Origin of the sequence: Cellulomonas sp. (assembly GCF_035634735.1) — a bacterium.
Lineage (GTDB): Bacteria > Actinomycetota > Actinomycetes > Actinomycetales > Cellulomonadaceae > Cellulomonas.
In genome coordinates, this window is record NZ_DASQCJ010000230.1 from 1 (window position 1) to 56810 (window position 56810).

Annotated in this window: 51 protein-coding genes and 1 riboswitch; of the genes, 25 read left to right on the forward strand and 26 right to left on the reverse strand. The window is 75.8% G+C overall.

The features are described from left to right. From VER05_RS18420 to VER05_RS18435, 4 genes are all read left to right on the forward strand, one after another. On the forward strand, positions 1-2163 hold a 2163-nt coding region (locus tag VER05_RS18420; RefSeq protein WP_324846762.1), incomplete at its 5' end, for a glycoside hydrolase domain-containing protein. Positions 2164-2215: 52 nt separating this feature from the next. Beyond that, complete coding sequence (locus tag VER05_RS18425; RefSeq protein WP_324846763.1) at positions 2216-3541, forward strand: glycosyltransferase; 1326 nt, start codon at positions 2216-2218, stop codon at positions 3539-3541. Positions 3542-3688: 147 nt separating this feature from the next. Next, on the forward strand, positions 3689-3889 hold the full coding sequence (locus VER05_RS18430; protein ID WP_324846764.1) for a hypothetical protein: 201 nt from the start codon (positions 3689-3691) through the stop codon (positions 3887-3889). Beyond that, entirely contained in the window at positions 3882-4739 is an 858-nt protein-coding gene (locus VER05_RS18435; protein ID WP_324846765.1) for a hypothetical protein, read from the forward strand. Before VER05_RS18430 ends, VER05_RS18435 begins: the two co-directional genes overlap by 8 nt. Here the strand turns inward: VER05_RS18435 and VER05_RS18440 are convergent. Next, entirely contained in the window at positions 4727-5179 is a 453-nt protein-coding gene (locus VER05_RS18440) for a hypothetical protein (protein ID WP_324846766.1), read from the reverse strand. The genes VER05_RS18435 and VER05_RS18440 overlap by 13 nt on opposite strands. A gap of 148 nt (positions 5180-5327) precedes the next feature. Between VER05_RS18440 and VER05_RS18445 the strand changes: the two genes are divergently transcribed. The 4 genes from VER05_RS18445 (at position 5328) to VER05_RS18460 (ending at position 8808) form a co-directional block, all read left to right on the forward strand. After that, positions 5328-6383, forward strand: coding sequence for a TIGR03885 family FMN-dependent LLM class oxidoreductase (locus VER05_RS18445; protein ID WP_324846767.1), 1056 nt, complete (start codon positions 5328-5330; stop codon positions 6381-6383). Further along, positions 6380-8140, forward strand: coding sequence for an alpha-amylase family protein (locus tag VER05_RS18450; protein ID WP_324846768.1), 1761 nt, complete (start codon positions 6380-6382; stop codon positions 8138-8140). The genes VER05_RS18445 and VER05_RS18450 overlap by 4 nt, the downstream gene beginning before the upstream one ends. Before the next feature lie 63 nt (positions 8141-8203). Continuing rightward, on the forward strand, positions 8204-8440 hold the full coding sequence (locus VER05_RS18455; RefSeq protein ID WP_324846769.1) for a type II toxin-antitoxin system prevent-host-death family antitoxin: 237 nt from the start codon (positions 8204-8206) through the stop codon (positions 8438-8440). Beyond that, positions 8437-8808: a type II toxin-antitoxin system VapC family toxin gene (locus VER05_RS18460; protein WP_324846770.1), complete on the forward strand. Its 372-nt coding sequence runs from the start codon at positions 8437-8439 to the stop codon at positions 8806-8808. The genes VER05_RS18455 and VER05_RS18460 overlap by 4 nt, the downstream gene beginning before the upstream one ends. Positions 8809-8824: 16 nt before the next feature. Here the strand turns inward: VER05_RS18460 and VER05_RS18465 are convergent, their stop codons facing one another. Further along, a complete protein-coding gene (locus VER05_RS18465; RefSeq protein ID WP_324846819.1) occupies positions 8825-10102 on the reverse strand; it encodes an alpha/beta hydrolase in 1278 nt (425 codons plus the stop codon). A gap of 138 nt (positions 10103-10240) precedes the next feature. Here VER05_RS18465 and VER05_RS18470 point away from each other — a divergent pair, with 138 nt between their 5' ends. From VER05_RS18470 to VER05_RS18480, 3 genes are all read left to right on the forward strand, one after another. Next, on the forward strand, positions 10241-11065 hold the full coding sequence (locus VER05_RS18470) for an SDR family NAD(P)-dependent oxidoreductase (RefSeq protein WP_324846771.1): 825 nt from the start codon (positions 10241-10243) through the stop codon (positions 11063-11065). Between the two features lie 498 nt (positions 11066-11563). Beyond that, positions 11564-12319: a phosphotransferase enzyme family protein gene (locus VER05_RS18475; RefSeq protein ID WP_324846772.1), complete on the forward strand. Its 756-nt coding sequence runs from the start codon at positions 11564-11566 to the stop codon at positions 12317-12319. 93 nt (positions 12320-12412) lie between these two features. Then, positions 12413-12790, forward strand: coding sequence for a nucleotide pyrophosphohydrolase (locus VER05_RS18480; RefSeq protein ID WP_324846773.1), 378 nt, complete (start codon positions 12413-12415; stop codon positions 12788-12790). Between the two features lie 7 nt (positions 12791-12797). Here the strand turns inward: VER05_RS18480 and VER05_RS18485 are convergent, their stop codons facing one another. The 3 genes from VER05_RS18485 to VER05_RS18495 all read right to left on the reverse strand — a co-directional run bounded on the left by VER05_RS18485 (position 12798) and on the right by VER05_RS18495 (position 14795). Further along, positions 12798-13688, reverse strand: coding sequence for a ribonuclease Z (locus VER05_RS18485; protein WP_324846820.1), 891 nt, complete (start codon positions 13686-13688; stop codon positions 12798-12800). Positions 13689-13753: 65 nt separating this feature from the next. Continuing rightward, on the reverse strand, positions 13754-14218 hold the full coding sequence (locus VER05_RS18490) for a hypothetical protein (protein ID WP_324846774.1): 465 nt from the start codon (positions 14216-14218) through the stop codon (positions 13754-13756). A 154-nt stretch (positions 14219-14372) separates the two neighbouring features. Then, positions 14373-14795, reverse strand: a complete 423-nt coding sequence (locus VER05_RS18495; RefSeq protein WP_324846775.1) for a DUF2809 domain-containing protein — start codon at positions 14793-14795, stop codon at positions 14373-14375. A 108-nt stretch (positions 14796-14903) separates the two neighbouring features. On the opposite strand from VER05_RS18495, the gene VER05_RS18500 reads away from it, so the two are divergent. Together VER05_RS18500 and VER05_RS18505 are read left to right on the forward strand one after the other, a co-directional pair. Then, complete coding sequence (locus VER05_RS18500; protein WP_324846776.1) at positions 14904-15683, forward strand: HNH endonuclease family protein; 780 nt, start codon at positions 14904-14906, stop codon at positions 15681-15683. 205 nt (positions 15684-15888) lie between these two features. Continuing rightward, a complete protein-coding gene (locus VER05_RS18505) occupies positions 15889-16131 on the forward strand; it encodes a hypothetical protein (protein ID WP_324846777.1) in 243 nt (80 codons plus the stop codon). A 139-nt stretch (positions 16132-16270) separates the two neighbouring features. Here the strand turns inward: VER05_RS18505 and VER05_RS18510 are convergent, their stop codons facing one another. Next, the gene (locus tag VER05_RS18510; RefSeq protein WP_324846778.1) at positions 16271-17014 is read right to left on the reverse strand and encodes a M50 family metallopeptidase; all 744 of its coding nucleotides are present in this window, start codon (positions 17012-17014) and stop codon (positions 16271-16273) included. Further along, the gene (locus VER05_RS18515; protein ID WP_324846779.1) at positions 17011-17718 is read right to left on the reverse strand and encodes a DUF2993 domain-containing protein; all 708 of its coding nucleotides are present in this window, start codon (positions 17716-17718) and stop codon (positions 17011-17013) included. The genes VER05_RS18510 and VER05_RS18515 overlap by 4 nt, the downstream gene beginning before the upstream one ends. Before the next feature lie 242 nt (positions 17719-17960). Here VER05_RS18515 and VER05_RS18520 point away from each other — a divergent pair, with 242 nt between their 5' ends. The 3 genes from VER05_RS18520 to VER05_RS18530 are packed head-to-tail and all read left to right on the forward strand — an operon-like array spanning position 17961 to position 21655. Further along, positions 17961-19892 (forward strand): FAD-dependent oxidoreductase, encoded by a 1932-nt coding sequence (locus VER05_RS18520; protein ID WP_324846780.1) that lies wholly within the window; start codon positions 17961-17963, stop codon positions 19890-19892. 60 nt (positions 19893-19952) lie between these two features. Then, positions 19953-20228, forward strand: a complete 276-nt coding sequence (locus VER05_RS18525; protein WP_324846781.1) for an antitoxin — start codon at positions 19953-19955, stop codon at positions 20226-20228. Between the two features lie 11 nt (positions 20229-20239). Continuing rightward, complete coding sequence (locus VER05_RS18530) at positions 20240-21655, forward strand: glucose-6-phosphate dehydrogenase (protein WP_324846782.1); 1416 nt, start codon at positions 20240-20242, stop codon at positions 21653-21655. On the opposite strand, the gene VER05_RS18535 is transcribed toward VER05_RS18530, so the two are convergent. Next, complete coding sequence (locus VER05_RS18535; RefSeq protein ID WP_324846783.1) at positions 21642-24182, reverse strand: ABC transporter permease; 2541 nt, start codon at positions 24180-24182, stop codon at positions 21642-21644. The genes VER05_RS18530 and VER05_RS18535 overlap by 14 nt on opposite strands. Further along, positions 24182-24988 (reverse strand): ABC transporter ATP-binding protein, encoded by an 807-nt coding sequence (locus VER05_RS18540; RefSeq protein ID WP_324846784.1) that lies wholly within the window; start codon positions 24986-24988, stop codon positions 24182-24184. Before VER05_RS18540 ends, VER05_RS18535 begins: the two co-directional genes overlap by 1 nt. Positions 24989-25176: 188 nt before the next feature. Here VER05_RS18540 and VER05_RS18545 point away from each other — a divergent pair, with 188 nt between their 5' ends. Continuing rightward, complete coding sequence (locus tag VER05_RS18545; protein WP_324846785.1) at positions 25177-25620, forward strand: hypothetical protein; 444 nt, start codon at positions 25177-25179, stop codon at positions 25618-25620. 9 nt (positions 25621-25629) lie between these two features. Here the strand turns inward: VER05_RS18545 and VER05_RS18550 are convergent, their stop codons facing one another. The 4 genes from VER05_RS18550 to VER05_RS18565 form a co-directional block, all read right to left on the reverse strand. After that, on the reverse strand, positions 25630-28731 hold the full coding sequence (locus VER05_RS18550; RefSeq protein ID WP_324846786.1) for an AAA family ATPase: 3102 nt from the start codon (positions 28729-28731) through the stop codon (positions 25630-25632). Further along, positions 28731-29924 carry an exonuclease SbcCD subunit D gene (locus tag VER05_RS18555; protein WP_324846787.1) on the reverse strand — a complete coding sequence of 398 codons (1194 nt, stop codon included), beginning with the start codon at positions 29922-29924 and terminating at the stop codon, positions 28731-28733. Before VER05_RS18555 ends, VER05_RS18550 begins: the two co-directional genes overlap by 1 nt. A 110-nt stretch (positions 29925-30034) precedes the next feature. Next, on the reverse strand, positions 30035-30394 hold the full coding sequence (locus VER05_RS18560) for an STAS domain-containing protein (protein ID WP_324846788.1): 360 nt from the start codon (positions 30392-30394) through the stop codon (positions 30035-30037). 214 nt (positions 30395-30608) lie between these two features. Next, positions 30609-31121 carry a YbaK/EbsC family protein gene (locus VER05_RS18565; RefSeq protein ID WP_324846789.1) on the reverse strand — a complete coding sequence of 171 codons (513 nt, stop codon included), beginning with the start codon at positions 31119-31121 and terminating at the stop codon, positions 30609-30611. Between the two features lie 540 nt (positions 31122-31661). Between VER05_RS18565 and VER05_RS18570 the strand changes: the two genes are divergently transcribed. Next, positions 31662-34274, forward strand: coding sequence for a glycoside hydrolase family 3 protein (locus VER05_RS18570; RefSeq protein ID WP_324846790.1), 2613 nt, complete (start codon positions 31662-31664; stop codon positions 34272-34274). A 123-nt stretch (positions 34275-34397) separates the two neighbouring features. Here the strand turns inward: VER05_RS18570 and lepB are convergent, their stop codons facing one another. After that, on the reverse strand, positions 34398-35126 hold the full coding sequence (lepB, locus tag VER05_RS18575) for a signal peptidase I (RefSeq protein WP_324846791.1): 729 nt from the start codon (positions 35124-35126) through the stop codon (positions 34398-34400). A gap of 117 nt (positions 35127-35243) precedes the next feature. On the opposite strand from lepB, the gene hrpA reads away from it, so the two are divergent. After that, on the forward strand, positions 35244-39815 hold the full coding sequence (hrpA, locus tag VER05_RS18580) for an ATP-dependent RNA helicase HrpA (protein WP_324846792.1): 4572 nt from the start codon (positions 35244-35246) through the stop codon (positions 39813-39815). A gap of 31 nt (positions 39816-39846) precedes the next feature. Here the strand turns inward: hrpA and VER05_RS18585 are convergent, their stop codons facing one another. The 3 genes from VER05_RS18585 to VER05_RS18595 form a co-directional block, all read right to left on the reverse strand. Beyond that, entirely contained in the window at positions 39847-40458 is a 612-nt protein-coding gene (locus VER05_RS18585; RefSeq protein ID WP_324846793.1) for a TetR/AcrR family transcriptional regulator, read from the reverse strand. Between the two features lie 11 nt (positions 40459-40469). Then, a complete protein-coding gene (locus VER05_RS18590) occupies positions 40470-41111 on the reverse strand; it encodes a GNAT family N-acetyltransferase (protein WP_324846794.1) in 642 nt (213 codons plus the stop codon). Between the two features lie 163 nt (positions 41112-41274). Next, a complete protein-coding gene (locus VER05_RS18595) occupies positions 41275-42663 on the reverse strand; it encodes an MFS transporter (protein WP_324846795.1) in 1389 nt (462 codons plus the stop codon). Between the two features lie 243 nt (positions 42664-42906). Here VER05_RS18595 and VER05_RS18600 point away from each other — a divergent pair, with 243 nt between their 5' ends. The 3 genes from VER05_RS18600 to VER05_RS18610 all read left to right on the forward strand — a co-directional run bounded on the left by VER05_RS18600 (position 42907) and on the right by VER05_RS18610 (position 44195). Beyond that, complete coding sequence (locus VER05_RS18600; RefSeq protein WP_324846796.1) at positions 42907-43515, forward strand: DNA-3-methyladenine glycosylase I; 609 nt, start codon at positions 42907-42909, stop codon at positions 43513-43515. Positions 43516-43611: 96 nt separating this feature from the next. Then, complete coding sequence (locus VER05_RS18605; RefSeq protein ID WP_324846797.1) at positions 43612-43821, forward strand: ribonuclease PH; 210 nt, start codon at positions 43612-43614, stop codon at positions 43819-43821. After that, positions 43818-44195: a hypothetical protein gene (locus VER05_RS18610; protein WP_324846798.1), complete on the forward strand. Its 378-nt coding sequence runs from the start codon at positions 43818-43820 to the stop codon at positions 44193-44195. Before VER05_RS18605 ends, VER05_RS18610 begins: the two co-directional genes overlap by 4 nt. A 26-nt stretch (positions 44196-44221) precedes the next feature. Here the strand turns inward: VER05_RS18610 and VER05_RS18615 are convergent, their stop codons facing one another. After that, a complete protein-coding gene (locus VER05_RS18615) occupies positions 44222-45154 on the reverse strand; it encodes an SMP-30/gluconolactonase/LRE family protein (RefSeq protein WP_324846799.1) in 933 nt (310 codons plus the stop codon). A 148-nt stretch (positions 45155-45302) separates the two neighbouring features. Continuing rightward, positions 45303-45411, forward strand: a riboswitch (SAM riboswitch). On the opposite strand from VER05_RS18615, the gene VER05_RS18620 reads away from it, so the two are divergent. Together VER05_RS18620 and metE are read left to right on the forward strand one after the other, a co-directional pair. Next, the gene (locus VER05_RS18620) at positions 45405-46478 is read left to right on the forward strand and encodes a methylenetetrahydrofolate reductase (protein WP_324846800.1); all 1074 of its coding nucleotides are present in this window, start codon (positions 45405-45407) and stop codon (positions 46476-46478) included. (Overlaps the previous riboswitch by 7 nt.) An 8-nt stretch (positions 46479-46486) precedes the next feature. After that, entirely contained in the window at positions 46487-48835 is a 2349-nt protein-coding gene (metE, locus tag VER05_RS18625) for a 5-methyltetrahydropteroyltriglutamate--homocysteine S-methyltransferase (protein WP_324846801.1), read from the forward strand. A gap of 86 nt (positions 48836-48921) precedes the next feature. Here the strand turns inward: metE and VER05_RS18630 are convergent, their stop codons facing one another. The 6 genes from VER05_RS18630 to VER05_RS18655 all read right to left on the reverse strand — a co-directional run bounded on the left by VER05_RS18630 (position 48922) and on the right by VER05_RS18655 (position 54847). Continuing rightward, entirely contained in the window at positions 48922-49380 is a 459-nt protein-coding gene (locus VER05_RS18630; protein ID WP_324846802.1) for an Hsp20/alpha crystallin family protein, read from the reverse strand. A gap of 163 nt (positions 49381-49543) precedes the next feature. Continuing rightward, entirely contained in the window at positions 49544-49987 is a 444-nt protein-coding gene (locus VER05_RS18635) for a (deoxy)nucleoside triphosphate pyrophosphohydrolase (protein WP_324846803.1), read from the reverse strand. Between the two features lie 130 nt (positions 49988-50117). Beyond that, positions 50118-51461 carry an ABC transporter substrate-binding protein gene (locus VER05_RS18640; protein ID WP_324846804.1) on the reverse strand — a complete coding sequence of 448 codons (1344 nt, stop codon included), beginning with the start codon at positions 51459-51461 and terminating at the stop codon, positions 50118-50120. 30 nt (positions 51462-51491) lie between these two features. Then, positions 51492-52403, reverse strand: a complete 912-nt coding sequence (locus VER05_RS18645; RefSeq protein WP_324846805.1) for a carbohydrate ABC transporter permease — start codon at positions 52401-52403, stop codon at positions 51492-51494. Continuing rightward, on the reverse strand, positions 52400-53299 hold the full coding sequence (locus VER05_RS18650) for a sugar ABC transporter permease (protein WP_324846806.1): 900 nt from the start codon (positions 53297-53299) through the stop codon (positions 52400-52402). The genes VER05_RS18645 and VER05_RS18650 overlap by 4 nt, the downstream gene beginning before the upstream one ends. A 423-nt stretch (positions 53300-53722) precedes the next feature. Further along, a complete protein-coding gene (locus tag VER05_RS18655) occupies positions 53723-54847 on the reverse strand; it encodes a YeiH family protein (RefSeq protein ID WP_324846807.1) in 1125 nt (374 codons plus the stop codon). Between the two features lie 69 nt (positions 54848-54916). Here VER05_RS18655 and VER05_RS18660 point away from each other — a divergent pair, with 69 nt between their 5' ends. Then, complete coding sequence (locus VER05_RS18660) at positions 54917-55831, forward strand: LysR family transcriptional regulator (RefSeq protein ID WP_324846808.1); 915 nt, start codon at positions 54917-54919, stop codon at positions 55829-55831. Here VER05_RS18660 and VER05_RS18665 read toward each other — a convergent pair. Together VER05_RS18665 and VER05_RS18670 are read right to left on the reverse strand one after the other, a co-directional pair. Continuing rightward, complete coding sequence (locus VER05_RS18665) at positions 55828-56058, reverse strand: helix-turn-helix domain-containing protein (RefSeq protein ID WP_324846809.1); 231 nt, start codon at positions 56056-56058, stop codon at positions 55828-55830. The genes VER05_RS18660 and VER05_RS18665 overlap by 4 nt on opposite strands. Next, complete coding sequence (locus VER05_RS18670) at positions 56058-56666, reverse strand: hypothetical protein (RefSeq protein ID WP_324846810.1); 609 nt, start codon at positions 56664-56666, stop codon at positions 56058-56060. Before VER05_RS18670 ends, VER05_RS18665 begins: the two co-directional genes overlap by 1 nt. Positions 56667-56810 lie beyond the last annotated feature (144 nt).

Here is a 56810-nt window from a genome sequence, read left to right on the forward strand (position 1 = left end):
GCCACGGCGCTGCCCCCGCAGTCCGGGCTCGCCGCCACCTGGTGGTGGCCGAAGCCGCAGGTGGGGAACACGCACCCCGGCGCGACGTACCCGCTCGGCATGGTGAGCGCGTGCGCCTACTCGGGCGCCTACCCCACCGGGTACGGGCGGTACGACCTGTCGACCGAGGGCCTGCCGCCCGCCCTGCACGCGACCCAGCGCGCCTCCGGGTTCACGCACTTCCAGCAGTCCGGCACCGGCGCGATCCGCAAGTACTACAACTACGTGCGCGTCACCCCGATGCTGCAGCCGCTCGACGACCTCGGGCAGCTCTGGGACGTGTCGGACGAGCGTGCCGAGCCCGGCTACTACGCCGCGACGCTGGACTCCGGCATCCGGTGCGAGGTCACCGTCGGCCCGAAGTCGGCGGTGCACCGGTACACGTTCCCCGCGCACCGGGACGCGCGGCTGGTCATCGACCTGAGCCTCGGCGGCCTCGACATCCCCTACGGCCGGACCGTGCCGCTGCGGGCGCACCTCGAGTCGGTCGAGCCGGGCGTGGCGCAGGGCGAGATCACCGTCGAGGGGGCGTCGCTCGCGGTGCACGTGGAGTGCGACACCCCGCACTGGCGGCAGCTGCTCTGGTACGACCGCCGCCTGATGCCGGGCGGCACCCGGCTCGACTTCGACCGCATCCGCCCGACCACGCTGCGCCCGTTCGGCCTCATGTGGGCCGGGCCGACCGAGCCGGGGCAGGTCGTCGAGCTGCGGTTCGGCTTCTCGCTGCGCGGCGTCGCGCAGGCGCGCGAGAACCTCGTCCGCGAGTGCGGGCCGGGGCCGTCGTCGTTCGCGGAGCGGCGGGCGCGCACGGCGCACGAGTGGCGCCGCCAGCTCGGCAAGGTTCAGGTCGACACCCCGGACGCGGGCAAGCAGACCGTCCTGTCGACGGCGCTGTACCACTCGCTGATCAAGCCCTGCCTCGCGCCGGACGAGAGCCCGTTCTGGCCGACCGACACCCCGTTCGCGTACGACATCGCGACGATGTGGGACATCTACCGCACGCAGCTCCCGCTGCTCACGGCGCTGGTGCCGGACAAGGCGATCGAGCTGGCGACGGCGATCCTGCACATCGCCGAGGAGGAGGGGAACTTCCCGATCGGCTACCGGATGGCCCGCGGCGCCGACCGGTTCTCCCGGCAGGGCAGCGCGCTGGCGCACACGTTCCTCGCCGACCTGTGCGCGCTGGGGCTGCCGTTCGACTGGGACTGGGCGCTGGTGCACCTGCACAACGACCTGCGCCGGACGTACGGCGAGGAGTTCCTGCTGCACGGCCGCACGCACCCGATCAGCCACACGCTGGACCTGGCGTTCGGCTACTTCTGCACCGCGGTCATCGCCCGGCAGGTCGGCGACCGGACGCTGCTCGACCAGTTCGCCCCGCTGGCGGGCCGGTGGCGGAACGCGTTCGACCCGGCGACCGGCCTGCTGCGCGACTCGACGTTCTACGAGGGCGGCCGGTGGAACTACTCGTTCCGGCTGCTGCACGACATGGCGGCGCGGATCGACCTGGCGGGTGGCGACGACGCCTTCGTGGCGCTGCTCGACCGGTTCTTCGGGTACGGCGCCGACCCGGTGAAGCAGCCGGGGCTGGCCCCCTCGGAGGACGAGATGCTCGCCGGCTACGCGCTGCACCGGTTCGAGGGCCTGAACAACGAGCCGGACATGGAGGCGCCCTGGGCGTACCAGTACGCCGGGCGCCCCGACCGCACCGCCGAGGTGGTGCACGCGATCACGCAGCAGCAGTTCGGCACCGGCCGCGGCGGCCTGCCCGGCAACGACGACTCGGGCGGGCTGTCGTCCTGGTACGTGTGGGCGACGCTCGGGCTGTTCCCGGTCGCCGGCCAGAACCTGTTCCTGGTGAACGCACCCGCGTGGCGCGAGGCCCGGGTCGACGTCGGCGGGAAGGCGTTCACGGTCGAGACCAGCGGGTTCGTGGAACCCGAGCCCGACCGGCCCGCGCAGTACGTGCAGCGGGTCCGGCTGGACGGGGTGGACCTCGACCGCACGTGGCTGACCGGCACGGAGCTGCACGCCGGCGGCCGGCTCCAGGTCGACCTCGGCCCGGAGCCGGGCCCGTGGACCGCCGCCGCCCGGCCGCCGTCGCTCAGCACCAGCCGCGCCTGACACCGGCGCCGCACTCCCCACCCCTGCCGCACGATCCTCCCGGAGGCCTGCCGTGACCGACGCGACCCTCAGCACCACCGCCGACGCGGCGCCCGCGCGCCGGGTCGACCGCCGCCTCGTCATCGTCGTGCGCGCCGACCCGGTCATCTGCGGCCACTCCGGCGAGGCCCGGAACCTCGCCGAGGCCGCGCTCGACCGCGGGTTCGACGAGGTCCGGATCATCACCTGGCCGATCGACCGCCTGCAGGCGGCCGGCCTGCCGCTCAAGCCGCTCGACCGCGTCATGCCGTACCGCGACGGGGTGGTCGTCGAGCGCCCCGGACCGGTGGGCGACTACAAGGTGCCGGACGGCCGCTACGTGGCGGGGCTGATCGGCCGCCTGGTCGAGCTGTTCACGGACGGCGTGCCCACGGTCGCGCTGTCGCTGTACCTGAGCCCGCACGCCACGGCCGTCGCGGACGCGGTGCACGTCGCCCGGCGCACCGGCCTGCCCGTGGACGTGACCACGGTCGCCGAGGCGGTCGGCTCCGACGTCACCAACGTCGTGCGCGCCTGCGTCGAGGCGGACCAGTTCGGCGCCGCCGCGCACGTGCTCTCCTCCTACCTCGAGCACGACGTCTGCCTCGCGGTGTCCGAGTACACCCGCGACCTGATCGTCTCGGAGGCCGAGGCGCTCGACGCGAAGCACGGCACGACGTTCGCCGCGCAGTGCCGCGAGCGGGTCCGGATCTCCTACCCCGCCGTCGACGTCGCGCAGTACCTGTCGCGCGACGACGCCGAGACGGACGCGGTGCTCGGCGCCCGCGGCCTCGACCGCGACGGCTACGTGCTCTACCTGTCCCGCCTGGCCGCCGCCAAGGGCGTGGACGACCTGATCGACGGGTACGCCGCCAGCACGGCCCCGGGGACGCACCGCCTCGTGATCGCCGGGAACGGGCCGGAGGCGGCGCAGCTGCGGGCGCACGCCGCCGCGTCGCCCGTCGCCGACCGGGTGCTGTTCCTCGACGACGTGTCGGACGACGAGAAGCCGCACCTCATGGCCGGCGCGGCCGCGTACGTGCTGCCGAGCAAGCCGCGGCCGGAGTTCGTCGAGACGTTCGGCATCGCGCTCGTCGAGAAGATGCTGTCCGGCGGCGGGCCCGTCATCACCACCGGCACCGGCGGCATCCCGGAGGCGGTCGGCGACACGGCGATCATCGTGCCGGTGGAGGACCCGGCGGCCATCGCGGCGGCGCTCGACCGGGCGCTCGGCGTCACGGGTGCCGAGCGCGAGGAGTGGGCGGACGCGGCGCGGGAGTTCGCGCTGCAGTTCGACCGGGCCGTGGTGCTGGACAAGATCCTCGAGGCGGTCGACGCGGTGGTGCCGGCGCGGGGGTGACGCCCGGGCGTCCGGGGCCACGCGCGCCGGTGCGCGGGCGCCGCGAAAGCGGGGCTGGACACCGCACAGCGCGATGCGGCTAGCGTGAGCGGCGTCGGTCCGGCAGCCGCCCCCGAGGGATCGCCCGTCGACGTCCGAGGAACGATCATGCAGGTCATCCCCAAGAGCTACGGCAGGCTCGTCATCATGACCCCGGAGGAGATGCGGGAGAAGCGGGCGACGGAGCTCGCGAGCATCGGTCTCGACCTCGAGACGATCGAGGAGCGCTACGAGACCTGGCAGCTCTCGCGCGAGCAGCGCATCGCGTACGAGGAGTACCTCACGCTGGGCAGGATGCTCGGTGAGTGACGAGGCGACCGCCCGGCCCGACGGCGCCGACTCGCGGGAGGGTGGGTCGCTGGCGGACGTGACGCAGCGGTTCGCCGCGGACCTTCGCAGCACCCTGCGGGGCGTCGTCCCGGGCGATCCCGGCACGTTCGAGGTCCGCCCGACGGCGACCCCGCTGACGCACCAGATGGTCCAGCAGGAGCCGCCCGACGGACTCCCGCTGGCCGTCGACGGCGTCGTCGTGCTCCGGCTGCGCGCGTCCTTCGACTGCGGCTGGGACCACACCGGCCGGTACCTGGCCGTCCGCCGGTCGACGATGGCGGTCACCGCGGAGGGCACCGAGGAGCCGCTGTTCCGGTACGACTACGACGCCGGGACGGACGACAAGGTCCCGGCGGCCCACCTCAACGTGCACGGGCACCGCGACGAGCTCGTGTTCGCGATGATGGCCGCCGGCTACCGGCTCCGCGGGCAGGCCCGCACCTCGGCGGTCCGCCGCGGCCAGGTGCCCCGCGTCTCGACGCTCCACTTCCCGCTCGGCGGCCACCGGTTCCGGCCGTCGTTCGAGGACGTCCTGGAGATGCTGGTCCGGGAGTTCGGCCTCGACACCCGGCCCGGCTGGCGCGCGGCGGTGTGCGCCGGGCGGACGCGGTGGCGGGCGGTCCAGCTCCGCGCCGCGGTCCGGGACGACCCGGCGGCCGCTGCGGAGGCGCTCGGCGACCTCGGGTACGCGGTCCGGCCGCGGGCACCGGGCGCGTCGGTGTCAGCCGCGCCGCGGCGCGCTCCCGCGGGCGTGCCGACGCCCGGCGGCGGCGGATCGACCGGCGGCCCTTGGCCGACGGCCGGCGTCGAACCGCGTCAGTCGCAGTAGTCGCAGATCCCGGTGCCCGGCAGCACCATCGAGCACGTCGGGCACGTCTTGGTGAACTCGACCGGCTCGGGCTTCCTCGCGCGCGGCGTCGCGGCGGCGCGCGGCGCCCGCGGAGCCTTCGGCTCGGTCGGGCGCGTCCGGGCCGGGGCGGCGGCGCGCGCGGCAGCGGCCTGCGGAACGTCGAAACCGCGCCGGGCGAGCAGCGCCTGGGCCGCCTCCTCGCCGCCGTGGAACTCGTCGGCACCCGCGAGCCGCCCGGTCGCGAACCGGTGCGCGACACCGAGGATCGCGGTCGTCGGGTAGGGGCGGTCCTCGTGGAGGAAGAAGCCGCCGCCGGCGGGGAAGCCGTAGACGCCGAGGAAGCCGTCGGCCCCGCGGGAGTCGTGCTCGGCGATGGCCTGGAGGATGTGCGCGCGCGTCACGGCGGAGAAGGTCGCCACGTCGCAGAAGCCTACGTCGTCCGCCCGCGCGGATCCCCCGGCGAAGGGCCTGGGACGCCTGTGACGTCCCTTGCACCCCGCCGCGCCCGCTGCAGGGAGGCCCCGCTCGCCGCGCGGGCCGGCGCCGCAGCCGGTAGGAACAGGGGGCATGACCACCCGCGTCGGCTTCCACAGCTCGCACGAGCAGGTCCACCCGTCCGCCCTCCTCGCGGCGGTCCAGCACGCGGAGGAGGCGGGCTTCGACGCCGCCATGTGCTCCGACCACTGGGCGCCGTGGGGCACGAACCAGGGCCACTCCGGCTTCGCCTGGACCTGGCTCGGCTCCGCGCTGGCCACCACCCGGCTGCCGTTCGGCACCGTGAACGCGCCCGGCCAGCGGTACCACCCGGCGATCATCGCCCAGGCGGCCGCCACGCTCGCCGCGATGTACCCGGGCCGGTTCTGGGTCGCGCTGGGGTCCGGCGAGAACATGAACGAGCACATCACCGGCGACCCGTGGCCGCCGAAGCCCGAGCGGGACGCCCGGCTGCGCGAGTGCGTCCAGATCATCCGCGCGCTGCTCGCGGGCGAGGAGGTCACCCACCACGGGCTGGTGACCGTCGACCGCGCCCAGCTGTGGACGCTGCCCGAGGTCCCGCCCCGGCTGATCGGCCCCGCCGTGACGCCGGAGACCGCCCGCGCGCACGCCGACTGGGCCGACGGCCTGGTCACGGTGAACCAGGACGTCGAGACGATGCGCCGGGTCGTCGGGGAGTACCGCGACGCCGGCGGCCGCGGTCCGATCTCGCTCCAGGTGCACGTGTCCTACGCGTCGGACCCGGGCGAGGCCTGGCGCCTGGCGCGCGAGCAGTGGGCGGGCAACGCCGCCGGGCCGCCGGCCGCGTGGGACATCGCGATGCCGGAGGCGTTCGACGAGCTGGCCGCCACCGTCGACGACGACACCCTGAGCACCGGGGTGATCATCGAGCACGACCCCGCCCGGCTCCGCGACCGCCTGGTCGAGCTGGTCGAGATCGGGTTCGACGAGGTCTACCTGCACCAGGTGGCCACCGACGTCCGGCCGGACCACGGCAAGCACGACGACGCCGCGCCCACGGTCACGCACCCGCCGTCGTCGCTGGACGCGTTCATCGACCTGGCGGCCGAGCACCTGCTGCCGGCGCTCCGGGCCGTCGACGCCGGCACCGAGGCGGCGGACGCATGAGGATCCGCGACACCGGCGACCTGTGGTGGAAGAACGCCGTCGTCTACTGCCTGGACGTCGAGACGTACATGGACTGGAACGACGACGGCGTCGGCGACCTCCCCGGCCTGGTGCAGCGCCTCGACCACCTGGCCGACCTCGGCGTCACCTGCCTGTGGCTGATGCCGTTCTACCCGACGGCCGACCGGGACGACGGCTACGACATCACCGACTTCTTCGGGGTGGACCCGCGCCTCGGCGACGCCGGCGACCTGGTCGAGCTGATCCGGACCGCGAAGGACCGCGGCATCCGGGTCATCGCCGACCTGGTCGTCAACCACACGTCCGACCGGCACCCGTGGTTCAAGGCCGCGCGGAGCAGCCCGGACAACCCGTTCCGGGACTTCTACGTCTGGCGCACCGAGGAGCCCCCGCCCACGGCGGACGAGGTGATCTTCCCCGACCAGGAGCAGGGGATCTGGACGTACGACGAGCAGGCGGGCGCCTGGTACCGGCACCGGTTCTACCGGCACCAGCCCGACCTCAACACCGCGAACCCGCAGGTCCGGGACGCCATCGCCAAGGTCGTCGGCTACTGGGCGGAGCTCGGGCTCGCCGGGTTCCGGGTCGACGCGGTGCCGTTCATGCTCGCGGACGCGGCGAACTCCCCGCACGACGACATCGAGCACCCGCACGAGTTCCTCAAGGCGCTGCGGTCGTTCCTGAGCCGGCGGACCGGCGACGCGATCCTCATGGGCGAGGTGAACCTGCCGTACGAGGAGCAGCGGATGTTCTTCGGCGACCAAGACGGCGACGGGTCGGCGGAGGGCGACGAGCTGAACCTCCAGTTCGACTTCGTCGCCATGCAGCAGATGTACCTGTCCCTGGCCCGGCAGGACGCCGGCGCGCTCGCCCAGGCCCTGCGCGACCGCCCGCACATCCCGCACGACGCGCAGTGGGCGACGTTCGTCCGGAACCACGACGAGCTGACGCTGGACAAGCTCTCGGACGACGAGCGCGCCGAGGTGTTCGCGGCCTTCGGTCCGGACGAGGACATGCAGCTCTACGGCCGCGGGCTGCGCCGCCGGCTGCCGCCGATGCTGGACGGGGACCCGCGCCGGGTCCGGATGGTCTACTCCCTGCTGTTCACGCTGCCCGGCACGCCCGTGCTGTTCTACGGCGAGGAGATCGGCATGGGCGAGAACCTCGCCGCCGACGGCCGGCTCGCCGTCCGCACGCCGATGCAGTGGACGTCGGGCCGCAACGGCGGCTTCTCGGCCGCGGCCCCGCGCCGGCTCGCCGGCCCGGTGGTCGAGGGCGGCTTCGCGCCCCAGCACGTCAACGTCGCCGACCAGCGGCGCGACCCGGACTCGCTGCTGTCGTTCGTGAAGACGCTGGTGCGGCGGTACCGGGAGTGCCCGGAGCTCGGCTGGGCGGAGCGCGCGGAGATCCTCGACCAGCCGCACGCCGCCGTGCTCGCGCACCGGTCGACCTGGCAGGACGCGTCGATGATCGCGGTGCACAACCTCGGGCCGGAGGCGGTCACCGTGCCGCTGCGGCTGCGGGACCTGGTCCGGGAGCCGGGCGACGCCGGGCCCGCGGACGGCACCGCGACCACCCGCAGCGCGGCCGGCGACGACGACCCGGTCCGCCTGGTCGACCTGCTGGAGGACGGGGCCTGCGAGGTCGACCCGGACGGCCGGGTCGAGGTGGAGCTGCCGGCGTACGGCTACCGCTGGCTCCGCGTCGTCCGCCCGGGCTCGCGCCGCCTGCTCTGAACCCGGGACCGCCGCACCGGCCTCTGGTTGACCAGACCAGACCAAGGTCGCGACAATCGTGTCATGGGCGTCCCGGTGAGCATCTACGAGGCCAAGACCCACCTGTCGCGGCTCGTGAGCCGCGCCGAGCACGGCGAGGAGATCATCCTCACCCGCAGCGGCCGGCCGGTGGCCCGGCTGCTGCCGCTCGAGCGGCGGCCGGAGCGTCGGCGTCCGGGGGCCCTGCGTGGGCAGATCGCGATCGGGGCGGACTTCGACACCCTCACCGACGCCGACGCGGGCGACTGGTACGGCGCATGAGGCTCCTGCTCGACACCCACGTGGTCCTCTGGTGGCTCGCCGACGATCCTCAGCTGGGCGCGCGCCATCGGGAGCTGATCGCCGACCCCGGCAACGACGTGCACTTCTCCGCCGTCAGCGTCGCCGAGATCGCCATCAAGAGCTCGCTGGGCAAGCTGACCGCTCCCGCGGACGTCGTCACGCCGCTGGTCGACGACGGCATCGCCCCCGTGCCGTTCACGCCCGAGCACGCCGCGGCGCTGCGCGGACTCCCCTGGCACCACCGCGACCCGTTCGACCGCATGCTCGCGTGCCAGGCGCAGGTCGAGGACCTGGTGCTGGCGACGGTCGACGCCCGGCTCGGCGAGTACGACATCCGCACGGTGTGAACGCCGCGCCCCGCGGTCAGGAGCGGGTGACCGTCCGGCGGCCCGCCGCCAGGTCCACCAGGCGGGGCAGGATCACGTCGCCCGCGGCCCGCAGGCCGTCGTGCAGGTACTCGTTCGTCACCCACACCTGCGCGTTCCCCACCGCGTCCGCCGTGCCGGTCGCCAGGTCCAGGTCCACGTACGGGTCGTCGACGTACTGCACCGCGGCCACCGGCACCTCGTTGGCCGCGAGCCGCTCCGGGTCGTACAGCGCGGGCCAGGACGTGCGGGCCGCGAGCGCCTCCGCCGCCGCCCGGAACGGCCGCAGCGCCCGGATCTCGTCGAACATCCACGGGAACACCGCCTCGCCGGTGAGCGCGAGCGGCCGGGCGTCGGGCGCGTGGTCGGGCCGGCGGTCGAGCTCGGCCTGCGCCGCCCACCCGCCCGCGCGCTCGCCCTGGTGGTAGATGACCTCCTGGAGCACGGCGTACAGCGGGTTCGCGTCGAAGCCGGTCTGGGTCTGCACGGCGAGCGCGAACGCGTCGTCCGGCGCCCCGTCCGCGTCCAGGTCGACGGTGTCGAGCAGCCAGTGCAGCGCGTCCACCCCGGTGCTCATGCCCAGCGGCATGCCGAGCGTCTGCAGCCGGCGCACGGTGAACGGGTCGCCGTCGGGGAGCGCGACGTCCCCGGCGGCGAGCCGGTCCGCGAGCGCCCCGAGCAGCTGGACGTCCTCCGGGTACCGGCGCGCGAACGCGGCGACCCGCGCGGCCTGCCGCGGGAACGTCCGCGCGTACACGTCCTCCGCGGTCGCGGCGACGCCGGGCAGGCCGCCGGTCACGTAGCAGGCGGTCAGCGCCTCGGGGTGCCGGGACAGGTAGGTGAGCGTGAGGAACCCGCCGTAGGACTGGCCGAGCGTCGACCAGCGGCGCCCGCCGTACACCGCGCGGCGCACCGCCTCCGCGTCTTCGACGATCGCGTCCGCCCGGAAGCACGCCAGGTAGTCGGCGGCCTCCTCGCCCGAGCCGAACCGGGCGATCGTCCGGCCGTCGACCCGGGACGACCGCCCCGTGCCGCGCTGGTCGAGCAGCACCACCCGGTGCGTGCGCAGGGCCGTCGACCACCAGCCGCCGCCGAGCGGGCGCGGGCCCATGCCACCGGGGCCGCCCTGCAGGAACAGCAGCAGCGGCAGGTCCTCGGCGTCCCGGGCCGGGTCGACGAGCTCGCGCGCGAACACCTCGATCGTCGGGTACCGGGACGGGTCCTCGCGGTCGACGGGCACCCGCACGCGGTGGTCCCGGACCAGCACCGGGGGCACGAGGCGGGGCTCGGAGGTGCGGACGGCGGACGTGCGGGCGCGACGGCGAGCGGCCGGGGAGGCGGGGGTCACGGCAGCACCCTAGGGTGTCGCGGACCGCTCCGGACCCGGGTCGGCACCCCGACGGCGGAGGACCACGTGCCCGGACGGACGATCGTGATCACCGGCGCCAGCGACGGCATCGGCGCCGCCGCCGCACGCCGGCTGGCCGGCGCGGGCGAGCGGGTCGTGCTCGTCGGGCGCGACCCGGCACGCACGGCCGCGGTCGCGGCGGGCCTGGGCGCCCCGCACCACCTCGCCGACTTCGCCGAGCTCGACCAGGTGCGCCGCCTCGGCGCCGAGCTGCGGGCCGCCTACCCGCGGATCGACGTCCTGGCCAACAACGCCGGCGGCATCATGGGCCCGCGATCCGTCACCGCCGACGGGTTCGAGCGCACCCTGCAGGTGAACCACCTGGCGCCGTTCCTGCTCACGCACCTGCTGCTGCCGACGCTGGTGGAGAGCCGGGCGTCGGTGGTGGCGACCTCGAGCGTCGCGGCCGCGCGCTGGGGCCGGATCGACCTCGACGACCTCGGCAACGAGCGCCGGTACCGCCCGGCGAAGGCGTACGGCGACGCGAAGCTCGCGAATGTCCTGCACACGGTCGAGCTCCAGCGCCGGTACGGCGGGCAGGGCCTCGCGGCGGTGGCGTTCCACCCGGGCATCGTCGCCACGAGCTTCGCCAAGGAGACGAACCACCTGATGCGGCTCGTCTACCACACGCCCCTGCGCCGGCTGCTGACGATCACCCCGGAGCAGGGGGGCGACTACCTCGCGGCGCTCGCCACCGGCACGCCGGGGGTCGACTGGGCGCCCGGCGGGTACCTCGAGCAGGGGCGCGCCGCCGTGCCGCCGCCGCAGGCCGCGGACGCCGACCTCGCCCGCCGGCTGTGGGACGTGAGCGCCGCGCTCGTCGGCGTCTGAGGCGGCGCGGGGACGGCGGTGTTTCCGCGGCGTCACCGCCGCCGGGCCCGGGTGACACCTGCGTGAAATCCCGGCCGCGCCCCTGTCGGCCCCGGTGCGCGCCCCCCGACACTCGGCTCGGGCCGCACGGCCCGGCGAGGACGCGAGCACCCCGGGGGCAGGTGGCCATGACGACCGACGACACGCTCGGCAGCACCGGGCTCGCGGAGCCGGACCCGCCGTTCGGGCGGCTGGCGGTCGGCGCGCCCGCGCCGCGGTGGCTGCACGCCGCCCTGTGCGCGGCCTGGGGCTGGGAGCCCGGGCGGACGACCGTCGACCTGCTGGCGCTCTCGCACAACGCGACGTTCCGGGTGTCGGTGGCCGGCCGGCCGGTCGCGGTGACCCGCGTCGCGCCGCCCGCCTACATGGAGGACACCGCGGCGGTCGAGTCGGAGGTGGCCTGGATGGCCGCGCTCGGCGCGGCGGGCGCGGTCCGGGCACCAGGGCGACGTCCCGCCGGTGGACGGCCGGGACGTCGCCCTGGTGCCCGACGACGACGACCGGCACTGGGTCTGCCTGACCTGGCGGTACGTGCCCGGGCCCTCGCTCGAGGACGCGCTGGCGGACGCGCTCGCCGGCGCCGACGACCCCGGGGCCTGGCACCGCCGGGTCGGCACCACCGCCGCGCTCCTGCACGAGCACGCCCTGGGCTTCCACCGGCCCCGCGACTTCGTCCGGCCGACGTGGGAGCCCGCGGACCTGGTCGGTCCGGGCAGCCGGTGGGGCGCGTGGGAGCAGGCCCGCCTGCCCGCCGCCGACCTCGCGCTGCTCGGGCGGGCACGCGACGCCGCCCTCGACGCCCTGCGCGCCGCGTCCCGCGCCCCCGACTCCTGGGGCCTCGTGCACGCGGACCTGCGGCCCGGGAACCTGCTGCTCGGCGGCGGCGACGACCTCACGCTGATCGACTTCGACGACTGCGGGTTCTCCTGGTTCGTGCTGGACCTGGCGGCGGCGCTGTCCTACGTCGAGCACCTGCCGGACGCGGCCGCCCGCGCGCAGTCCTGGGTGGCGGGCTACCAGGAGGTGCGGCCGCTGACCCGGCAGGACGCCCGCACCGCGTGCGCGCTGTCCATGCTGCGCCGGCTGCAGCTGCTCGGCCGGACCGTGACGGACCCGCGCGGCGGCCCGTCGGGCGCGCTCCGCGCCGAGCAGCCGGCGGGCTCGGTCCTGGTCGCGGAGCGCTACCTCGGCTCGCCCACCTGGCTCCTCGCCTGACCCGCGCCGCCCGCCGCACGGGCCGCCGACGTCGGCACTCCCGCGCCGGAGAGCGCGGAACCCGACCTGGTGCGCGGCTGCGATGCTGAGGGGGTGACCGACGCATCCCCCGCCGCCGGCGGGACCGGGGACCTCGCGCGGCTGACCGCGCTCATCCGCGAGTTCAGCGCCGAGCGCGACTGGGAGCAGTTCCACGACCCCAAGTCCCTCGTGCTGGCCCTGGTCGGCGAGGTGGGCGAGCTCGCCGAGCTCGTGCAGTGGCTGCCCGCGGGCGACGCGGTGGCGTACTTCGCCGACCCCGACCGGCGCCGCCGCGCGGGCGAGGAGATCGCCGACGTGCTGGTCTACCTGCTGCGGCTGGCGGACGTGCTCGGCGTCGACGTGCTGGCGGCGACGCTGGACAAGCAGGCCGAGGCGCGGCGGCGGTTCCCCGTCGCCGACGTGCGCGGGGTGGCGCCGCGGCGGGACTGAGCCCGCGTCAGGCCGCCGCCCGGCGCCGGGGCAGGACGAACCGGTCCAGGTCGCGGGCGACGTGCACCACGGCCGACCCCGCCGCGGCGCGGGCCTGCTCCCCCAGCGGCGCGAGGTCGGCGTACCGCCCGGAGAAGTGGCTGAGCACCAGCGTCCGCGCCCCGGCACCCGCCGCGAGCGCCCCCGCCTGCCCGGCGGTCAGGTGCCGGTAGTCGGCGGCCAGGTCCGCGTCCTCGTCGGCGAAGGTGCACTCCGCGAGCAGCAGGTCGACGCCCTCCGCGAGCGCCTCGGCGCCCGGGCACGGGGCGGTGTCCATGACGACCGCCACCCGCTGCCCGCGCCGCGGCACGCTGACGTCCGCGAGCCCGACCGACCCGATCCGCCCGTCGCGCTGCAGCCGCCCGACGTCGGGTCCGGCGATCCCCGCCGCGGCGAGCCGGTCCGGCAGCAGGGTCCGGCCGTCGGGCTCCGCGAGCCGGTAGCCGAAGGTCTGCACCCGGTGCCGCAGCGGCTCGACGGTGAGCCCCGGGGCCACCTCGCCGGCCGACCCGTGCGGGTGCAGCCGCAGGTCGAGCCCCGGCGTCGCGAGCCCGACGAGCGCCCGCACCACCGCCTCGCCCTCCGCCGGGTAGTGCAGGTGCACCGGGTGCTCGACCCGGTCCAGCACCATCCGGGACAGCACGCCCGGCAGGCCGTAGCTGTGGTCGCCGTGCACGTGCGTGAGGCAGATCCGGGTGATCGACGGCGGGGCGACGCCGGCCAGCGTGAGCTGCCGCTGGGTGCCCTCGCCGGGGTCGAACAGGTAGGCCTCGCGGTCCCACCGGAGCAGGTAGCCGTTGTGATTGCGCGTCCGGGTCGGGACCTGGGAGGCCGTCCCGAGGACGACGAGCTCGCGCACCACGCGGCCAGTCTGGCCGCCGCCCCCGCGTGCGCGCGTCCGGCTCGCCGGAGCACCCGGCCCGGTCAGGTCGGGGACGCGGAGCCCTCGGACGCAGGCGCCGTGTCCCCGACCCCGGCCCACTCCTGCAGCCGCGGGATCAGCACGCGGGCGGGCACCTCGAACCCGCCGAGGCGCACCGGCCGGTCGCGCCCGGCCACCGTGAGCACCACGGACTCCGACCAGGAGGGCCGGCCGTGGATGTTGCCGTCCACCGCCAGCACCGCGTCCCGGGGGATGCGCAGCGGTCGCCACCGCCGCTCCAGGAGGAGCGCGTCCTCGGTGAGCACGAGCGTCGCCCGCAGGTCGACCACCGCGAGGACCACCGCCATCACGATGAGCAGGCCGGACGCGGTCACGAAGAAGGCGGCGAGGCCGCGCTCCTCGCCGTCGAGCCGCGGCACCCAGGACGCCAGCAGGAGGGCCTGCCCCGCGACCCCGGCCCACAGCCAGCGCCCGGGGCGCGCGGTCCTCGCGACGACCTCGCGCATCACGCCCTCCTCGGTGTCGCCCGCTGGGCTGCGGCGCGGGCTGCCGGCGTGGTCGCCATGATGCCGCGGGCGCACCGGGACGACCACAGGGCCGCGGCCTGTGCGTCGTCCCCAGACCGGCCCCGACCCGGCCGCGCCGCTGGGCTCGCCCGCGTCAGCCTGGGGTGACCGCGGTGCGCCGGGCGCCGCCGACCCGGGAGGCGAGCGTCGTGCCGCACACGGCGAGCAGCACCCCCACCGCGTACCAGAGCAGGTCGGTCGCGACGAACGTGGTGCCCAGGAGGTACCGCAGCGGCGGCCACGCGTCGGCAGCGGCGGCGGGCACCCCGGTGAGCTGGGCGAGCTCGACCGCCCAGCACAGACCGAGCGCGAGCCCGGCCCGCGCCGGGGCGGACCACCGGGGCAGGGCGGGCCCGACCAACAGCGTGACCAGCGCCGCGTACAGGGCGTCTCCCAGGGCGTCGGCGGCCGCCCCGGAGCCGTACCGCGCCGTCGCGAGCCCCGCCGCCACCACGAGCGCGCCGGCCACCCCGGTCGCCACCCACGGGCGTCCGCCCTGGTCACGCCTCGTCCGCACCGCGCCACCTCCCGCACCGACGCTAGGGCGCCCGCGCGGTCGCGGGGCGGCGCGCCGGTCCGGGTGGGGAGGAGGTGTCGTGTCGGTCCCGTGTGCGACCGTTCCGCGGTGACCAGCACCACCCGCACCACCCGCGCCGCCCGCACGCCGCTCGCCTCCTCCCCCCGAGGCCGCCCGCCGGCCCGGAAGCCGAGGGGCCGCGCCCGGGGCGGTCGGCTGGGGTGGGCGTGGCTGGTGCTGGTCGTCGCGGTGGCCCTCGGCGCCGGGCTGCCGGTGTGGTCCGAGGCCCGCGAGTCGGCCCGGTTCCCGGTCACCGCCGCCGACCTCGACCGCGCCCGCACCGAGCTCGCCGGGCTCGCGGTCAAGGGCCGCGCCCCGAAGACCGGCTACGACCGCGACCAGTTCGGCCCCGCGTGGGCAGACGTCGACCGCAACGGCTGCGACACCCGGAACGACGTCCTGGCCCGCGACCTCACCGACGTGACGTTCGAGGCCGGCACGCACGACTGCGTGGTGCTCACCGGCACCCTGGCGGACCCGTACACCGACGAGGTGATCGCGTTCGAGCGCGGCCCGAGCAGCGCCGCCGTGCAGATCGACCACGTCGTCGCGCTGTCGGACGCGTGGCAGAAGGGCGCGCAGCAGTGGGACGCGGAGACCCGGAGGCAGTTCGCCAACGATCCGGCCAACCTGCTCGCGGTCGACGGCCCCACCAACGGCGCGAAGGGCGACGGCGACGCGGCGACCTGGCTGCCGCCGAGCACGGGGTACCGGTGCGCGTACGTCGTGCGGCAGGTCCGGGTAAAGGCGGCGTACGGCCTGTGGGTGACGCAGGCGGAGCACGACGCGATGGGCCGCCAGCTCGACGGCTGCGCGGTCGCGGGCTGACGCCGGGCACCCCCGAGCCGATCGACGCGGCCGGGCCGGCACGCCCCGGCAAGGCGCCGGCGAGCGCCGGCCTCGGCCCTGGTGCGGCGCTACGCGTGTCGAAGGCGCAGCCCCGGGTGCCGCTGCCGCGGATGTGAAGGTCTCGCGCGAACCGGAGCGCGTGCACGGCGGCATCGTCTACGTTCGCAGGCGATAGGGGGCAACGATGACCGAATCTCGTTCGAAGAGGCTGTTCCTCGTCGCAGCGACGACGACGGTGGCGGCGGTGATCGCGTACGCCGTCTCGTTCTCGATCGCTTTCGATCGCAGCGATGCGGGTCAGGACTCCGGAACTGCAGGAGCCATCGTCTGGCCCGCGGCACTCATCTCCGTCGCCGGTCTGATCGCCAGCGTCGCGCTGTCGGCCGTGTGGCTCTCACGGCGCGGCAGTCGAGCAGTGAGCGCGTAGACAGGCGGAACTGCCGGGCCGACGGTCGGGCGCCACGTGCCCGGGTCCCACGTCGACTCCACCCGCGCGACCTGGTGCGTATCCCCCTGCGGCGTGCTGGCGCGGGTGACCGCGCCGCTGCCGCGCGACCCGCGCCCGCTCAGAGCAGCGGCCGCTCCAGGATCCACGACCCGCCCAGCGCCAGCGCCCCGACGCACACCAGCAGCAGCACCGCCACCCACACCCCGCCCGGCACCGGGGTCAGCCGGGCCAGGAGGTCCGCGTCGGACGTCCCCCGGCCGCGCGCCCGCCGCCGCTGCGACTGCATCTCGAGCACCGCCCGCGGCGCCCCGAGGAGCAGGAACCAGGTGACCGCGTACGCGACCGCGACCTGCACCGCCGCGGTCCCCCACCAGGACACCCCGACCAGCACGACCCCGGTCACCAGCACGGCCCACAGCCCGTACCAGTTCCGGATCTGCACCAGCACTCCCACCAGCACGACGAGGAGCGCCCACAGCAGCCCCACGGCGTACCCGCGCCCGAGCAGCCACGCCGCCCCGAGCCCGAGCACCGCCGGCCCGACGTAGCCGGCGAACGCGGTCGCCACCATGCCCGGCCCGCGGGGTTTCCCGACGGAGACCGTGAGGCCCGAGGTGTCCGAGTGCACCCGGATGCCGGACAGCCGGCGCCCGGACAGCACGGCGACCAGGCCGTGCGCCGCCTCGTGCACGATCGTCAGGAGGTGGCGGGACACGTGCCACAGCGCCGGGACCGCGAGGCAGAGCAGCGCGGCCGCGAGCGTGCCGAGCAGCACGGCCTGCCCCGGGGCGGGCTGCACGGTGGTGGCGCGGTCCCAGATCTCCCCGGGCAGGGTGCGCAGGGTGTCGAGGAACCCGCTCACAGGCTGTCGAGGGTCACGTCGGCCAGCTCGACCGTCAGGTGCAGGCCGTCCGGGCCGACGACGGCACCGGTCACCTCGGCGCCGGCGGGCAGCTGGTCGGTGACGTCGACCTCGGCGATCCGGGACGCCAGGCCGTCGGGCAGCAGCCCGGCGTCGATGGTGAACCCGCCGAGCGACGCGCTGGTGATGGTCGCGACGAGGCCGTCCGCGCCGGCGGGCGCGAGGGTCAGCGAGACGCCGACCGGGACGCCGGCCACGGCGCCGGTGGCCACCAGGGACTCGCCGTCGACCGCGAGCGCCAGGTCCCAGCCGGTGCGCTCGCGGAGCAGGGTCTCCAGCGCCGCGGTCGGCACGGTCGCGGTCGCGACCACGTGCTCGGCGCCGCGCGGCTCCTGCACCGCCACCCCGGTGGCGACGACGTCGAGGTCGGTGACGTCGAGCCCGCGGAGCGTCGCCCCCGACGCGGTCAGGTGCACGTCGTCGAGCGTGCCCCGGGCGAGCTGGGTCAGGAACGGGAACCCGGTGATGTCGACCCGGGGGTCGACCGCGCCGAGCTGGGAGCGCACCGCGTCCGCGGCCACGTCCTGGGCGAGCGAGTGGGTCACGCGGTCGGCGAGCAGGGTGCCGCCGACGAGGACGAGGACGGCGGCGGTGAGGCCGACGACGCATCCGACGCGGCGGCGGGGGGTGCGGGTGCGGGTCACGCCCCGAGGGTACGGGCCGACGGCCGCCCCGCGGGGCCCGGACCGGGCCAGGCGCAGGACCTTCACCCCGCCGACGCATCCGGGTGGTCCCGCCCGTCCACCAGCGCAGATCCGCCCGGATCGGGACGAACGACCCTGCTGACCGCCCGGTCGGTATCCGACGATCGAGAGGTCTCGCTGATCCGTCAGGAATCCCGGCGCCATCCCCCAGCCGCGCCGCTCTCGCCCCAGGAGGACCCGACATGACCGCCACCTTCGACCACGTCCTGCAACCGGGCCGCATCGGCTCGCTCGACCTGCCCAACCGCGTCGCCCTCGCCCCCATGGGCACCGAGATGGGCACGCACGAGGGCCTGATCACCGAGCGCGAGATCGCGTACTACACGGAGCGCGCCAAGGGCGGCACCGGCCTGGTCATGACCGGCATCTCCGCCGTGTCCCAGGACTACGAGGTCATCAACCCGGGCCTGTGCCGGGTCGACACCGACGCCGCGCTGCCCGGCCTCACCGCGCTGGCGGAGTCGGTCCACGCGGTCGGCGGGCGGATCTCGCTCCAGCTGACGGCCGGCCTCGGCCGGAACATCAACAACGTCGACCCGGAGCGGCTGCCGATCTCGGCGTCCGACAACCCGCACTACGCGCACCCCGAGGTGCTGTGCCGGCCGCTGGAGACCGACGAGATCCGGGTGATCGTCCGCCGGCACGCCGAGGCCGCCGCCCGCGCCGCGCGGGCCGGGATCGACGCCCTCGACATCCACGGGCACACCGGCTACCTGGTCGACCAGTTCATGAGCCCGGTGTGGAACCGCCGGACCGACGAGTACGGCGGCTCCACCGAGAACCGGTGCCGGTTCGCCGTCGAGATCATCCGGGCCGTGAAGGAGGCGGCGCCCGGCCTGCCCGTGTCGTTCCGGCTGTCCGTCGACCACCGGTTCCCGGGCGGTCGCACGGTCGAGGAGTCGCGGAAGATCGCCGTGGTGCTCGAGGCCGCCGGCCTGGACCTGCTGATCGCCGACGACGGCTCGTACGAGGCGATGGACTACGTGTTCCCGCCGTACTACCTGGGCGACGCGTGCATGGCGCCGGCCGCGAAGGCGATGAAGGAGGTCCTGTCCATCCCCGTGATGGCGGTGGGCAACCTGACCCCGGAGAACGCCGAGGCCGTGATCGCCGCGGGCGAGGCCGACTTCGCCGGCATCGGACGCGGCCTGATCGCCGACCCCGAGTGGGCGAACAAGCTCCGCGAGGGCCGTCGTGGCGACGTGCGCCCCTGCATCCGGTGCAACGCCATGTGCGTCGGCCACGCGTTCTTCGCCGAGGCCCTCGGCTGCGCGGTCAACCCGCAGGTCGGGTTCGAGCGCGAGCGGGTGCTCACCATCGCGCCGCGGCCGAAGCACGTCGTCGTCGTGGGCGGCGGCCCCGGCGGGCTGGAGGCGGCGCGGGTGGCGGGCCTGCGCGGCCACCGCGTCGACCTGTACGAGAAGGGCAGCAACCTGGGCGGGGTGCTGTGGCCCGCCGCGACGCCGGGGTTCAAGAAGGAGCTCCGCGGGATGGTCGGCTGGTGGGAGCGGCAGCTCGCCGACCTGCCCGTCACGGTGCACCTCGGCACGGAGATCACGGCCGACTCCCCCGAGCTCGAGGGCGCGGACCAGATCATCGTCGCGACCGGCTCGCTGCCGATCGTGCCGCGGTCGATCCCCGGCATCGACGGCCCGAACGTGGTCGAGGTGCTCGACTTCCACCTCGGGACCCCGGTCGGGCAGCGGGTGGTCGTGGCCGGCGGCGGCCTGTCGGGCGCGGACTCGGCCCTGGAGCTCGCGCAGGCGGGCCACGAGGTGACGATCGTCGAGATGGCGTCCGAGATCGCCAAGGACATGATCGTCATCAACCGCATCACCCTGCTCCGGCAGCTGGCCGAGGCGGGCGTGCGGATCCTGACCGGCCACACGGTCACGGCGGTCGACGAGAAGGGCCTGTCGGCGACCGGCCCCGACGGCGAGCAGGTCCACGTCGACGCGGACACGGTGCTGTCGGCGTTCGGCGTCCGCCCGAACACCGCGCTGCCCGAGGCGCTGGCCGGCCGCGCGGACGTGGTGCCGGTGGGCGACTGCGTGCAGCCGGCCAAGGTCGGCGAGGCCATCAACGCCGGCTTCCTGGCGGCCTACGCGCTCTGACCCGCGACGTCGGGCCCCGGACTCCCCGGTTGCGGGCGTCCGGGGCCCGACGTTGACTCGATGCCGGCATCCACCTGCGCCACGACGGGAGCGGACATGGGCATCGGGGACTTCGTCGACAAGGCCAAGAAGGCCGTCGCGGGCAACGAGGACAAGATCGCCGGGGCGATCGACAAGGCCGCCGAGGCGGTGAAGTCGCGCACCTCGGACTCCACGGACCGCAAGGTCGACCAGGCGACCGCGAAGGCGCGCGACTACCTGGAGCAGCAGAAGCGGGAGGGCCGGCACGAACCGCCGGTCCGGCACCCGGAGCGCACCGACCCGCCCGCGCTCTGAGGGGCGGCGGCATGGCACCCACCACGCCGGTCGAGCAGCCGGTGCTGTTCGTGCTGCACGGCGCCCGCGGCGACCTCGCGGAGCGCATGGTCTACCCCGGCCTGGCGCAGCTCGCCACGCGCGGGCTGCTGCCGGAGCGCTGGGCGCTCATCGGCACCGGGCGGAAGCCGATCGGGGACGACGAGCTGGCCGACCTGGTCCGCTCCTCCCTCGAGGAGCACGGCGAGCCCGGGCACGCCGACGCCCTGGACGGCCACGTGTCCTACGCGGTCACCTTCACGGAGGACGAGCCCGGCGAGCTGGTCGACGCGGTCCGGGACGCGCGGCGCGACCTCGCGGGCGGCGGCGACGAGGGCGACGTGACCGTCGTCCACTACCTGGCCGTGCCGCCGTCGGCGTTCGCCCCGACCACCCGCGGCCTGCGCGCCCACGGCCTGGCCGAGGGTGCCCGCGTCGTCTACGAGAAGCCGTACGGCACGTCGCCGGAGTCGTTCGAGGAGCTCGACGCGCTGGTGCACGAGGTGCTCGACGAGGAGCAGGTGTTCCGGATCGACCACTTCCTCGGCAAGGAGGCGACCCAGAACCTGCACGTCCTCCGGTTCGGCAACGAGCTGTTCGGCGGCGCGTGGAGCCGCGAGCACGTCGCGCAGGTCGAGGTCGACGTGCCCGAGACCCTGGACGTCGCCGACCGGGCGGACTTCTACGACGAGACCGGCGCCGCCCTGGACATGCTGGTCACGCACCTGTTCCAGCTCGCGGCCGAGGTCGCGATGGAGCCGCCCACCGCCCTCGACGCGGACCACCTGGCCACGGCGCGCGAGTCGGTGATCGAGTGCTTCCGGCCGCTCGACCCGGCCGAGGTCGTCCTCGGGCAGTTCACCGGCTACCGGGACCTCGACGGGATCGCCGACGACTCGGAGACGGACACGTTCGTCGCCGCCCGCCTCTGGGTGGACAACGACCGCTGGCGGGGCGTGCCGTTCCTGCTCCGCACGGGCAAGCGGATGGCGGTCTCGGCGCAGCGCGTCACGCTGGTGCTGAAGACGCCGGACGAGCTGTTCGGCGAGCCGGTCGGTCCCGGCCGGATCAGCCTGTCCCTGGCCGGCGACGGCGCGATCGACATCACGACGACGGTGAAGCAGCCGGGGCCCGACCTGCGGCTCGCCACCGGCACCGCGTCGCTCGGGCTGGACGACGTCGAGCCCGGCGACCCGCTGGCGCCGTACGCCTCCCTGCTGCACGACGTGCTGGTCGGCGACCGGACCCTGTTCACGACGCCGCGCGGCCTGCGGGCGGCGTGGCGGGCGTTCGCGCCGCTGCTCGGCCCGGACCGCCCGGACCCGGAGCCGTACGAGCCGGGCTCGTGGGGCCCCGCCCGGGCCGACGACCTCGCCGGCCCGGACGGGTGGGTCCTCACTCGTAGCTGACGGCGTCCAGCACCCGCATCCGGGCCGCCCGGGTGGCGGGCCACAGCGCGGCCAGCACCCCGACGACGACGGCCAGCCCGAGCATGCCCGCCAGGTTCCCCCAGGGGATGACCAGCTCGGACAGGCCGTCGTCGGCGTACACCGACGGCAGCGCGGACGCGAGGGCCACCCCGACGACCAGGCCGACGACGGTGCCGAACACCGCGGTGAGCACGGACTCGACGGTCACGGTGCCCGCGAGCTGGAGCCGGCCCAGGCCGACCGCCCGGAGCAGCCCGATCTCCCGGGTGCGCTCGATGACGGACAGCGCGAGCGTGTTCACGATGCCGAGCACCGCGATCACGACCGAGAGGCCGAGCAGCGCGTACAGGATGACCAGCACCTGGTTCACCTGGTCCGCGATGTTCGAGACGAACTCCTCCTGGGTGAGCACCGAGACCACCACGTAGGGCGCGACCGCGGCGGCGACGGCGTCCTTCAGCTCGCCGACCCCGACACCCGCGGCGGCGTCGACCGCCAGGGTGTCGACCAGCTGCTGCTCCGGCGGCACCAGCGCGTCGAGCACGTCCGTGCCGACGACCACCGGGGCGCCGATCACGTTGGTGCTGAACACCGCCCCGACCGTGACGTCCCGCGGGCCGGTGGCGCCGGCGATCCGCAGGGTGTCCCCGACGGCCCAGCCCTCGTCCTCGGCCTTGGCCTCCTGGACGACCGCCTCGCCGTCGGCGAGCGACGCCAGGTCGCCGTCGATCGTCTCCGCCTCGATCGTGCGGTCGAACATGTCGTCCCGGACGCCGGCGACGTACACGGTCCCGGCGCTCTCCCCGCCGGACCGCACCTCGAGCGGCGCGGCGGCGAACGCGGCGGTGCCGCCGACCTCCGGCAGCGCGTCGACGTCGGCGATCGCGCCCTTCGGGATGTCGAACGTGGCGGACTGCAGCACCAGGTCGGCGTGCAGCTGCGACTCCACGACCCCGGCGACCGAGGCCTGCGCGGACGTGGCGATCACGGACACGCCGCCGACCAGCGCCATGCCGATCATCAGCGCGCCGGCCGTGTTGGCGGTGCGGCGCGGGTTGCGGACCACGTTGCCGCGGGCCAGCCGGCCGACGGGCCGGAGCAGCCGCACGAACGGCCACGCCAGCGCCCCGACGACCGACCGCGCGAGGCTCGGCGCCAGCATGAGCACGCCGACCAGGACGGCGGCGGCGCCCGCGCCGAGCGCCGCGTCCATCGTGTCCTCGCCGGTGTTCAGCACCGCCGCGAGCACCCCGGCGACGCCCAGGCCGGTGAGGAGCACGCCCAGGACCGCGCGCACGCGGATCGACCGCTCGGGGACCGCGACGTCGTCGCGCATCGCCTCGACCGGCGGCACCAGGGCGGCGCGACGGGCGGGCACGGCGGCGGCCAGGACGCTGACCACGGTGCCCACGACCAGCGAGACGCCGATCGTGGCGCCGTCGACCGGGATGTCCCCGGCCAGGTCCATGCCCATCGCCTCGAACACCGACTTCAGCCCCTGCACCAGCCCGAGCCCGCCGGCGATGCCGAGGGCGGACCCGATCAGGCCGACGACGGCCGCCTGGACCAGGATCGAGGTGAACACCTGCGCCGGCGACGCGCCGACCGCCCGGAGCAGCGCGAACTCGCGCATCCGCTGCCGGACCGACATGGCGAACGTGTTGGAGATGATGAACGCGCCGACGAAGAGCGCGATCGCCGCGAACACCAGCAGGAACGTCGTGACGAAGCCGAGCATCTCGCCGATGGCGTCCTTGTTCTCGTCCCGCAGCTCGGCGCCGGTGACCACCTGCAGGTCGCCCGGGACGAGCGGGGCGATCGCGTCGACCAGCTCGGCCGGCGTGGTGCCGTCCTCCGCGTAGACCGCGATGTCCGCGACCTTCCCGTCCGGCGCGAACAGGGCGTAGCCGGTGCCGGGGTCGATCACCACGAGCGTCGCGCCGGCCATGGGCGCGCCCATGTCGAACCGGCCCACGACCTCGGCGTCCGACAGCTGCCCGCCGAGCACCACCTGCGTCGTGTCGCCGACCTCGAGACCCGACGACGCGAGCGTCGCCGTCTCCAGCGCGATCTCGCCGGCGCGCTCCGGGCCGCGGCCCTCCACGACGTCGAGCGACGGGTCGTCCGGCAGGTAGGAGAACACCAGGCTGGGGGCCTGGGTGCTCTGCACGGCGGTGCCGTCCGCCCCGACCAGGACGATCGAGCCCTGCGCCTCGGGGATCGCGTGCGCGACCCCGTCCAGGGCGGCGATCTCGTCCGCGAGGGCCTGCGGGACGGACGGGCCGCCCGTGGTGCCCCCGACCACCGACTCGCCCTCGGCGGGCTCGGCGCGGACGTAGGCGTCGCCGGGGGTGCCGGCGTCGACGATGCCGTCGAAGGTGCTCGACATCATGGTGCGGAGCGAGAACGTGCCCGCGACGAACGCGACGCCCAGGGCGACCGCGAGCAGGGAGAGCAGGAACCGGACGAGGTGCGCGCGGATGCCGCGCAGCGCCACCCGGAGCATCAGCGCGGCCCGTCGGCGGCCGCGACGGCGACCGGGGCGCCGGCCGGGGCCGTGCCCGCGGCGGCGGCCGGGCGGAGCGCGGCGAGCGCGGCGAGCACCGAGTCCGGGGTCGGGTCGGTGAGCTCGCCGACCAGGCGGCCGTCCGCGAGGAACAGCACCCGGTGCGCGTAGGACGCCGCGGTCGGGTCGTGGGTGACCATGACCACCGACTGGCCGAGCTCGTCCACGGAGCGGCGCAGGAAGCCCAGCACCTCGCCCGAGGAGGTCGAGTCGAGGTTGCCGGTGGGCTCGTCCGCGAACACCACCGAGGGCCGGGACACCAGGGCGCGCGCGCAGGCCACGCGCTGCTGCTGGCCGCCGGACAGCTCCGTCGGCTTGTGCCCGAGCCGGTCCGCCAGGCCGACCGCCTGCACCACGGCGTCCAGGTGCGCGCGGTCCACCGGGCGCCGCGCGATGTCCAGCGGCAGCGTGATGTTCTCCAGCGCCGTCAGGGTCGGGACCAGGTTGAACGCCTGGAACACGAAGCCGAGGTGGTCGCGGCGCAGCCGGGTCAGCTTCCGCTCGTTCATGGCGCTGACCTCGAGGCCGTCCACCACCACGGAGCCCGCGTCCCCGCGGTCCAGGCCGGCCATGCAGTGCATGAGCGTCGACTTGCCGGACCCGGACGGGCCCATGATCGCGGTGAGCTCACCGCGCGCGAAGTCGACGTCGACGCCGTCGAGCGCCCGCACCGCCGCCTCACCCGTGCCGTACGTCTTCACCAGACCGCGCGCGCTCGCGATCGGCGTGCCGTCGTTCGTGGACATGATCCCCATCCCTGGTCGTGGTCGCTCCCCTGCCAACCTGTGGATCGTCCCGCGCCCCGCTCGCACGCACACATCCGGGAGCACCCTGGTCCGCCCCTGATCCCGCCCCCGAGGACGGAGGTCCCGACCCCGGCTCGACTGTGGCGCGGGTCACACCCGCGGCCTACGCTGGAGGTCGAGGTGCTCCGATGGCGTGGTGGCTGGTGCTGTGGCTCGTGCTCCCGGCGCTGACGTTCTCCGTCGTGCTCAGGCTGATCCCGGGGACGGAGTCGTCACCGCGGCGGCGCGCTGCGCGCGAGCGGCGTCGGGCGCGGGTCGCCGGGGTGCTGGACCGGGTCGCCACCCGGGTGCGGCACGGCCGGCACGGCGCCCCGCCGCCGCCCGACCCGTTCGACGCGCTGCACGTGCAGGTCCGGCTGGGGATCGTCGCCGACCACCTGCGGCGGCTCGAGGAGGACACGCACGCCTGGGCGCGGGCCGAGCGGATCATCGCGAGCCAGCTCGCCTACGACGCGCTGCTCGCCGAGGCCTGCCGGCTCGCGGGCGTCGAGGTGCTGCCGCGGGCGAAGGGCGACCCGTGGGAGCGGATGCGCGAGGAGGTCGAGCTGGCGTCGCGCGGCTGGACGTGGTGAGTCGCCGCGTCAGCCCGCGACGACCGTGAGCGTGCTCGACCCGTCGGTCCGCCGGCGCACCTCGATCCGCTCGGCCACCGCCTGCTTGAGCGCCTCGACGTGCGACACCACCCCGACGACCCGGCCGCCCGCGCGGAGCTTCCCCAGCTCCCCCAGCACGGCGTCGAGGGTGTGCGGGTCGAGCGTGCCGAAGCCCTCGTCGATGAACAGCGTGCCGAGCTCGACGCCGCCCGCCTCCGCCGTGACGACGTCGGCCATGCCGAGCGCGAGGCACAGCGACACGTAGAACGTCTCGCCCCCCGAGAGCGTGCGCGGGTCGCGCGCCGCCCCGGTCGTGTGGTCGACGACCCGCATCGCCAGTCCCGTGCGGCGGGTGCGCACGTCCTCGCGCTCGTCGCTGCGCTCCAGCTCGTACCGGCCGTCGGACATCTCGCGCAGCCGGTCGTTCGCGGCAGCGACCACGTCCTCGAACCGGCGCACCAGCACGTAGGTCGCCAGCGACAGCGCGCGGGCGTTGTCGGCGTCCGCGCCCCCGGCGAGCCGGGCCATCCGGGACACCGGGGCGGCCCGCTGCTCGGCCGCGGCGAGCGCGGCAGCCGACTCCGTGACGTGCCGCGCGGCGTCCGCGGCGCGCGCCGCGCGGTCCCGGACGGACCCCAGGAGGGCCCCCGCGGCGTCGGCCGCGCCCACGGCGTCGGCGAGCGCCTGCTCGAGCTCCGCGACCTCGGCGGCGAGGGCGCGCGGGTCCCCGGCGGCCAGGTCGGCGAGCTCCGGGTCCCGGAGGCCCTGCTCCACCCGGGCCACGGCGGCACGGTGGGCCTCCACGGCCCGCTCGGCCGCGGCGACGTCGGCCGCCTCGGCGATCGCGGCGCGCGCCGCCACCTCGTCCCCGAGGTCCTGCTCGGCGAGCACGCGGGCCACCTCGGCGGCCCGGTCGGCCGCGGCGCGGGCGGCGGCGGCCCGCCGGTCCAGCGCCGCGAGCAGGCCGTCCGCCGCGTCGACCCGGGCCTGCTCGGCGCCCTGCCGGGCGAGCACGGTCGGGTGCCCGTCGCGCGCGGCCTCGACCTCCGCCGCGTCCCGCGCGAGCTCGTCCTCGACCCGGGCCAGGGCGTGCCCGGCGGCGACGTGCTCCTCGCCGAGCGCGGCGCGGGTGAGCCGCAGGTCGTCGGTGACGCGGTCGTGCTCGGCGACGTCGGCGCGCAGCCGCTCGTGCGCGGCCTCGGCGTCGCGCGCGGCGGCCAGCGCGGCGCGGGCACCGGCCACGGCCTCCGCGGCGATCCCGCCCTGGTCGGCCCGGAGCCCGCCGGTGCGCTCGCGCAGCGCCGCGCACCGCTCCGTCCGGCCCACCACGCGGGCCTCCGCGGCGCGCACGGCCTCCTCCGCGGCGCGGCGCGCGTCCTCGGCGGCCGCGACGTCCTCCTCGGCGACCGGCTCGTCGCCGGCCGGGGCGGGGTGCGGGTGCTCGGTGCCCCCGCAGACGGGGCACGGCTCCCCCGGCGCCAGGCCGGCGGCGAGCTCCCCCGCGAACCCGGCGAGGCGGGCCCGACGCAGCCGGGACTCCTCCTCGACCGCCGCGACGGCGGCCCGGGCGGCGGCGGCGCGCGCGTCCGTGGCGGTCGCGAGCTCGGCCTCGGCCGCCGCCAGGTCCCGCACGGCCGCGGCGACGGCCTCGGCGTCCGCCAGGTCCCGGGCGCGGGTCGGCGCGGTGGCGGCGAGCGCGGCGGCCGCGTCCAGGTCGGCCACGAGCGCGGCCCGGCCCTCCGGGCGCACCGCGAGCAGGTCGTCGGCCTCCGCCATCGTGCGGGTCCGCACGGCCTGCACCTCGCGGAGCCGGTCCCGGTCGCGGGCGCGCTGGGGCAGCGTGCGCTCGAGCCCGACGACGCGGGTCAGGGTGGCGACCAGCGCGGCGCTGGCCTCCCGCACCCCGGCGAGCGCGGCTGGCAGGCCGGCGTCGGCGAGCGCGGCCTCGGGGTCCGCGGGGGCGAGCCCCACCGGGGCGGCGTCGAGGGCCGCGCGCAGCTCCTTGTCCGCGCCGGCGAGCGCGCCGCGGGCGTCGTCCAGCCCGCGGAGCACCGGCCGCGCGACCGCGGCGCGGCGGGCGCGGTCCACCCGCGCGACGTCGGCGGCGTGCTGCTCGGCCGCCTCGGCCAGCCGCGCCCGCTCCTCCTCCAGCGCCGCGCGGCGCCGGACCAGCCGGAGCCGGGCGCCGGCGCCGTCGGACGCGGCGCGGGCGTCCGCGACCCGTCGCGCCGCGGCGTCGGCGGCCGCGCGGGCGGCGTCCTCGTGCGCCCGGAGCGCGGCCAGCCGGCCCGCGACCAGCGGGTCCAGCGCCGCGACGTCCTCGGCGGCGGCCGCGCGGAGGGCGGCGACGCCGTCCTCGTCCGCGGCGGCCGCGCCGGCGAACCGCGCGGTGCACTCCTGCACCTCGGTCCGGGCCTCGGTCACCGCCCGCTGCGCCTCACGGCGCAGCTCGTCGAGCCGCTGCTGCACCCGCTCGTAGACCTCGGTGCCGAAGATGCGCTGCAGCAGGCCGCGGCGCTGCTCCGGGTCGGCGCGCAGGAACGCGGCGAACTCGCCCTGGGGCAGCACCATGGTCTGCACGAACTGGGCGCGGTCCAGGCCGACGACGCGGGTCAGCTCGGCGCCGGCCTCGTCCAGGCGGGTGGACAGCAGCTCGCCGGGCGGGTCGCCGGCGTCGAGGCCCGCGGCCGCGCCCGCGCCCGCGTCCGGTGCGCCCTCGGGCGCCGCGGTGAGCCGCCACAGCTTCACGGTGGCCTGCTGCTTGGCCCGGCCCGTCCCGCGCTTCTTGGCGCGCTCGTACGCCGGGGTGCGCCGCACCCGGTACACGCCGGACCCGGTCTCGAACACCAGGTCGACGACCGTCTCCACGTCGTCCGCGGCGAAGGCCGACCGCAGCCGGTCCTCGCTCGCGGACGCCGACGCGACCTTGCCGTACAGCGCGAACACCACGGCGTCGATGACCGTCGACTTGCCCGCGCCGGTGGGGCCCTCCAGCAGGAACAGGCCACCCGCGGACAGCGCGGCGAAGTCGACGGTGTGCCGGCCGGCGAACGGGCCGACCGCCTGGAGGGTGAGGGTGTGCAGCCGCATCAGGCGCTCCGCTCCGCGCCGACGACCTGCTCGTAGGCGCGGCGCAGCACCGCGGCCTCCGCCTCGGTGGGTCGCGCCCCGCTGACGTGCTGCACGAACTCGGCGGCCACCTCCAGCGGGTCGCGCGCGGCGGTCACCTCGGCGACCCGCGCGCCCGCCGCCCGGGCCGGCGGCTGGTGCTGCACCACGAGCGCGTGCGGGAACCGGGCCCGGACGCGGCGGTAGAGGTCGGCGGGCCGGTGCGCGTCCGTGACGGTCACCCGGACCCAGTCGTCGAGGTGGGCCTCGCCCGCGGCGCCGAGCAGGTCGTCGAGCGGCCCGGTCAGGTCGGTGAGCCGGCGCGGCACGGGAGCGGGCACCAGCCGGACCTCCGGGGCGCCGGACGGGCCGAGGTCGACCAGCACCGACGACTTGGCGTGCCGGGCCTCGGAGAACGAGTACGCGAGCGGCGACCCCGAGTACCGCAGCACGGTCGGCCCGGCGCCGTCGCCGACCCGCTGCGGGCCGTGCAGGTGGCCGAGCGCCACGTAGTCGACGCCGTCGAACACCGAGGCCGGGGCGTGGTCGACCCCGCCCACCCGGATGTCCCGCTCGGACTCGCTCGCGGCGCCGCCGACGACGAACGCGTGCGCGAGGACCACCGAGCGCGGCGCCACCCGACCCGCGGCGCCGGCCGCCGCGGCGCGCCCGGCCAGGTCGGCGCGCACCCGGTCCATCGCGGCGCCCAGCACGGCGGCGTGCGAGCGCGGCAGCGGGCCCTCGGCACCGGGTGCGGCCAGGGCGTGCCGGGCGGCGTCCGGGTCGAGGTACGGCAGGCCGTAGACCAGCACGTCGTGCCCGTCCCCGGGCAGCACCACCGGCCGGGTCAGGTCGGCCACCCGCGCGAGCACCCGCACCCGGTCCCGCATGAGGTCCGCACCGAAGCCCAGCCGGATCGCGGAGTCGTGGTTGCCCGGCGTCACGACGACCGCCGCGTGCTCGGACAGCCGGCGCAGGGCGTCGGACAGCTGCGCCACGGACTCGACCGGCGGGATGGCGCGGTCGTACACGTCGCCCGCCACGAGCACCGCGTCGACCCGCTCCTCGCGGACCACGTCCACGAGGTGGTCGAGGAACGCCTGCTGGTGCGCCGTCAGGTCCACGCCGTGCAGGGTGCGGCCCAGGTGCCAGTCGGAGGTGTGCAGGAGCCGCATGCGTCGAAACTAGCCGCCACCACCGACATCCCCGCGCACCGCGGGCGTCGCCTGTGGACGACGGGCGTGGCGGGCCGGGGGGCGTCCCCGGCCGGTCCGCCCGGCGGTCGTCAGGCGATCGCGCACTCCGGCGCGGGGTCGGGCTCGAGGGCGAACTCCCCCGCCATGCCGAGCATGTCGAGCTTCTCCAGCACCTGCCGGTGCGGGTCCCGCAGCGTCAGGCCCTGCGCGGTCTCCCCGGCGGCCAGGTTGAGCTGCAGCACGAACGCGAGGCCGGACGAGTCGATGAACGTCACGTCCGTCGCGTCGACCACGACCGGCGCCGTGCTGGCCAGCGCCTGGGCCATGGAGGTGCTGGCCTCCGCCCGCAGCGCGCCGTCGACCTCGCCCCACAGCCGGACCACCGTGCGCCCGTGCGCGGCGGTCACGTCGATCCCCCCGACGGGGGCGGGATCCTCGGTCAGGTTCATGTCCTCGTCTTCTCCAAGTCTGCGTGGGGCCGCCCGATCATGGCCCCCCGGGGTCGGGAGCGCATGCCGAGCGCGCGGGCACCGGTCCCCGGCCGCCGCGACCAGCGCGTGCTCCGTCCGGGACAACGCACCCACCGGCTGCTTCGTTCCCCGCTCGCGGGGACGGTCTTGACCGGACCTTGACCGTCCGGTCGGGATCACCGCCGTCGGGCGGTCAGGCCGCACCGTCCGGCATCGGCTCCGTCACGTCCGCCACGGTCGCGTCCAGCGCCCGTACGAGGTCGTCCCCGTCGACCCGTGCGCCGACGCCGTGGCCGCCGCCGCCGATCGACGCGGGCCGGCCCGGCACCCGCTCGTCGGCCACCACGGGCCAGGCGCGCAGCGAACCGAACGGCGTGATGGTGCCCCGCTCGTAGCCGGTGACCTCCTTGGCCGTCGCGGCGTCGGGCATGGACATCCGGCTCACGCCGAGCAGCGCCCGGAGCTTCGGCCAGGAGATCGTGCGGTCGCCGGGCACGAGCACGAACAGGTAGTCGTCGTCGCCGCGCCGCACGACCAGCGTCTTGACGATGCCGGACGGGTCGATGCCGCGCGCCGCGGCGGCCTCCGCGAGCGACCGGACCGGGCCGTGCCGGACGATCTCGTGCGCGATGCCGGCGTCCGCGAGGGCCTGCGCGGCGCGCCGCTCGCCCTCGGTGGCCGCGCCCCGGTCCTGCTCGCTCGTCATGCCCGCCACCCTACGAGCCGGGTCCGACACGGGCGCGCGGGCGCCCAGGTCAGCGGGGTCGCCGGGAAGACCGGGCCGGCCGCACCGGAGCCCGGCGCGCGCGTCGCGGCGCAGGTCAGCCCGCGTCCCGACCCGGCCCGGGTGGCGACGCCGGCGGCCCTCGGTCCACCTGCTGACGCGGATCCGTCCGACAAGCGGACGGGTCCGGCAGGCGCCCCGCCGACCTCGCCCGCGCGCCCCGCGCGGCGGGCCGGGCGACCCCGGTGGTCAGTCGCCCGCCGCGCCCGCGGGCGCCCCCGCCGCGCCCGGTTGCCCGCGGCACCCGCTCCTTGACCCTCACCCGAACGGGTGACGTACTGGCCCGACGAGGCGACCGCCCGCGAGAAGGCACGGGCGACCCGCGATCCAGGGGGTTCGACGATGCACCCACGTACCCGGCGCGCCAGCGTGCCCGCGGTCCTCGCGGCACTGGCGCTGACTGTCCCGGTCGGAGCCGCCGCGGCGGCCTCTCCCGACGACGACCCCGCGGTGGAGACCGCGGTGACCGAGGCCCTGCAGGAGGCGCAGTCGTTCCCGTCGGACTTCTGGTGGGACGAGTCGCCGGACGACACCGCCCGGGCGCGCTCGATCCTCCGGCAGATGACCCTCGACGAGAAGGTCGACCTGATGCACGGGGAGCTGAACAACTTCTTCGGCTTCTACAACCGGCCGATCGACCGGCTCGGCATCCCGGCGCTCACCATGGCGGACGGCCCGGCGGGCGTGCGGATCGCCAACCCGGACGTCAACGGCAAGCGGTCCACGCAGCTGCCGTCGCCGATCGCGCTGGCCGCGACCTGGGACGGCGCCCTCGCGCAGGAGTACGGCCGGCTCGCGGGCGACGAGGCGCACCGGACCGGGCACAACGTGCTGCTCGCGCCGGCGTTCGACATCGCCCGCGTGCCGCAGGGCGGCCGCGCGTTCGAGGCCTTCGGCGAGGACCCGCTGCTGTCCGGGACGATGGGCGCCGCCGAGATCCGCGGCATCCAGTCGAACCCGGTGATCGCCGACCTCAAGCACTACAACGTGTACACGCAGGAGCAGAACCGGCTGACCGGCGGCAACGCCGTCGTCGACGAGCGGGCCCTGCAGGAGATCTACACCCGGCCGTTCCAGATCGGGCAGGAGACCGGCCGCGCCGGGTCCGCGATGTGCTCGTTCAACGCGGTGAACGGCACGCCCGCCTGCGCGAACGACGAGCTGCTCAACCAGATCCTCAAGCAGCAGCTCGGCTTCCAGGGCTGGGTGATGAGCGACTACGGCGCCACCCCGAACACGGTGCAGTCCGTGCTGTCCGGGCTGGACCAGGAGATGCCGGGCAACTTCACGCCCGAGGTCGGCCCCGGCGACTGCAACTTCTGCGGCCCGCTGCTCGACGCCGTCCGCGCCGGTCAGGTCCCCACGTCCCGGATCAACGACGCCGTGCTCCGCATCCTGCGGCCGATGGTGGCGCTGGGGCTCTTCGACAACCCGCCGACCATCGCCCCCCTGCCCGAGGACGCCAACTCCGCGTTCTCCCGGTCCGTGTCCGAGCGGGCGTCGGTGCTGCTGAAGAACGCCGGGGGCACGCTCCCCCTCGGCGCGGACGTCGGCTCGGTCGCCGTGTCCGGCGCGGACGCCGACGTCGTCGTGCAGGGCGGTGGGTCCTCGCTGGTCAACCCCACCCGGACCGTCAGCCCGCTGCAGGGCATCCAGGCGCGGGCCGGCGCCGGTGTCACCGTCACGCACACCGCCGGCAACGACCCCGTCACCTCGGCGTCGCTGCTGCCCGGGCCGGACCCGATCCCGTCCGACTTCCTGTCCTCGGCGCTCGGCGACGGCGCGGGCGTGCGGGTCGAGTACTTCGACTCGTCCGACCTGTCCGGCGACCCGGCGGTCGACCGCACCGAGCCGTACGTGGGCATCAACGGCGGGTTCTACCTGTTCGAAGGGCTCAACTCGCAGTCGCCGCACTTCCCGGCGCAGACCAATGAGCACACCTCGTCGATCCGGTGGACGGGCACGCTGACCGCCCCGGTCGCGGGCAGCTACGAGCTCGCGCTCACCACCAACAGCACCGCGACCGTCTTCCTCGACGACGCGCCGGTGCTCACGACGAGCCCGTCCGACGAGCCGGTGGTCAGCACCGCCTCGGTCGACCTGGCCGCCGGGTCCGAGCACGCGCTGCGCGTCGAGTACACCGGTGTGCCCGAGCCGGGCACGGACCAGGGCGCCCAGCTGCGGCTCGGCTGGACCCCGCCGGAGCCCGTCGTCCCGCCGAGCGCCCAGGCCGCGGCCGACGCGGCCCGGTCCGCGCAGGCGGCCGTCGTGGTCGTCCGCGACTACGCGACCGAGGGCGGCGACAAGCCGAGCCTCGACCTGCCGAACGGCCAGGCCGAGCTCATCCGGCAGGTCGCCGCGGCCAACCCGCGCACGATCGTCGTGCTCGAGGTCGGCGGCGTCGTGCAGACGTCGGACTGGGACGGCGGCGTCGGCGCCGTGCTGCACAACTGGTTCGGCGGGCAGGAGCAGGGCGCCGCGATCGCCGCGCTGCTCTACGGCGACGCCAACCCGTCCGGCCGGCTGCCGGTCACCATCCCGGTCGACGAGGCGTCCACGCCGGTCAGCGACCCGGCGCAGTACCCGGGCGACGGGCTCGACCAGCAGTTCAGCGAGGGCATCTTCGTCGGCTACCGCGGGTACGCCGAGAACGGGATCACCCCGCAGTACGCCTTCGGGCACGGCCTGTCCTACACGACCTACCGGTACGCGAACCTGCGCACCGCGGTCGTCCCCGGCGCCGACGGCGGCTCGCAGCTGCAGGCCACGGTCGACGTCACCAACACCGGCGCGGTCGCCGGCACCGAGACCGTCCAGGTCTACGTCGGGAACCTGCCGACCCGCCGGGTCAGCAGCGCGCCGATCTCCCTGGCCGGGTTCGGCACCGCCACGCTCGCGCCCGGGCAGACGCAGACCGTCACCGTGACGCTCAGCCCGGAGTCGCTGTCCTACTGGGACGTCGACCTCGACGCGTGGCGCACCCCGACCGGCACGATCCCGGTCCTGGTCGGTGCGGCGTCGGACGACATCCGGCTCCGCGGCACCCTGGCGATCTCGGACGCGATCGTGCGCTGAGCCGCCGGGCCGCGCACGGCCGCCGCACCGCCGAGATAGGGCCTCCCGCGCGAGACAGGACCGTCGACGGTCCTATCTCGGCCCGGGGGCCCTATCTCGGCGTCCGGGGTCCGGGCGCGAGCGTCAGGACGGGGCCGGGACGTCCGCGAAGACGTCACCCGGGTTGCGCAGCACCGCCGCGCGGTCGAACGGCCACGGGACCGCGAACGCCGTCCCCACGACGTCGGCCAGCGGGACCGCACCGCCGCCCGGGTCGCCCTGGTGCCACCGCGAGTCGCGCGAGCCCGACCGGTTGTCTCCCAGGACCCACAGCGCGCCGTCCGGCACCGTCACGTCGAACGGGATGTCGCTCGGCCCGACGCCGGCGGCGAGGTACGCCGCCTCGTCGACGGGCACGCCGTTGACCGTCACCGGCGACCCGTCGCCCGCCGCCGCCACCCGGTCGCCCGGCAGCCCGATCACCCGCTTGATGAGGTGGCCCGTCGACTGCTCCGGGGCCAGGCCGACCGTGGCGAGCGCGCGCTGCACCGCCGACGCCCGCGGCGCCTCCTCCGGCGTCAGCCAGCCACCCGGGTCGGCGAACACCACGACGTCGCCCCGGTGCACGTCGAACGGCGCGGGCACCAGCCGGCTCACCAGCACCCGGTCGCACTCGAGCAGGGTGTCGCGCATCGACGACGAGGGGATGACGAAAGCCTGCACCACGAACGTCTTGAGCAGCCAGGACAGCAGGATCGCCGAGCCCAGGACGATCGCGGTCTCCCGGGCGACCGAGACGACCCGGCCGCGGCGGCGCCCGGGCGGTTCCGCGGCGTCCGGCGGCGTGGGGTCGTCGGGTCCGGGCTCCGTCACCGGGCCACCGTCCCACAGCGCCCGCACCGCGCGTGGCCGGTTCGCCGGCACCCCGTGATCGCCCTGCGCGAATCGAGATCGCGTCCCCCGCCCCCGTGCGGTGACAATGGACCGCCGATGACAGCCGCCGACCCCACCAGCCCCGCCCCCGCCCCCGCACCCGTCCCCGCGAGCGGCGACGGCGGCGACGCCGCTCCCGGTCGCCCGCGGCGGCGACGCGGCGGCCGCGGCCGGCGCCCCGCGGGCGAGGGCCGTGCGACGGACCGGCGCGACCCCGAGCAGCGCCCCGACGCCCCGGACGGCGCCCGCGCGGACGCCCGCCCCGACGCCGACCGCCGTCGCGGCCAGGACCCCCGCCGCACCGCGGACCCCCGCCGCGGCCGCGAGTCCCGGGGCCGCGAGTCCCGCGCCCGCCGCCTCGCGGCCCTCGCCGACGCGCGCCGCGCCGTCGTGCTCCCGCCCGTCGTCTACCCCGAGCAGCTCCCCGTCTCGGCGCGGCGCCAGGAGATCGCCGCGGCGATCCGCGACCACCAGGTCGTCATCGTCGCCGGCGAGACCGGGTCCGGGAAGACCACGCAGCTGCCCAAGATCGCCCTGGAGCTCGGCCGCGGACGGGACGGCCAGATCGGCCACACCCAGCCCCGCCGGATCGCCGCGCGCACGGTCGCGGAGCGGATCGCCGAGGAGCTCGGCACGACGATCGGCGAGCTCGTCGGCTACCAGGTGCGGTTCACCGACGAGTCGTCGGACCGCACGCTGGTGAAGGTCATGACCGACGGCATCCTGCTCGCGCAGATCCAGCGCGACCCGGAGCTGCGCGCCTACGACACGCTGATCATCGACGAGGCGCACGAGCGGTCGCTCAACATCGACTTCATCCTGGGCTACCTGGCCCAGCTGCTGCCGCGCCGCCCCGACCTCAAGGTCGTCATCACGTCGGCGACGATCGACTCGGCGCGGTTCGCCGCGCACTTCGCCGGCCCGGCGGACGCCGAGCACCCCGAGGGCGTCCCCGCGCCGGTCGTCGAGGTCACCGGCCGCACCTACCCCGTCGAGCTCCGGTACCGGCCGCTGTCGCCCGACCGCCCGACCGACGACCCGGACGACCTCGACGCCGACGACGGCGCCCGCCCGCGCGCGGGTTCCCGCGGCGCCGCGTCGAAGGGCGCGAAGACCCCGCCGCCCGCCGAGGACCGGGACCTCATGACGGCGATCTGCGAGGCGGTCGACGAGCTCGCGGGCGAGGGCCCCGGCGACGTCCTGGTGTTCCTGTCCGGCGAGCGGGAGATCCGCGACGCCGAGGAGGCGCTGCGCGGCCACCTGGGCCCGCGGGTGACCGACCAGCGCCGCCCCGACGCCGTCGAGCTGCTGCCGCTGTACGGCCGGCTGTCCGCCGCCGAGCAGCACCGTGTGTTCCAGCAGCACAGCACCCGCCGCGTCGTGCTCGCCACGAACGTCGCCGAGACCTCGCTGACCGTGCCGGGCATCCGGTACGTCGTCGACCCCGGCACCGCGCGCATCTCCCGGTACTCCAAGGCCACCAAGGTGCAGCGGCTGCCGATCGAGCCCATCTCGCAGGCGTCGGCCAACCAGCGCTCGGGCCGCTGCGGCCGCGTCGCGGACGGCATCGCGATCCGGCTGTACTCCGAGGACGACTTCGCGTCCCGACCCCGGTTCACCGAGCCCGAGATCCTGCGGACCTCGCTCGCGTCCGTGATCCTGCAGATGGTGGCCGTCGGCGTCGCGACCGGGCCGGACGACGTCGCGTCGTTCCCGTTCGTCGACCCGCCGGACACCCGCGCCGTGCGCGACGGCGTGCAGCTGCTGACCGAGCTCGGCGCGCTCGAGACGGACGCGGCCGGCACCCGGCTCACGGACACCGGCCGCGCGCTCGCGCAGCTGCCGATGGACCCGCGGCTGGCCCGGATGATCGTCGAGGGCGGCCGGCGGGGCGTGGCGCGCGAGGTGATGATCGTCGCCGCGGCGCTGTCGATCCAGGACCCGCGCGAGCGGCCGGTCGAGACGCGCGCCCAGGCCGACCAGCTGCACGCCCGGTTCGCCGACCCCACGTCCGACTTCCTGGCGTACCTCAACCTCTGGCAGTACGTGCGCGACGCGCAGCGCGACCTGTCCGGCTCGGCGTTCCGCCGGCTGTGCCGGTCCGAGTACCTGAACTACCTGCGGCTGCGCGAGTGGCAGGACGTGGTGACGCAGCTCAAGGAGCTCGCGAAGCCGCTCGGCATCACCATGAACCCGCCGCGGCGGACCGACCGCGACCTGTCCGAGGAGCGCGACCCGGCGACCGAGGGCCGCGGGGCGCACCGGCTCGAGTGGGACGCCGACCGGGTGCACGTCGCGCTGCTGTCCGGCCTGCTGTCGCAGATCGGCATGCAGGAGGCGTCGGACCTGTCCGGCGGCAGCGCCCCGGCCCGGGGGAAGGGCGGCCGGGACGGCGGGCGCGCCCCGGACCGCCGCGGGCGCAACGAGTACCTCGGCGCCCGCGGCGCGAAGTTCGCGATCTTCCCCGGCTCCGGCCTGGCCAAGAAGCCGCCGGCCTGGGTGATGGCGGGCGAGCTCGTCGAGACCTCGCGGCTGTGGGCCCGCGACGCCGCCCGCATCCAGCCGGAGTGGGCCGAGGACCTGGCAGCGCACCTGGTGAAGCGGTCCTACTCCGAGCCGTCCTGGTCGTCCAAGCAGGGCGCGGCGATGGCCCTGGAGCGGGTCATGCTCTACGGCGTCCCGATCGTCACCGGGCGGCGGGTGCTGTTCGGCACGGTCGACGCCGAGCACGCGCGCGAGCTGTTCATCCGGCACGCGCTCGTCGAGGGCGACTGGACCACGCACCACGCGTTCTTCGCCGAGAACCGCCGGCTGCTCCAGGAGGCCGAGGACCTGGAGGCCCGGTCCCGGCGCCGCGGCCTGGTCGTCGACGACGACGCGCTGTTCGACTTCTACGACGAGCGGATCCCCGACGACGTCGTGTCCGCGCGGCACTTCGACCAGTGGTGGAAGGGTGCGCGCCGCCGCGAGCCCGACCTGCTGACGTTCACCCGCGAGCTGCTGGTCGCCGACGACGGCGGCGTGGACGAGTCGTCCTTCCCGTCGACCTGGCCGCAGGGCGACCTCGCGCTGCCGCTGACCTACCAGTTCCAGCCGGGCACCGACGCGGACGGCGTCACGGTGCACGTCCCGCTCGTGGCGCTGGCCCGGGTGCGGCCGGACGGCTTCGACTGGATGGTGCCGGGGCTCCGCGAGGAGCTGGTGACCGCGACGATCCGCGCGCTGCCGAAGCCGGTCCGGGTGCAGCTCGTGCCCGCGCCGGACGTCGCCCGCGACGTGGTCGGCTGGCTCGACGCGCACACCGCCTCCTGGGAGGACACCGTGCGCGCCGCCGACGCCGCGCCGTCCTACGAGACCGCCTTCCGGCAGGCGGTCCGGGCGCTCCGCGACGTCGTGGTGCCGGACGGCGCGATCGACCTCGACCGGCTGCCGCCGCACCTGCGGATGACGTTCCGGGTGTCGGACGACCGCGGCCGCGTGCTCGACGAGGGCAAGGACCTCGCGGTGCTGCAGCGGAAGCTCGCGGCGCGGACCCAGGACGCGGTGAGCACGGCCGTGCGGACCGCGGTGCGGGACGCGATGGCGGACGCGCGGGCCCGATCGGGCGGGGCGGACGACGGGGGTGCCGCCGGGGGTCCGGCGCCCGCGCGCGGCGGCTCAGCCGCGGTCCCCGGGCCCGGCGCCCGCCCCGCGACCCCCGCGCTCCCCGGCTTCGACGGCGCCGACCTCGACACCTGGCCGGCGGACCTGCCCGGCGGCGCGCTGCCCGAGCGGGTCGAGACGCAGGACGCGAGCGGCCTCACCGTGCGTGGCTACCCGGCCCTGGTCGAGCACGGCTCCGGGCCGTCGGCGACCGTCCGGGTCGAGGTGCTGGCCGACGCCGGCGACCAGGCGGTCCGGCACCGCCGCGGCCTGCGCCGGCTGCTGGTCCGCGACGTCGGGCTCGCCGCCGGCCGGATCACCTCGCGGTGGACCGGCACCCAGGCGCTCACCCTCGCGGCCAGCCCGTACCCCAGCACCGAGGCGCTGGTCGCGGACGTGCAGCTCGCGGCCGTCGACCGGCTCCTGACGGAGCACCTGGCGGGGCGCCCGGCGACGGCGGTCCGGACCGCGGACGCCTACGCCGCCGCGCGCGCCGCGGTCCGGGACCGGCTCGAGGACGCGGTGCACCGCGTCGTGCAGGACCTGGTCGCCGTGCTGGCCGCGGCCCGGGACCTCGACGGCGCCGTCCGCGGCACGCGGTCGCTGGCGCTGCTCGGCACCGTCCGGGACGTCCAGGAGCAGGCCGACCGCCTGGTGCACGACGGGTTCGTGTCCGAGACCGGCGCGGACCGGCTGCCGCACCTGGCGCGCTACCTGCGCGCCGCGGCCTACCGGCTCGAGAAGGCCGCGGGCAACCCGGCCCGCGACGAGCAGCTCGCCTGGCAGGTGCGGGACCTGGAGCAGCTGCTCGGGCAGACGCGGGCGCGCGTGACGAGCCGGACGCCCGTGCCCGCCGACCTGGCCGCGCTCGACGACGCCCGGTGGCTGCTCGAGGAGCTCCGGGTCAGCCTGTTCGCGCAGCAGCTCGGGACGCCGGTGCCGGTCAGCGAGAAGCGCATCCGCAAGGCGCTGGCCGCGCTCGCCTGAGCCCGGGCCGGGGCAGGCCGGGCCGCGCGGGTCAGCGCGGGGTGGCGGCCAGCGCGACGCCCCGGGCGAGCAGCGCCACCGTCGCCTCGGCGGCGGCGTCGTCGCGGGACGCGAGCCAGGCCGAGGTGATGCCCGTCGACGCGGCGACCAGCGACTCGGCCACGGCCCGCGCGGGGACCGCGAGCGGCACGCCCCCGGCGTCGGTCCACCCGCGCAGCATCCGCTCGGCCTGCTCCACGTACGCCCCGTGCTCCCGCGCCGCGACGTGGGCCAGGTCCGGGGTGCGGGCGGCGACGTCGACGAGCTCCGCCGTGAGCAGGTGGTACTCCGGGTCCGAGCGCACGCGGTCGAGGATCGCGCCCAGCGCGCCGGCGATCCCGGACTCCAGGTCGCCCGCCGCGGTGACGGCCGCCCACGCCCGGCCGAGCGAGGCGTCCAGCTCGCGCTCCAGCAGCGCGCCGAACAGCTCGTCCTTGGACCGGAAGCAGTAGTGGAACGCGCCCTGCGGCAGCCCGGCCCGGTCGGCCACCGCCCGGGTGGTCGCCGCCGCGACGCCGCCGGCCCGCATGACCTCGACCGCGGCGTCGAGGAGCTGCTCGCGCCGCTCCGCGGCGGGTCGGTGCTCCCGGGTCGTGCGTGCCACCGGCGGCCTCCTCAGGCGTGCGTCGCGAGCGTCCGGTCGTGGACCGCGGCCCGCCACATCGGGACGGGCGCAGCGGACGAGAACCCGCCGACCCTACCGGCGGCCCGGAACCCGTGGCGGGCGTAGAGCGCGGCGCTGCGGTCGGTCGACGCCTCCAGGTACGCCGGCGCCGGGGGCCGGGCCGCGTCGACGGCGGCCAGGCGCGACGCGATCAGGGCGGAGCCGACCCCCTGCCCTCGGCCGGCTGCGTGCACGCCGATCGCGGCGAGGAACCAGTGCGGCTCCCGCGGGTGCGCGGCGTCGAGCGCGCGCTGCAGCCGCAGGGCCTCCCGGAGACCGGACAGCCCGAACGCGCGCAGGTAGGACGGGACGTCCCGCAGCAGGTCGACGAGGCCGGTGCGGGTCCGCCCGGGCGCGTCCCACACCGCGACCCCGAGGATCGTCGCGTCGTCCTCGGCGCGCGCCAGGTCGACCACCCCGTCGCGCAGCCCTTTGCGCACGATCGTCCGGAACACGTGCGCGAGCCGCCGCTCCCGGTCTGAGGGCCGGCCGCCGACGACGTCCCCCATGACCGCGTCGTCCCGGAAGGTGGCCGCGAGGAGCCGGACGGCCTCCTCCACGTGGGCGGGTGCGGCGGCGGTGACGACGACCATGAGGGCTCCTCGGGTGCGGGCGTTCTGGGCGGGACGACACCACCGTAGCGATGTTTTGGTCACCCGACCAGGTCGCTCGCCCAAACCGTCGTGTCGCCCTCCGGCACGGCGCGAGGCCGCCACCCCGGGCGGGGTGACGGCCTCGCGGAGGTCCGGCGGCGGGTCAGCCTGCGTGGGACGACCGGGCGTAGTCCTGGTCCTTGGTCTCGCGGGACAGGATCAGCGCGACGAGCGTCAGGACGCCCATCGCGGAGAGGTACACGCCGACCAGCCAGGTGCTGCCGTCCGCCGCGGCCCACAGCGCCAGCGCCACGATCGGGGCCAGCGCGGCGCCGAGGATCGACGACACGTTGTAGGCGACCGCGGAGCCGGTGTAGCGGACGTTCGTCGGGAACAGCTCCGGCAGCAGCGCGCCCATCGGGCCGAACGTCGCGCCCATGAGCAGGAACCCGAGCACCAGGAACGCCTGGGTCAGCGCGCCGGTGAACACGAGGTCGTCGCGCACCGTGAGGAACAGCGGGAACGAGAACCCGAACACGACGATCGCGGACGTGACGCCGATGAGCAGGCGGCGGCGACCGAGCCGGTCGGCCAGCGGGCCGGACAGCAGCGTGAAGATGCCGAAGAACACCACGCCGATGATCTGCATCAGCACGAAGTGCACGTACGGGATGCCGAGCCCGCCGGGCTCCCCGTCCTCCGGGGCGACGGCGCGGGTGCCGTACGTCAGCGTGAAGTTCGTCATCAGGTAGAACAGCACGTAGGTCGCCAGCATGATGAACGTGCCGAGCAGGGTCTCGCGCCAGTGGAACTTCAGCGTCGTGCCGAGCGGCACCTTCGTGATGGTGCCCTTCTTCTCGGCCTGGGTGAACGCCTCGGACTCGACCAGCTTGAGCCGCACCCACAGGCCGATGATCACCATGACGGCGGAGAACAGGAACGGCACGCGCCAGCCCCAGGACATGAACGCGTCCGAGCCCTGGCCCAGCACCCCGTTGATGATCAGGAAGATGCCGTTGGCGATGATGAAGCCGAGCGGCGCGCCGAGCTGCGGGAACGTGCCGTACCAGGCGCGCTTGCCGGCCGGGGCGTTCTCGGTGGCGACCAGTGCGGCGCCGGACCACTCGCCGCCCAGCGCGAAGCCCTGCGCGAGCCGGAGCACCAGCAGGGCGACCGTCGCGCCGACGCCGATGTGGCCGAACGTCGGCAGGAGGCCGATGAGGAACGTCGCGACGCCCATGGTGAGCAGCGAGTAGACCAGCGTGGTCTTGCGGCCGCGGCGGTCCCCGAGGTGGCCGAAGAAGATGGCGCCGATCGGGCGGGCGACCATCGCGGCGCCGAACACCGCGAACGAGGCGAGCAGCGCCGTGGTGTCGTTGCCCGTGGGGAAGAACAGCTTCGGGAACACGAGGACGGCGGCCGTCGCGTACACGTAGAAGTCGTAGAACTCGATGGTGGTGCCCACGAGGCTCGCCGCGATGACGCGGGACGGCGAGTTGAGCGGCCGGGACGCGGCCGGCGGCGTGGTGGTGGGCGCGGTGGTGGCTGACATGTGCTGACGACTCCTAGACGATCCGGGTGGCGCGGACCACCGGCGGACGTCGGGGGGTCGGCTCGCGGTCGGCTCGCGGGACGGTCGGTGCTCCAGCGCTCGGGCGACCTTACGCCGTCTCACTTGTCAGACAAGACCCGTCCGCATCATGGACGCGGTCGGCCGTCGTCCACAGCCCCGTCGGGCGGTGCGGGCTGTGGAGGGCGGCGCCGGGGTGTCGGACGGGTGCGGCAGAGTGGCGGCATGACGAGCAGCGACGCCCCGGACACCGCCGACGCGCCCGTGGGACGGCGGTGCTTCGGCGACGGGGACCCCCTCTACGAGCGCTACCACGACGAGGAGTGGGGCGTCCCGGTGCACGGCGAGCGCGAGCTGTACGAGCGCATGACGCTCGAGGCGTTCCAGTCGGGCCTGGCGTGGATCACCATCCTGCGCCGCCGGGAGGGGTTCCGGGCCGCGTTCGACGGGTTCGACCCAGCGGTCGTCGCGGGCTACGACGAGCACGACGTCGAGCGCCTCATGGCGGACACCGGGATCATCCGGAACCGCGCCAAGATCACGGCCGCCGTGGCCAACGCGCGCGCCCTGCTCGACCTGCACGGCCGCGGGCTGAGCCTGGACGAGCTGTTCTGGTCCGCCGCGCCGGCCGCGGCCGGCACCCGGCCGCGCCCGCGCACGTTCGGCGAGGTGCCCGCGTCCACCCCGGAGTCCGCGGCGCTGGCCAAGCAGCTCAAGCGGCACGGGTTCCGGTTCGTCGGGCCGACGACGGCGTACGCGGCCATGCAGGCGTGCGGGATCGTCGACGACCACCTCGCCGGCTGCCCCGTCGTCCTGGCGCGCGCTGGACGATGACGTGTCCCCGGACGTCGCGGCACCACCACCGCGCCGGGCTCTGACGTGTCCAGCCCCCTCTTGCCTTGAGTGTCTAGTCCGGACGGGACTACGCTCGTGAAGCGCACCGCGGTGCTTCGGCGACTGCGGCGGGCCGCCCGTGAGGCGGGCGTCTCCTACGACGTCGTCGAGCTCACGAACCACACGGGGGTCGTCGTCGGAGGCGTGCGCTCGACGCTCGGTCGGCACTCCGAGATCGACGACGTCACCGCGCGGAAGTTCTTCGACCAGTTCGCGTCGGTGCTCGGGAAGGGGTGGTGGCGGTGACGCGGTACACGGTCACGGCCGAGCGCGGACGCCGGTGGTGGGTGCTCCAGTGCGTCGAGCACCCCGGAGCCATCTCCGAGGTGGCCCGGCTGGACCAGGCGCCGACCGCCATGCGGGAGGCGATCGCGTTCGTCGCGCAGGTCGACCCCTCCGACGTCGAGGTGGACCTGCGGCCGGTGGTGCCCGACGCGGTCGGCTCGCACGTCCGGGCCGCCGCCCGGCTGCGGGAGGAGGCGCACCGGGCCAACCGCGAGGCCGCCGCGGAGGCCCGCGCTGCCGCCCGGGTGCTGCGGGACGCCGGGCTGTCCGTCCGCGACGTGGGTACGGTCCTCGGCGTGTCGCACCAGCGCGCGCACCAGCTCCTCGTGGGCTGATCGGGCGCACCGCCCGAGGCCCGGGCTCAGCCCGCCCCGAACGCCCGCGCCGGCACCCCGTCCACCGCGACGTCCACGCCGAACACGGCCCCGGCCAGCGGGTCCCCGTCCGCGTGCGCGGTCGTCACGTACGCCCGGCCCGACCCCGGCGCCCCGAACCCCAGGCAGGTCACCGCCGCCGTCGGCACGCGGACCGCGCCCAGCGGCGCCCCGTCCGGGCCGAACCGCAGCACCGCGCCCCCGCCGTACAGCGCGACCCAGAGGCAGCCGTCCGCGTCGACCGTGACCCCGTCCGGCCCGGGCCCGTCCGGGTCGAACGACAGGAACGCCTCGGGCGCGCCGGCGCGGCCCGTCGCCCCGTCGTACGGCAGCCGGTACACGGTCGCCGCGGCGGTGTCCGTCAGGTAGAGGGTCGCGCCGTCGGGGCTCCACTGCAGGCCGTTGCCCACGCCCACCCCGGTGAGCACCGGCGTCACGTCGAGCCCGCCGTCCGCCCCCGCGACCACCCGGTAGACCGTGCCGTCGCCGGTCGAGCCGTCCCGCGGCATCGAGGCGACCCAGAGCCGCCCGGCGCGGTCGCACCCGCCGTCGTTGAACCGGTAGCCCGCCGGCATGTCGGCCGGCCGGGTCAGCGGGCCGAGCGTGGTGCCGTCGTGCACCCCGAAGCCGTCCGCCGTCGCGAGCAGCAGCCCGCCGGCGGCCGCGGGCCACGCCAGCGACACCGGCGAGGGCACGCTGAGCACGGCGTCGCGCGCGTGGTCGCCGCCGGCCCAGCGGTGCACGCTGCACGCCTCGATGTCGACCCAGACGAGGGAGCCGTCGCGCACGTCGTGCACCGGGCGCTCGCCGAGCCGGGCGCGGACCTCGCCCAGGACGTCGGCCGCGGGGGCGTCCGGCGGGACGAGCTCCCGGGCGTCGAGCCGGCGGTCGGGCAGCGGGACGGTGCGCAGGTCGGTCACCCCACGCAGCCTCGCACGGGCTCGTCCCGCCCGCCCGGCCGCGGGCGCCGCCGCACGGGTCGCCCGCGCCGACGGTGCGAGCCGGGGCACAGGAACATGACGCGTCAGGGGCAGTGGACGGCGGCCCCGCCCGGGCCTAGGGTGGCGGCACCCATCCAGAGCGACCGAGAGACCTGGCTCGTCGACGTCGCAGCAACCCCCCTCCTCACCGAGGGTGCGGGTGCTTCCGCCAGGTTCGATGGAGCTGACGATGAGCAGTCACGACGTACCTGCGCACCTGGCGGGGACCGCCGTGCCCGACGGCCTCGGGGCCGTGGACCGCCCGACCGTGTCGTTCGAGCTGTTCCCGCCCCGCAACCCGGACGCCGCGCCGCGGCTGTGGTCGACGGTGCAGCAGCTCGCGTCGGCGCGCCCCGACTTCGTGTCCGTCACGTACGGCGCGTCGGGCAGCACCCGGACCACGACCCGGCAGCTGGTCCGCCGGCTGCTCCGGGAGACGTCGCTGACGCCGATCGCGCACCTGACCTGCGTCGCGAGCTCCCGCGAGGACCTGGCCGCGACGATCGAGGAGTTCCTCGACGAGGGCGTGCGGTCGTTCCTGGCGCTGCGCGGCGACCCGCCCGCGGACCGCTCCTGGGAGCCGCACCCCGAGGGCCTGCCGACCGCGAGCGCGCTCGTCGGGCTGCTGCGCGAGGTCGAGCGCCGGCGGTGCGCGAGCAGCCCGGCCCAGGCGGTGCGCGCCGCCACCCGGCCGCTGTCGGTCGCCGTCGCGGCGTTCCCCCGCGGCAACGCGGGCGCCGGCAGCACGCGGGAGCAGGACGTCGCGGCGCTGCTCGCCAAGCAGCGGGCCGGCGCGGACTTCGCGATCACCCAGGTGTTCTACGACGCCGGGTCCTACCTCGAGCTCGTGGCCCTGGCGCGCGACGCGGGCGTCACCATCCCGATCCTGCCGGGCATCATCCCGACCACCGACCCGGCCCGGCTGCGCCGCGTCGCGCAGCTGACGGGCGTGCCGGTGCCCGCGCGGCTGCTGGCCCGGCTGGACGCCTTCGACCCGGAGGACCCGGCGGACGTCGCGGCGCGGCACCGCCTCGGCACCCGGCTCGGCGTCGACCTGGTGAACGCCGTGCTCGACGGCGGCGCGCCGGGCGTGCACCTCTACACGTTCAACGCCCACGGCCCCGCGCTCGACCTCCTGGAGGGCGCGGGCCTCGGCGGCGAGGCGCCCCGCGCGCACCTGCGGGTCGCCCCGGAGCCGGCGCGCGAGCCCGCGCCCGTCCCCGGGCCGGCCACGACCACCCCGACCCCTGTCCCCACCAGCTGAGGCGAGAGATGACCGACCTGACCCACCCGTTCCCCGCCGGCACCGTCCTGGGCTACCCCCGGATCGGACCGCGCCGCGAGCTCAAGAAGGCCCTGGAGGCCTTCTGGGCCGGGCGCGCGAGCGCGGAGGAGGTCGAGGCCACGGCCGCCGACCTGCGCCGCCGCACGCGCACCCGCCTCGCCGAGCTCGGCCTGGACACCCGGCTGCCCGCGATCCCGAGCGCCTTCTCGTTCTACGACCACGTGCTCGACGCGGCCGCGGTGCTCGGCGCGGTGCCGGAGCGGTTCGCCGACCTGCTCGCCGCCGACGGTGGCCTCGACCTCGCCGGCTACTCGACCGTGGCCCGCGGCCGCGGCGACGACCTGCCGCTCGAGATGACCAAGTGGTTCGACTCGAACTACCACTACCTGGTCCCGGAGATCGGCCCGGCGACGCCGTTCCGCTACGCGAGCGACCGGCCCGTGCGCGAGCTCGCCGAGGGCCTCGCCGACGGCGTGCTGACCCGCCCCGTGCTGGTCGGCCCGGTGACGTTCCTGGCGCTGGCCAAGGCCGCCGAGGGCTCCCCCGAGGACTTCCTGCCGATCGACCGCCTCGCGGACGTGCTGCCGGTGTACGCGGCGCTGCTCCGCGACCTGGCCCGCGCCGGCGCCACCTGGGTGCAGCTGGACGAGCCGGCGCTGGTCTCCGACTCGACCGGCGTCCCCGCCGACCGGCTGCTCGCCGCGGCCGCCGAGGCGTACCGCGTGCTCGCGACCGAGCTGCCCGCGGCCGAGCGGCCCTCGATCCTGGTCGCCGCCCCGTACGGCGACCTCCGCGACGCGCTCCCGGTGCTCGCGGCCACGGACGTCGAGGGCCTGGCGCTCGACCTGGTCCGCGGCTCGCTGCCCGCCGGTCCCGTCCCCGGCCTGGAGTCCAAGGTGCTGGTCGGCGGCGTGGTCGACGGCCACAACATCTGGCGCGCGGACCTGGACGCGGCGCTGGGCTCGCTCGAGTCGCTCGAGGGCCTCGGCGCCCGGCAGGTCGCGGTCGCGACGTCGACGTCGCTGTTCCACGTGCCGCACGACGTCGAGGACGAGCCGCAGCTCGACCCGACGCTGCGCTCCTGGCTCGCGTTCGCCGACCAGAAGGTCGGCGAGGTCGTCACCCTGGCGACCGGCCTGACCGAGGGCCGCGAGGCCGTGCACGCCGAGCTGCTCGCCGCCGCCGACGCGCGCCGGTCCCGCGCCGCGGCGCCGGGCGTCGTCCGGCCGGAGGTGCGGGACCGGCTCACCGCCCTGCCGACGGACGCGTTCCACCGCGGCGACTTCGACGGCCGCCGGGTCGCGCAGGCCGAGCGCCTGCAGCTGCCCGCGCTGCCGACCACGACGATCGGCTCGTTCCCGCAGACGCCGGAGATCCGGGTGGCCCGGGCCGCGTTCGGCCGGGGCGAGCTCACCGCCGCGCAGTACGAGGACGAGATGAAGGCGGAGATCCGCCGGGTCGTCGAGCTGCAGGAGGAGATCGGCCTCGACGTGCTGGTGCACGGCGAGCCGGAGCGCAACGACATGGTGCAGTACTTCGCCGAGAACCTGGACGGGTTCGCGGTGACCGCCAACGGCTGGGTGCAGTCGTACGGCTCGCGCTGCACCCGGCCGTCGATCCTGTGGGGCGACGTGTCCCGCCCGGCGCCGATCACGGTGCCGTGGACGACCTACACCCAGTCGCTCACCGCCAAGCCGGTCAAGGGCATGCTCACCGGCCCGGTGACGATCCTGGCGTGGTCGTTCGTCCGCGACGACCAGCCGCTCGCCGACACCGCGAACCAGGTGGCGCTCGCCCTGCGGGACGAGATCGCCGACCTCGAGGCCGCCGGCACCGCGATCGTCCAGGTCGACGAGCCCGCGCTGCGCGAGCTGCTGCCGCTGCGCGCCGCGGACCACGACGCCTACCTCGACTGGTCGGTGCGGTCGTTCCGGCTCGCGACCTCGGGGGTGCGCCCGGACACGCAGATCCACACGCACCTCTGCTACTCGGAGTTCGGCGAGATCTTCGGCGCGATCGACGGCCTGGACGCCGACGTGACGTCGATCGAGGCCGCCCGGTCGAAGATGGAGATCCTCGGCGACATCGCCTCCGAGGGCTACCCCCGCGGCATCGGCCCGGGCGTGTACGACATCCACTCGCCGCGCGTGCCGAGCGAGGCCGAGGTGACCGAGCTGCTCAGCGAGGCCGTCCGGGTCGTCGACCCGGCGCAGCTCTGGGTCAACCCGGACTGCGGCCTCAAGACCCGCCGGTACGCCGAGGTGACGCCGTCGCTGCAGCACGTGCTGGCCGCCACCCGCACGGTCCGCGCGTCGCTGGCGGTGCCGACGGCCTGACGCCGCCGGGCGCACGCCCCGGGCACGCGACCGCCCCGGTCCCCGCGTGGGGCCGGGGCGGTCGTCGTGCGGGCCGCGTCGCGCGGTCAGGCGCTCGCACGCTCCTGCGGAGCGGCGTCGGCGCCCGCCTCGATGGTCGCCGGCGTCCCACCGGTGGTGACCTCGATGCGGCGCGGCCGGGCCTCCTCGGCCACCGGGATGGTCAGCGACAGCACGCCGTCCGCGTACGACGCGGTGATGGCGTCCAGGTCGAGCCCGCGGCCGACGGTGAGCTGCCGCGCGTAGGTCCCGACCGGGCGCTCCTTGGCCAGCCACTGCACCCCGTCCTCGGTGCGCGCGGTCCGCTGCGCCCGGATCGTGAGGGTGCGGTCGTCGACGTTCACGTCGATCGAGCCGGGGTCGGCCCCCGGCAGGTCGACGCTGAGGACGTAGTGGTCGCCGGAGCGGAAGAGGTCCATCGGCATGGTCGCCGAGGCGCGCTGCTGGCCGAGGACCTGGTTCATCAGCCGGTCCATCTCCTGGAACGGGTCGAATCGCGTAGCCACAGCCCGTCACCTCCCTCGAAGCGTCACGGCGGTCCGGACGGTCCGGGACCGCTGCTGCCCCGGCGCTGCCGCGCCAGGAGGGCTACGAGACATGTTCTAGCACTCGCGGGGCGCGAGTGCCAGATCGAGGGGCGGTCTGTTCGCCGAGAGATGAACCCGCAGGTCAGGCAGTACGCCGGGACGCGTCCGCCGGGTCGGTGGCCGCGGCCAGCGCCTCCACGATCCGCACGTCCGCGTCCAGCCACGGCACCGTGAGCCACTGCCCGCGGGGCAGCCAGCGGAGGTCGTCGTGCTCGACCAGCGGCCGCGGCTCGCCGGCGGTGACGCGCGCCAGCCAGAGGCGCATCACGTAACGGTCGCTGAGCCACCAGGCGCCGTCGTCGGGCCCCGCGAGCTCCTCGCCGAGCTCCACGGCCACGCCCAGCTCCTCGCGGATCTCCCGGTGCACCGCGTCCTCGGGCGACTCGCCCGGCTCCACCTTGCCGCCGGGGAACTCCCACCGGCCCGCGAGGCTCACGGGCGAGCGCCGCCGGGCGGCCAGCAGGGCGCCCGGGGCGGCGAGGTCGTCGACGAGCGCGGCGGCGGCGACGAGGACGGGGCGGGTCATGCCACCCAGTCTCCCAGGCGGACGTGTCGGGCGCGTGACGGCGGCCCGGCCCGGCGCCCCGGGGGGGTGGATCCACCCGCACCGGCACGCCGGGCGCGTCCGTGCGGGTGGGTCCACCGCGGGCGGGGGCTCAGTCCTGCCGCAGCTCGTTCTGGAGCTCGCGCTGCGCCTGCTCCAGCGCCTCGCGCGCCGGCACGCCCGACTCGTAGATCTCGGTCAGCGTGACGGTGCCGAACCGGCTGTTGACCGCGGGCAGGTCCGGGCTGGCGAAGGACGCGAAGTGGCCGATGCCGTCCTTGACCTCGTTCAGCACGTCGAACAGGTTCGTCGTGAAGTACTGGTTGAACTGGTTCTCCGGGTTGCGCGTGACCTCCTCGTCGTCCCAGACGGCCATGTTCACCGGGTCGAACCCGAGCACCTCCCACACGGCGACGTTCGCCTCCGGGGACAGCTTCGCGAACGCCAGCCACTCGGCCGCGAGGTCCCCGACCGGGGAGTCCGCCGCGACCGCGGTGCCGGTGCCGCCGCCGCCGATCGTGAGCGTGTCCGACCCCGGCACCACGGGCGCCGGCGCGATGGCCACCTTCCCCGCGAGCTCGGGCATGTAGTCGACGAACCGCGAGGTGTACCAGGCGGGGTAGACGATCGCGGCGAAGTCGCCCCGCGCGATCGCGCCGTACGCCTCCTCGTCGTCGGGGCTCGACCCCGGGATGGGCGAGATCGCGCCCGCCTCCACCATGGCCTGCATCATCTCGAACGACTCGACGACCACCGGGTCGTCGACCTGCACCGAGCCGTCCTCGGCGAACAGCTCGGCGCCGTGCTGCGCGATCACCAGGGGCTCGACGAAGAACACGTCGGTGTTCGCCGTCCCGAACGCCCGGCCCGTCGCGGCGTGGTACTCCGCCCCCGCCTCGGCGAAGTCGTCCCAGGTGGTGATCGTCGTGTAGTCGATGCCCGCGTCCTCGAGCAGCTCGGTGTTGTAGAAGGTGACGAACGCGCCGACGTGCGTCGGGAAGCCGTAGACCGCGTCGCCCCGGCTGTACAGGTCGAGCCGCGCCTCGACGACGTCCTCGCGGTACGGCTCCGCGGCGGCGGCGAGGTCCAGGAGCGGCGGGTTGTCGCCCCGGACGAAGTTGGCGAACTTCGTGACCTCGATGTCGACCAGGTCCGGCATGCCGGTGCCGGAGTTCGCCGCGAGCTGCAGCTTGTTGTGCATGTCCTGGTACGGGTAGACGGTCAGCCGGAGGTCGATCGCGCGGTCCGGGTGGAGCTCGTTCCACCGGTCGGCCATCTGCTCGTACAGCACCCCGTGCAGCTCGCCGAAGATCCACATCTCCATCGTGGTGGCGCCGTCGGCGTCGGCCGGGGCGTTCCGCGCGCCGTCCGACCCGCCCCCGGAGCCGCACGCGAGGCACGCGGCCAGCACCATCGCCCCGGTGACCACGGACGCCGTCGTCCTGATTCGTGACATTCTGCTTCTCCTTTGTGTGCGTCGCACGGGTCAGCCCTTGACGGCGCCCGCGGTCATTCCCTCCACGAAAAAGCGCTGGAAGGCGAGGAAGAGGACCAGGATCGGGACGAGCGAGAAGAAGGACCCGACGATGAGGAGGCCGTAGTTGTTCGCGTACGGCGTGATCAGGGTGTTCAGCCCGATCGGCAGCGTGAACTTCTCGGACGAGCGCAGCACGAGCAGCGGCCACAGCAGGTTGTTCCAGCACATCATCCCGTTGAGGATCGCCATCGCGGCGATCGCGGGGCGCGCGATCGGCAGGACGAGCCGGAAGAAGATGCCGAACTCCGTGACCCCGTCCACCCGGCCGGCCTCGAGGATCTCCTTCGGCACCCCCAGGAAGTACTGGCGGAAGAAGAAGATGGTCACGGCCGCCGCCAGGAACGGGATCACGATGACCGCGTAGGTGTCCGCGAGGCCCATCTCGTTCACCTGCACGTACAGCGGGAGCATCACCATCTCGAACGGCACGGCCATGATGGCGAGCACCGCGATGAACAGCGGGGTCCGGCCGCGGAAGTCGTACATCGCGAAGCCGTACGCCACGAACGAGCTCACGAGGAGCGTCCCGGCGACCTGGACCACCGTCACGCCCAACGAGTTCGCGAACCACCGGAAGTACGGGCCCGAGTCGGTGAACAGCATCGTCCAGTTGTCCAGGCGGAGCGTCGCCGGGTCGACGGCCAGCGTGATCCCGCCGCGCATGATGTCGGCACCCGACTGGAACGTCGCGACCAGGATCGCGGCGAGCGGGACGAGGGCGACGAGGGCGATCGCGACGAGGGCGGTCGACTGCAGCGCCGAGAGCGCCCGGACGCCGCGCGGGGCGCGGCGGCGACCCGCGGGGTCGGCCGCGGAGGGACGGCGGGACGCGGGGCGGGGGCGCGCGGGGGCCGCGGTCATCGCACGTGCTCCTTCCTGAAGGTGCCGGAGAGGGTCAGCTGCGTGATGTTGATCGCCATGACCACGACGAGCAGCACGATCCCGACGGCGGAGGCGAAGCCGAGGTCGTTCTGCTCGATGCCCCGGCGGTAGAGGTAGCCGACGACGGTCAGGCCCTGGTTGTTGGGCGACGCGTTCCCGCCGTAGAGCATGAAGCTCTCGAGGAACATGGCGAGGCCGCCGTAGACGCTGATCGTGGTGACGTAGACGATCGTCGGCCGCAGGTTCGGGACGGTGATCCGCAGGAACTGCTGGCGCTTGTTCGCCCCGTCCAGGGACGCCGCCTCGTAGTACTCCTCGGGGATCGACTGCATCCCGGCGATGAAGTACATGGTGTTCACGCCGGTCCAGCGCCACACGGCGAGCGCCAGCAGCGCCACGAGCCCGGTGAGGTCCTCGCGCAGCCACCGCACGGGTCCCAGCCCGACCAGCTGCAGGACCTGGTTCATCACCGCGTTCTCCGACTCGGAGAACATGAGCCGGAACACCAGGCCGGCGACCACCACCGACGTCAGGGCCGGGACGAACAGCGACGCCTTGAAGAACGCCTTGACCCGCGGGCTCCCGATCCGGGAGTTCACCACCGCCGCGAGCAGCATCGGGATCGGGATCAGCAGGGCCAGGCTCAGCACCATGTACCGCGCGCTGTTGAACATCGCGGTCCAGAACACGCTGTCGTTCCACAGCCGGGCGTAGTTGTCGAGCCCGACCGAGGTGGTCTGCCCGTACAGGACCTCCTGCGTGGACATCACGACGGACCGGGCCACCGGGATGATCCAGAACAGCGCCAGCGTCGCGACGAACGGCAGGATGAACAGGTAGGGCGCGAGGCGCTGGGAGTACAGGAGCCGCCTCACGGGAGCGGTACCCCCGCCCCGGCTCGGCGCGCGGCGGGCGTGCGGGCGGACGGGTGCGCGGACGGGTGGGCGAGCGGCGGCACCGCGGCTGCGGGCCCGCCTCGGCTGGACCACCGGGCGGCAGCGGGCATGACGGCAGGACCTCCTGGGCACGGGGCGTCAGGGGCGCGTGGGACGCGACCCTCGGGCGCACCGCCCGGGCACGGCTGAAACCGCGAACGGATGCCAGGACGGACATGCGGCGCACAGCTGCGTGCGCCGAACTGTCGGGAAAATCTTTCGCGCTATTGCGAGATGTCGGCAACGTATCGGCGCGCCGCTCCGCTGTCAACGCGCGGATTCGCGCCGATCCGCAGATGACATCCAAGCGTGAGGTGGGTGGAAATCATTTCCACGCCGGCCACCCTCGCGGGAGCCGTCCGGTCAGCCGATCGCGAGCAGGCCCGCCAGGCTGACCGTCATCGCGACGACCGTCGCGGCCGCACCGAGCGCCAGCGGGCGCCCGCCGGTCCGGACCAGCCGGCCGAGGTGGATCTGCGTGCCGAGGGCCGTCATCGCCGCGCCGAGCAGCAGCGTCGTGACCGGCTTGACCGCCGGGAGCACGGCGTCGGGGACGAGGCCGGCCGACCGGACGACCACCGCGGCGACGAAGCCGACCACGAACAGCGGCACGAGCGGCGCGGCACCGCGCCGGGACCCGCCCGGGTCGGCCGCGCCCGCGTCGGCCCCGCCCGCGCCGGCCCCGCCCGCCGACCGGCGCCGGACCAGCCCGACCCCCGCCACCAGCGGCGCCAGCAGCACCACCCGCGCGAGCTTGGCGACCACCGCGACCGACAGCGCGGCCGCCGACACGGTGCCGGCCGCGGCCACCACCTGCGCGACCTCGTGCACCGACATCCCGGCCCACAGCCCCGCGGTGCGGTCGGCCAGCCCGAGCGCGCCCGCCGCGAGCGGCACCACCAGGATCGCGAGGCTGCCGTAGACCGTCACCAGCGCCACGGCGGTGGCGACCTCGTCCTCCTCCGCGTCCGCGACCGGGCTCATCGCCGCGACCGCCGCGGCGCCGCAGATCGAGAACCCGGTGGCGACCAGCAGGGTCAGCCGCCGCCCGACCCCGAGCAGGCGACCGAGCCAGAGCGTCGTGGCGAACGTCGCGGTGACGGTCGCCAGGAGCACCACGACCTCGCCCGCCCCGAGGCCGAGCAGGTCGCCGACCGACAGCTGCAGCCCGAGCAGCACCACCCCGGCGCGCAGCACGCGCCGCCCCGCCCACGCGAGGCCGGGCTCGAGCGCGGCCGGGATCAGGCCCGCGGACCGGGCGACCGCGCCGAGCACGATGGCGACCAGCAGGCCGGGCAGCACGGGGACGGCCGCCGTCAGCCCGACGCAGGCCGCGCCGACGAGCAGCGCCACGGCCGCGCCGGGCAGGACCGCGCGGTCGACGCCGAGGAGCCGGCGCGGGGCGGCGGCCGCCGGGGCGGGCGGCGCGGCGGGCCGGTGGTCGGACGAGCGGTCGGGCGAGCGGTCGGACGGCGGAGCGGGGGGCACGGTCCCAGCATCCGGCGCGCCGCGGCCCCCGGGAACGCCGACCTTCCTGGCCGGCTCTAGCCTGAGGCTATGGACACCGCCCCGCCCCGGCGCATCCCGCTGGGCGCCCTCGAGCTGCTCGACGCGGTCGACGCGCACGGCTCGCTGTCCGGGGCCGCCCGCGCGCTCGGCCTCGCGCAGCCCTCGGTCAGCACCGGCCTGCGCCGGCTCGAGCGGCAGACCGGGCTCACCCTCGTCACGCGCGCGGCGTCCGGCACCCGGCTGACCCCGTCGGGCACGGCGCTGCTCGGCCGGGCGCGGGACGTCCTCGCCGCCTCCGACGCCCTCGAGCGCGAGGTGCACGCGCTCCGCAGCGCCCAGCAGGGCCGGGTCCGGGTGGCCGCCAGCCTGAGCGTGGCGGAGTACCTGGTCCCGGGCTGGCTGGCGACGCTGCCGGCCGGGGCGGCGGTGGTCGACCTCGTCGTCGCGAACTCGCGCGACGTGATGGACGCGGTGCTGCACGGCCGCGCCGACCTGGGGTTCGTCGAGGGGCCGGACGTGGCGGACGGCCTGCGCGCCCGCCCGGTCGGCGACGACGAGCTGGTCGTCGTCGTCGCACCCGGCCACCCCTGGGCCCGCCGGCGCCGCCCGGTCACCGCCGCCGAGCTCGCCGGCGCGCCGCTCGCCGTGCGCGAGGCCGGGTCGGGCACGCGCGCCGTGCTCGAGGAGGCCCTGATCGCGGCCGGCCACCCGCTCGCGGGATCGCCCGCGCAGCTCGGGTCGACGTCGGCGGTCAAGAACGTGGTGCGCGGGGGCGGCGCCGCGGCGGTCCTGTCCGGGTTGACCGTCGCCGACGAGCTCGCGCGCGGGGACCTGGTGCGGGTGGCGGTCGAGGGCGTGGACCTGACCCGCACGCTCCGCATGGTCTGGGCGCGGTCCCGGCGCCCGACCCCGGCCGCGCGCGACCTCGCCGCGCACGTGGTCCGGGCGACCGGCGCGGCCTAGCCGCGCGGCGTGACGACCAGCAGGTCGCCCACCTGGCACCCGAGCACGTCGCACACGGCGGTCAGGGTCGAGAACCGGATCGCCCGCGCGCGGTCGTTCTTCAGCACCGACAGGTTCACGACGGTCACGCCGACCAGCTCCGCGAGCCGCGCGAGCGTCATCCCGCGCTCGGCCAGCAGCTCGTCCAGCCGGCAGTGGATCCGCCCCGCGTCGTCCTCGGGCGGCATCAGACCAGCCCCGCGGTCTCGCGCTCCAGCCGCTCCCCGGCGTGGAACGCGGCCGCGAGGGCCCCGACGGCCATGGACGCGAGGATGGGGGTCCAGGACACCTGGAACGTGATCTGCTCCAGGACCGCCCGGTCGGCGACCTGCGCGAGGACGCCGTTCGACGCCAGCACCGAGCACCCGAACCACGCGACCCAGCCGCCGGCGATCAGCAGGGACACGGCCGTGATCAGGCGGGTCGTCGTGCCGGAGAAGAACTGCCCGGCCAGCATCCGCCGCGCCAGCAGCAGCACGCACACGGTGACCCCGATGGTGGCCAGCGGCGGCACGGCGGCGGCGCCGATCGCGCCCAGGTACGTGGCGACCGGCATGTCGGAGACGGTGAGCGTCGCGGACTCCACCGTCGCGCCGACCGCGGCGCCGTCCGGGCCCAGCGGGAGCTCGACGGGTGCGCCCATGAGCATCACCTCCACGGGGGCGTCCGTGTTCGGCAGGATCCGCGCCACGGACGCGACGAGGCCGGCCGCCTGCCAGACGATCACGGCCGCGCCGACCACGAGCAGGGACAGCAGGTCGGACCGGCTGGTGAACCACGGTGTCCGGGACGTCATGACGGCTCCTATCCATATCGACGATCGATGTTATCGATAGACGATATGGCATCGACCGCCCGCCGTCGACCCCGGGGACGACGCAGGGCCGCGACCCGCCGTGGTGGCGGGTCGCGGCCCTGGGGTCCGCGCGCCCCGGCGAGG

What these genes read in the sequence shown, in the direction of transcription:
- VER05_RS18540 (WP_324846784.1), bottom strand. Translation starts at nt 24,988, where the DNA reads ATGTCCACGAACGACGGCACGCCGATCGCGAGCGCGCGCGGTCTGGTG.
- VER05_RS18460 (WP_324846770.1), top strand. Translation starts at nt 8,437, where the DNA reads ATGAGGCTCCTGCTCGACACCCACGTGGTCCTCTGGTGGCTCGCCGAC.
- VER05_RS18525 (WP_324846781.1), top strand. Translation starts at nt 19,953, where the DNA reads ATGCCGGCATCCACCTGCGCCACGACGGGAGCGGACATGGGCATCGGG.
- VER05_RS18490 (WP_324846774.1), bottom strand. Translation starts at nt 14,218, where the DNA reads ATGCGCGAGGTCGTCGCGAGGACCGCGCGCCCCGGGCGCTGGCTGTGG.
- VER05_RS18645 (WP_324846805.1), bottom strand. Translation starts at nt 52,403, where the DNA reads ATGACCGCGGCCCCCGCGCGCCCCCGCCCCGCGTCCCGCCGTCCCTCC.
- VER05_RS18450 (WP_324846768.1), top strand. Translation starts at nt 6,380, where the DNA reads ATGAGGATCCGCGACACCGGCGACCTGTGGTGGAAGAACGCCGTCGTC.
- VER05_RS18565 (WP_324846789.1), bottom strand. Translation starts at nt 31,121, where the DNA reads ATGACGAGCGAGCAGGACCGGGGCGCGGCCACCGAGGGCGAGCGGCGC.
- VER05_RS18600 (WP_324846796.1), top strand. Translation starts at nt 42,907, where the DNA reads ATGACGAGCAGCGACGCCCCGGACACCGCCGACGCGCCCGTGGGACGG.
- VER05_RS18530 (WP_324846782.1), top strand. Translation starts at nt 20,240, where the DNA reads ATGGCACCCACCACGCCGGTCGAGCAGCCGGTGCTGTTCGTGCTGCAC.
- VER05_RS18660 (WP_324846808.1), top strand. Translation starts at nt 54,917, where the DNA reads ATGGACACCGCCCCGCCCCGGCGCATCCCGCTGGGCGCCCTCGAGCTG.
- VER05_RS18545 (WP_324846785.1), top strand. Translation starts at nt 25,177, where the DNA reads ATGGCGTGGTGGCTGGTGCTGTGGCTCGTGCTCCCGGCGCTGACGTTC.
- VER05_RS18505 (WP_324846777.1), top strand. Translation starts at nt 15,889, where the DNA reads ATGACCGAATCTCGTTCGAAGAGGCTGTTCCTCGTCGCAGCGACGACG.
- VER05_RS18590 (WP_324846794.1), bottom strand. Translation starts at nt 41,111, where the DNA reads ATGGTCGTCGTCACCGCCGCCGCACCCGCCCACGTGGAGGAGGCCGTC.
- VER05_RS18595 (WP_324846795.1), bottom strand. Translation starts at nt 42,663, where the DNA reads ATGTCAGCCACCACCGCGCCCACCACCACGCCGCCGGCCGCGTCCCGG.
- VER05_RS18670 (WP_324846810.1), bottom strand. Translation starts at nt 56,666, where the DNA reads ATGACGTCCCGGACACCGTGGTTCACCAGCCGGTCCGACCTGCTGTCC.
- metE (WP_324846801.1), top strand. Translation starts at nt 46,487, where the DNA reads ATGACCGACCTGACCCACCCGTTCCCCGCCGGCACCGTCCTGGGCTAC.
- VER05_RS18665 (WP_324846809.1), bottom strand. Translation starts at nt 56,058, where the DNA reads ATGCCGCCCGAGGACGACGCGGGGCGGATCCACTGCCGGCTGGACGAG.
- VER05_RS18455 (WP_324846769.1), top strand. Translation starts at nt 8,204, where the DNA reads ATGGGCGTCCCGGTGAGCATCTACGAGGCCAAGACCCACCTGTCGCGG.
- VER05_RS18445 (WP_324846767.1), top strand. Translation starts at nt 5,328, where the DNA reads ATGACCACCCGCGTCGGCTTCCACAGCTCGCACGAGCAGGTCCACCCG.
- VER05_RS18430 (WP_324846764.1), top strand. Translation starts at nt 3,689, where the DNA reads ATGCAGGTCATCCCCAAGAGCTACGGCAGGCTCGTCATCATGACCCCG.
- VER05_RS18635 (WP_324846803.1), bottom strand. Translation starts at nt 49,987, where the DNA reads ATGACCCGCCCCGTCCTCGTCGCCGCCGCCGCGCTCGTCGACGACCTC.
- VER05_RS18520 (WP_324846780.1), top strand. Translation starts at nt 17,961, where the DNA reads ATGACCGCCACCTTCGACCACGTCCTGCAACCGGGCCGCATCGGCTCG.
- VER05_RS18560 (WP_324846788.1), bottom strand. Translation starts at nt 30,394, where the DNA reads ATGAACCTGACCGAGGATCCCGCCCCCGTCGGGGGGATCGACGTGACC.
- VER05_RS18620 (WP_324846800.1), top strand. Translation starts at nt 45,405, where the DNA reads ATGAGCAGTCACGACGTACCTGCGCACCTGGCGGGGACCGCCGTGCCC.
- VER05_RS18640 (WP_324846804.1), bottom strand. Translation starts at nt 51,461, where the DNA reads ATGTCACGAATCAGGACGACGGCGTCCGTGGTCACCGGGGCGATGGTG.
- VER05_RS18550 (WP_324846786.1), bottom strand. Translation starts at nt 28,731, where the DNA reads ATGCGGCTGCACACCCTCACCCTCCAGGCGGTCGGCCCGTTCGCCGGC.
- hrpA (WP_324846792.1), top strand. Translation starts at nt 35,244, where the DNA reads ATGACAGCCGCCGACCCCACCAGCCCCGCCCCCGCCCCCGCACCCGTC.
- VER05_RS18555 (WP_324846787.1), bottom strand. Translation starts at nt 29,924, where the DNA reads ATGCGGCTCCTGCACACCTCCGACTGGCACCTGGGCCGCACCCTGCAC.
- VER05_RS18535 (WP_324846783.1), bottom strand. Translation starts at nt 24,182, where the DNA reads ATGCTCCGGGTGGCGCTGCGCGGCATCCGCGCGCACCTCGTCCGGTTC.